The sequence below is a fragment of the Mesorhizobium sp. B2-4-1 genome, assembly GCF_006442185.1.
In the GTDB taxonomy this organism is placed as follows: Bacteria; Pseudomonadota; Alphaproteobacteria; order Rhizobiales; family Rhizobiaceae; genus Mesorhizobium.
Genome location: NZ_VFVN01000004.1, coordinates 164,237 through 218,916 on the forward strand (window position 1 = coordinate 164,237; position 54,680 = coordinate 218,916).

The 54,680-nt window shown below is 64.0% G+C and carries 56 protein-coding genes (2 of these 56 running past the window's edge); 30 read left to right on the forward strand and 26 right to left on the reverse strand.

What is annotated here, in order from left to right:
• The 4 genes from FJ949_RS12480 to petA all read right to left on the reverse strand — a co-directional run.
• Positions 1-457 carry the beginning of an alpha-hydroxy acid oxidase gene (locus FJ949_RS12480; protein WP_140496428.1) on the reverse strand. The gene continues 689 nt to the left of window position 1, outside the view, so 457 of the gene's 1,146 nt are visible here — the first part of the coding sequence; it begins with the start codon at positions 455-457; its stop codon lies off the left edge, out of view.
• Positions 458-643: 186 nt separating this feature from the next.
• The gene (locus FJ949_RS12485) at positions 644-1,516 is read right to left on the reverse strand and encodes a cytochrome c1 (protein WP_140496034.1); all 873 of its coding nucleotides are present in this window, start codon (positions 1,514-1,516) and stop codon (positions 644-646) included.
• Between the two features lie 27 nt (positions 1,517-1,543).
• On the reverse strand, positions 1,544-2,845 hold the full coding sequence (locus FJ949_RS12490) for a cytochrome b N-terminal domain-containing protein (protein ID WP_140496035.1): 1,302 nt from the start codon (positions 2,843-2,845) through the stop codon (positions 1,544-1,546).
• A gap of 16 nt (positions 2,846-2,861) precedes the next feature.
• Entirely contained in the window at positions 2,862-3,422 is a 561-nt protein-coding gene (gene petA / locus FJ949_RS12495; RefSeq protein ID WP_140496036.1) for a ubiquinol-cytochrome c reductase iron-sulfur subunit, read from the reverse strand.
• A 312-nt stretch (positions 3,423-3,734) separates the two neighbouring features.
• On the opposite strand from petA, the gene FJ949_RS12500 reads away from it, so the two are divergent.
• Both FJ949_RS12500 and FJ949_RS12505 read left to right on the forward strand, forming a co-directional pair.
• Positions 3,735-4,079, forward strand: coding sequence for a cupin domain-containing protein (locus FJ949_RS12500; protein ID WP_140496037.1), 345 nt, complete (start codon positions 3,735-3,737; stop codon positions 4,077-4,079).
• Positions 4,080-4,225: 146 nt separating this feature from the next.
• Positions 4,226-5,110 carry an alpha/beta hydrolase gene (locus tag FJ949_RS12505; protein WP_140496038.1) on the forward strand — a complete coding sequence of 295 codons (885 nt, stop codon included), beginning with the start codon at positions 4,226-4,228 and terminating at the stop codon, positions 5,108-5,110.
• Here the strand turns inward: FJ949_RS12505 and FJ949_RS12510 are convergent.
• The 5 genes from FJ949_RS12510 to FJ949_RS12530 are packed head-to-tail and all read right to left on the reverse strand — an operon-like array spanning position 5,091 to position 10,225.
• Positions 5,091-5,402, reverse strand: a complete 312-nt coding sequence (locus FJ949_RS12510; protein ID WP_140496039.1) for a DUF6665 family protein — start codon at positions 5,400-5,402, stop codon at positions 5,091-5,093. The two genes, FJ949_RS12505 and FJ949_RS12510, sit on opposite strands and share 20 nt — an antisense overlap.
• 2 nt (positions 5,403-5,404) lie before the next feature.
• On the reverse strand, positions 5,405-5,872 hold the full coding sequence (locus FJ949_RS12515) for a GNAT family N-acetyltransferase (protein WP_140496040.1): 468 nt from the start codon (positions 5,870-5,872) through the stop codon (positions 5,405-5,407).
• A gap of 4 nt (positions 5,873-5,876) precedes the next feature.
• Positions 5,877-7,760 (reverse strand): ABC transporter ATP-binding protein, encoded by a 1,884-nt coding sequence (locus tag FJ949_RS12520; protein ID WP_140496430.1) that lies wholly within the window; start codon positions 7,758-7,760, stop codon positions 5,877-5,879.
• A 13-nt stretch (positions 7,761-7,773) separates the two neighbouring features.
• Positions 7,774-9,675 (reverse strand): ABC transporter ATP-binding protein, encoded by a 1,902-nt coding sequence (locus FJ949_RS12525; RefSeq protein ID WP_140496041.1) that lies wholly within the window; start codon positions 9,673-9,675, stop codon positions 7,774-7,776.
• A gap of 28 nt (positions 9,676-9,703) precedes the next feature.
• Complete coding sequence (locus tag FJ949_RS12530; protein WP_181172130.1) at positions 9,704-10,225, reverse strand: hypothetical protein; 522 nt, start codon at positions 10,223-10,225, stop codon at positions 9,704-9,706.
• Between the two features lie 283 nt (positions 10,226-10,508).
• Between FJ949_RS12530 and FJ949_RS12535 the strand changes: the two genes are divergently transcribed.
• Complete coding sequence (locus FJ949_RS12535) at positions 10,509-10,982, forward strand: tRNA (cytidine(34)-2'-O)-methyltransferase (protein WP_140496042.1); 474 nt, start codon at positions 10,509-10,511, stop codon at positions 10,980-10,982.
• A gap of 150 nt (positions 10,983-11,132) precedes the next feature.
• On the forward strand, positions 11,133-11,603 hold the full coding sequence (gene soxR, locus FJ949_RS12540; RefSeq protein WP_140496043.1) for a redox-sensitive transcriptional activator SoxR: 471 nt from the start codon (positions 11,133-11,135) through the stop codon (positions 11,601-11,603).
• A gap of 68 nt (positions 11,604-11,671) precedes the next feature.
• On the opposite strand, the gene FJ949_RS12545 is transcribed toward soxR, so the two are convergent.
• On the reverse strand, positions 11,672-11,929 hold the full coding sequence (locus FJ949_RS12545) for a hypothetical protein (RefSeq protein ID WP_140496044.1): 258 nt from the start codon (positions 11,927-11,929) through the stop codon (positions 11,672-11,674).
• A 119-nt stretch (positions 11,930-12,048) separates the two neighbouring features.
• Here FJ949_RS12545 and hemF point away from each other — a divergent pair, with 119 nt between their 5' ends.
• From hemF to FJ949_RS12560, 3 genes are all read left to right on the forward strand, one after another.
• On the forward strand, positions 12,049-12,963 hold the full coding sequence (hemF, locus tag FJ949_RS12550; RefSeq protein ID WP_140496045.1) for an oxygen-dependent coproporphyrinogen oxidase: 915 nt from the start codon (positions 12,049-12,051) through the stop codon (positions 12,961-12,963).
• 309 nt (positions 12,964-13,272) lie between these two features.
• A complete protein-coding gene (locus FJ949_RS12555) occupies positions 13,273-13,533 on the forward strand; it encodes a DUF1344 domain-containing protein (RefSeq protein ID WP_140496046.1) in 261 nt (86 codons plus the stop codon).
• A gap of 216 nt (positions 13,534-13,749) precedes the next feature.
• Entirely contained in the window at positions 13,750-13,935 is a 186-nt protein-coding gene (locus FJ949_RS12560; RefSeq protein ID WP_140496047.1) for a DUF1059 domain-containing protein, read from the forward strand.
• 57 nt (positions 13,936-13,992) lie between these two features.
• On the opposite strand, the gene FJ949_RS12565 is transcribed toward FJ949_RS12560, so the two are convergent.
• Genes FJ949_RS12565 through FJ949_RS12575 form a run of 3 tightly spaced genes read right to left on the reverse strand, consistent with a single transcriptional unit; the run spans position 13,993 to position 16,530 of the window.
• Complete coding sequence (locus tag FJ949_RS12565) at positions 13,993-15,258, reverse strand: CCA tRNA nucleotidyltransferase (RefSeq protein WP_140496048.1); 1,266 nt, start codon at positions 15,256-15,258, stop codon at positions 13,993-13,995.
• A complete protein-coding gene (locus FJ949_RS12570; protein ID WP_140496434.1) occupies positions 15,255-15,887 on the reverse strand; it encodes a CoA pyrophosphatase in 633 nt (210 codons plus the stop codon). The genes FJ949_RS12565 and FJ949_RS12570 overlap by 4 nt, the downstream gene beginning before the upstream one ends.
• A gap of 13 nt (positions 15,888-15,900) precedes the next feature.
• Positions 15,901-16,530: a DUF1285 domain-containing protein gene (locus FJ949_RS12575; protein WP_140496436.1), complete on the reverse strand. Its 630-nt coding sequence runs from the start codon at positions 16,528-16,530 to the stop codon at positions 15,901-15,903.
• A gap of 135 nt (positions 16,531-16,665) precedes the next feature.
• Here FJ949_RS12575 and FJ949_RS12580 point away from each other — a divergent pair, with 135 nt between their 5' ends.
• From FJ949_RS12580 to FJ949_RS12595, 4 genes are all read left to right on the forward strand, one after another.
• Entirely contained in the window at positions 16,666-17,670 is a 1,005-nt protein-coding gene (locus tag FJ949_RS12580; protein WP_140496049.1) for a MoxR family ATPase, read from the forward strand.
• Complete coding sequence (locus tag FJ949_RS12585; protein ID WP_140496050.1) at positions 17,670-18,683, forward strand: DUF58 domain-containing protein; 1,014 nt, start codon at positions 17,670-17,672, stop codon at positions 18,681-18,683. The genes FJ949_RS12580 and FJ949_RS12585 overlap by 1 nt, the downstream gene beginning before the upstream one ends.
• Positions 18,680-21,502 carry a DUF4159 domain-containing protein gene (locus tag FJ949_RS12590; RefSeq protein WP_140496051.1) on the forward strand — a complete coding sequence of 941 codons (2,823 nt, stop codon included), beginning with the start codon at positions 18,680-18,682 and terminating at the stop codon, positions 21,500-21,502. The genes FJ949_RS12585 and FJ949_RS12590 overlap by 4 nt, the downstream gene beginning before the upstream one ends.
• A 63-nt stretch (positions 21,503-21,565) precedes the next feature.
• Positions 21,566-23,644, forward strand: a complete 2,079-nt coding sequence (locus FJ949_RS12595; RefSeq protein ID WP_140496052.1) for a hypothetical protein — start codon at positions 21,566-21,568, stop codon at positions 23,642-23,644.
• 46 nt (positions 23,645-23,690) lie between these two features.
• Here the strand turns inward: FJ949_RS12595 and clpS are convergent, their stop codons facing one another.
• From clpS to FJ949_RS12615, 4 genes are all read right to left on the reverse strand, one after another.
• Positions 23,691-23,996 carry an ATP-dependent Clp protease adapter ClpS gene (gene clpS / locus FJ949_RS12600; protein ID WP_140496053.1) on the reverse strand — a complete coding sequence of 102 codons (306 nt, stop codon included), beginning with the start codon at positions 23,994-23,996 and terminating at the stop codon, positions 23,691-23,693.
• Positions 23,997-24,096: 100 nt separating this feature from the next.
• Positions 24,097-24,420: a hypothetical protein gene (locus tag FJ949_RS12605; RefSeq protein WP_140496054.1), complete on the reverse strand. Its 324-nt coding sequence runs from the start codon at positions 24,418-24,420 to the stop codon at positions 24,097-24,099.
• A 211-nt stretch (positions 24,421-24,631) separates the two neighbouring features.
• Entirely contained in the window at positions 24,632-24,865 is a 234-nt protein-coding gene (locus tag FJ949_RS12610; protein WP_140496055.1) for a hypothetical protein, read from the reverse strand.
• A 38-nt stretch (positions 24,866-24,903) separates the two neighbouring features.
• Positions 24,904-25,206: a hypothetical protein gene (locus FJ949_RS12615; RefSeq protein WP_140496056.1), complete on the reverse strand. Its 303-nt coding sequence runs from the start codon at positions 25,204-25,206 to the stop codon at positions 24,904-24,906.
• A 280-nt stretch (positions 25,207-25,486) separates the two neighbouring features.
• On the opposite strand from FJ949_RS12615, the gene FJ949_RS12620 reads away from it, so the two are divergent.
• Together FJ949_RS12620 and FJ949_RS12625 are read left to right on the forward strand one after the other, a co-directional pair.
• On the forward strand, positions 25,487-26,203 hold the full coding sequence (locus FJ949_RS12620; protein ID WP_140496057.1) for a response regulator transcription factor: 717 nt from the start codon (positions 25,487-25,489) through the stop codon (positions 26,201-26,203).
• Positions 26,200-27,609 (forward strand): ATP-binding protein, encoded by a 1,410-nt coding sequence (locus FJ949_RS12625; RefSeq protein WP_140496058.1) that lies wholly within the window; start codon positions 26,200-26,202, stop codon positions 27,607-27,609. Before FJ949_RS12620 ends, FJ949_RS12625 begins: the two co-directional genes overlap by 4 nt.
• A gap of 15 nt (positions 27,610-27,624) precedes the next feature.
• On the opposite strand, the gene choV is transcribed toward FJ949_RS12625, so the two are convergent.
• The 4 genes from choV to FJ949_RS30995 form a co-directional block, all read right to left on the reverse strand.
• On the reverse strand, positions 27,625-28,806 hold the full coding sequence (gene choV, locus FJ949_RS12630) for a choline ABC transporter ATP-binding protein (RefSeq protein ID WP_140496059.1): 1,182 nt from the start codon (positions 28,804-28,806) through the stop codon (positions 27,625-27,627).
• Entirely contained in the window at positions 28,803-29,657 is an 855-nt protein-coding gene (gene choW, locus FJ949_RS12635) for a choline ABC transporter permease subunit (RefSeq protein ID WP_140496060.1), read from the reverse strand. The genes choV and choW overlap by 4 nt, the downstream gene beginning before the upstream one ends.
• Positions 29,658-29,796: 139 nt before the next feature.
• Entirely contained in the window at positions 29,797-30,732 is a 936-nt protein-coding gene (locus FJ949_RS12640; protein WP_140496061.1) for a choline ABC transporter substrate-binding protein, read from the reverse strand.
• Positions 30,733-30,769: 37 nt separating this feature from the next.
• The gene (locus FJ949_RS30995; RefSeq protein WP_263483040.1) at positions 30,770-30,895 is read right to left on the reverse strand and encodes a hypothetical protein; all 126 of its coding nucleotides are present in this window, start codon (positions 30,893-30,895) and stop codon (positions 30,770-30,772) included.
• Positions 30,896-30,970: 75 nt separating this feature from the next.
• On the opposite strand from FJ949_RS30995, the gene FJ949_RS12645 reads away from it, so the two are divergent.
• The 8 genes from FJ949_RS12645 to FJ949_RS12680 all read left to right on the forward strand — a co-directional run bounded on the left by FJ949_RS12645 (position 30,971) and on the right by FJ949_RS12680 (position 41,286).
• Positions 30,971-31,582 (forward strand): thymidine kinase, encoded by a 612-nt coding sequence (locus FJ949_RS12645; protein WP_140496062.1) that lies wholly within the window; start codon positions 30,971-30,973, stop codon positions 31,580-31,582.
• 136 nt (positions 31,583-31,718) lie between these two features.
• A complete protein-coding gene (locus FJ949_RS12650; protein WP_140496063.1) occupies positions 31,719-32,108 on the forward strand; it encodes a cytochrome c family protein in 390 nt (129 codons plus the stop codon).
• A gap of 326 nt (positions 32,109-32,434) precedes the next feature.
• Positions 32,435-33,523, forward strand: coding sequence for a hypothetical protein (locus FJ949_RS12655; protein WP_140496064.1), 1,089 nt, complete (start codon positions 32,435-32,437; stop codon positions 33,521-33,523).
• A 40-nt stretch (positions 33,524-33,563) separates the two neighbouring features.
• Positions 33,564-34,709: a hypothetical protein gene (locus FJ949_RS12660; RefSeq protein ID WP_140496065.1), complete on the forward strand. Its 1,146-nt coding sequence runs from the start codon at positions 33,564-33,566 to the stop codon at positions 34,707-34,709.
• A gap of 24 nt (positions 34,710-34,733) precedes the next feature.
• Positions 34,734-36,644: an ATP-binding protein gene (locus tag FJ949_RS12665; protein ID WP_140496066.1), complete on the forward strand. Its 1,911-nt coding sequence runs from the start codon at positions 34,734-34,736 to the stop codon at positions 36,642-36,644.
• Positions 36,645-36,686: 42 nt separating this feature from the next.
• Complete coding sequence (locus tag FJ949_RS12670; RefSeq protein WP_140496067.1) at positions 36,687-37,985, forward strand: DUF6638 family protein; 1,299 nt, start codon at positions 36,687-36,689, stop codon at positions 37,983-37,985.
• Positions 37,986-38,089: 104 nt separating this feature from the next.
• Positions 38,090-39,214 carry a DUF2333 family protein gene (locus FJ949_RS12675; protein ID WP_140496068.1) on the forward strand — a complete coding sequence of 375 codons (1,125 nt, stop codon included), beginning with the start codon at positions 38,090-38,092 and terminating at the stop codon, positions 39,212-39,214.
• A 392-nt stretch (positions 39,215-39,606) separates the two neighbouring features.
• Entirely contained in the window at positions 39,607-41,286 is a 1,680-nt protein-coding gene (locus tag FJ949_RS12680) for a formate--tetrahydrofolate ligase (protein ID WP_140496069.1), read from the forward strand.
• A 69-nt stretch (positions 41,287-41,355) separates the two neighbouring features.
• On the opposite strand, the gene FJ949_RS12685 is transcribed toward FJ949_RS12680, so the two are convergent.
• On the reverse strand, positions 41,356-42,000 hold the full coding sequence (locus tag FJ949_RS12685) for a cysteine hydrolase family protein (RefSeq protein ID WP_140496070.1): 645 nt from the start codon (positions 41,998-42,000) through the stop codon (positions 41,356-41,358).
• 132 nt (positions 42,001-42,132) lie between these two features.
• On the opposite strand from FJ949_RS12685, the gene FJ949_RS12690 reads away from it, so the two are divergent.
• A complete protein-coding gene (locus FJ949_RS12690) occupies positions 42,133-43,128 on the forward strand; it encodes a helix-turn-helix domain-containing protein (RefSeq protein ID WP_140496071.1) in 996 nt (331 codons plus the stop codon).
• A 15-nt stretch (positions 43,129-43,143) separates the two neighbouring features.
• On the opposite strand, the gene FJ949_RS12695 is transcribed toward FJ949_RS12690, so the two are convergent.
• Positions 43,144-43,701, reverse strand: a complete 558-nt coding sequence (locus FJ949_RS12695) for a sugar O-acetyltransferase (protein ID WP_140496072.1) — start codon at positions 43,699-43,701, stop codon at positions 43,144-43,146.
• Between the two features lie 133 nt (positions 43,702-43,834).
• Here FJ949_RS12695 and FJ949_RS12700 point away from each other — a divergent pair, with 133 nt between their 5' ends.
• From FJ949_RS12700 to FJ949_RS12725, 6 genes are all read left to right on the forward strand, one after another.
• A complete protein-coding gene (locus FJ949_RS12700; RefSeq protein WP_140496073.1) occupies positions 43,835-44,296 on the forward strand; it encodes a DUF4126 domain-containing protein in 462 nt (153 codons plus the stop codon).
• A complete protein-coding gene (locus FJ949_RS12705; RefSeq protein WP_140496074.1) occupies positions 44,293-45,669 on the forward strand; it encodes an FAD-containing oxidoreductase in 1,377 nt (458 codons plus the stop codon). Before FJ949_RS12700 ends, FJ949_RS12705 begins: the two co-directional genes overlap by 4 nt.
• 198 nt (positions 45,670-45,867) lie before the next feature.
• Positions 45,868-47,046 (forward strand): MFS transporter, encoded by a 1,179-nt coding sequence (locus FJ949_RS12710; RefSeq protein WP_140496075.1) that lies wholly within the window; start codon positions 45,868-45,870, stop codon positions 47,044-47,046.
• Positions 47,047-47,138: 92 nt separating this feature from the next.
• Positions 47,139-48,194, forward strand: coding sequence for a succinylglutamate desuccinylase/aspartoacylase family protein (locus FJ949_RS12715; RefSeq protein WP_140496076.1), 1,056 nt, complete (start codon positions 47,139-47,141; stop codon positions 48,192-48,194).
• A 222-nt stretch (positions 48,195-48,416) separates the two neighbouring features.
• Complete coding sequence (locus tag FJ949_RS12720) at positions 48,417-50,606, forward strand: anthranilate synthase (RefSeq protein ID WP_140496077.1); 2,190 nt, start codon at positions 48,417-48,419, stop codon at positions 50,604-50,606.
• 5 nt (positions 50,607-50,611) lie between these two features.
• Positions 50,612-51,559 carry a cation diffusion facilitator family transporter gene (locus tag FJ949_RS12725; RefSeq protein ID WP_140496078.1) on the forward strand — a complete coding sequence of 316 codons (948 nt, stop codon included), beginning with the start codon at positions 50,612-50,614 and terminating at the stop codon, positions 51,557-51,559.
• A 6-nt stretch (positions 51,560-51,565) separates the two neighbouring features.
• Here the strand turns inward: FJ949_RS12725 and FJ949_RS12730 are convergent, their stop codons facing one another.
• The 3 genes from FJ949_RS12730 to FJ949_RS12740 all read right to left on the reverse strand — a co-directional run bounded on the left by FJ949_RS12730 (position 51,566) and on the right by FJ949_RS12740 (position 53,172).
• The gene (locus FJ949_RS12730) at positions 51,566-51,952 is read right to left on the reverse strand and encodes a type II toxin-antitoxin system VapC family toxin (protein WP_140496079.1); all 387 of its coding nucleotides are present in this window, start codon (positions 51,950-51,952) and stop codon (positions 51,566-51,568) included.
• On the reverse strand, positions 51,949-52,194 hold the full coding sequence (gene vapB / locus FJ949_RS12735; protein ID WP_140496080.1) for a type II toxin-antitoxin system VapB family antitoxin: 246 nt from the start codon (positions 52,192-52,194) through the stop codon (positions 51,949-51,951). The genes FJ949_RS12730 and vapB overlap by 4 nt, the downstream gene beginning before the upstream one ends.
• Before the next feature lie 66 nt (positions 52,195-52,260).
• Positions 52,261-53,172: a hypothetical protein gene (locus FJ949_RS12740; RefSeq protein WP_246680006.1), complete on the reverse strand. Its 912-nt coding sequence runs from the start codon at positions 53,170-53,172 to the stop codon at positions 52,261-52,263.
• Positions 53,173-53,455: 283 nt separating this feature from the next.
• On the opposite strand from FJ949_RS12740, the gene FJ949_RS12745 reads away from it, so the two are divergent.
• Complete coding sequence (locus tag FJ949_RS12745) at positions 53,456-53,893, forward strand: DsrE family protein (protein ID WP_140496081.1); 438 nt, start codon at positions 53,456-53,458, stop codon at positions 53,891-53,893.
• 69 nt (positions 53,894-53,962) lie between these two features.
• Positions 53,963-54,680: the 5' portion of an SDR family oxidoreductase gene (locus FJ949_RS12750; protein ID WP_140496082.1), read on the forward strand. Its footprint extends 74 nt past the window's final position; the window shows 718 of its 792 coding nt (coding positions 1-718); the start codon lies at positions 53,963-53,965; its stop codon lies beyond the right edge, outside the window.

Below are 54,680 nucleotides of genomic sequence, written 5' to 3' on the forward strand. Positions count from 1 at the left end.
CGACGCCGATCTCCCGCGCCCGCTGCATCATCGCCCGGTTGAGGCCGCGATCGCGATGGAAGTAGAACTGATAGACCTGCGGGCCGCTGCTGATTTTTCGGACTTCCTCGAGGCTGACCGTGCCGAGCGAGGAAACTCCGAACATGGTGCCGTATTTTGCAGCGGCCCTGGCGACCGCCCGTTCGCCGTGATGGTGGAACAGCCGCTGGAGAGCGGTCGGCGAACAGTAGAACGGCATCGCCAGCTTCTGGCCCATGACGGTCACCGACATGTCGACCTCGCTCACCCCGCGCAGCACGTTGGGAACGAGATCGCAGGTTTCGAAGCTCTCGGTGTTGCGGCGATAGGTGACCTCGTCGTCCGCCGCGCCGTCGATGTAGTTGAAGATCGGCCCCGGCAGCCGCCGCTGCGCCATGCGGCGGAAATCGGAGAAGTTGTGGCAGTCGCTGAGCCGCATCATGGAACCCCAAACGCCCTATAGGCGGCAAAGCCTTCGCCGCCGTCGGGGCGTCGAATAGCAATCGCCTGCCGCGCTGCCAACCGGCTTGTTCGACAACAAAGCGATCACCTCACGCGCCAGCCTCTTCGGGAAGCAAAAAGGGCGCTTCGCGGGCGCCCTTTCTTCAATCTCCGGCCGCGCGGCTTAGTGCGCGACTGCTTCCCAAACCTTGCGCTTGGTCATGTAGACCAGTGCGCCGAACAGGAGCAGGAACACCAGCACCCGGAAGCCGGTTTTCTTGCGGGCTTCCATATGCGGTTCAGCCGCCCACGCCAGGAAAGCGGCGACGTCGCGGGAGTACTGGTCGACGGTCTGCGGCGCGCCGTCGTCATAAGTCACCTGGCCGTCGGAAAGCGGCTTGGGCATCTTCAGCGACACGCCGGACATGAAGTACGGATTGTAGTGCGTGCCTTCCGGGATGACCATTCCAGCCGGAGGCGTCTGGTCGTAGCCGGTCAGCAGCGAGTGGATGTAGTCAGGGCCGCCGGCATCATACTGGGTGAAGATGTCGAAGACGAACTGCGGAAAGCCGCGCTCCACGCCCCGCGCCTTGGCCAGCAGCGACATGTCGGGCGGGGCTGCGCCGCCATTCGAGGCTGCCGCGGCTTCCTCATTGGCGAACGGCGCCGGGAAATGGTCCGACGGCTTGCCGGGACGGTCGAACATGTCGCCGGCGTCGTTGGGGCCGTCATGGATGGTGTACTCGGCCGCCAGCGTCTTGATCTGTGCGTCGGAATAGCCGAGGTCCGAAAGCGTGCGGAATGCCACCAGGTTCATCGAATGGCAGGCCGAGCAGACTTCCTTGTAGACCTTGAGGCCGCGCTGCAGCTGCGCCTTGTCGTAGGTGCCGAACGGGCCGGTGAAGCTCCAGTCCATTTCCTTCGGTTCGTTGATCGGGAAATGCGTCGGCGCCGCCGCGTTATGCGCCTCTTCGGCCGCGATCGCCCAGGTGCCCGTGGCCCCAAGGCCGGCGGCCACAAGGCCGATCAGCGCAAGCGAGGTGAGAATCTTTTTCATGCCAAATCCCCTTAGATTCTCTACCGCTCAGCCCTTGGTCTCAGGTGCGGCCGTGGCGCCCGCCGGATGCCCGCTGCCGCCCTTGTTCTTCTCGAGCACCGCCTCGGTGATCGAGTTCGGCAGCCTGCGTGGCGTCTCGATCAGGCCGAGCACCGGCATGATGATCAGGAAGAAGGCGAAGTAGAACAGCGTCGCCATCTGCGCCATGAACACGTAGCTGCCTTCCGCCGGCTGCGAGCCCAGCCAGCCAAGCAGGATGGCATCGGCCACGAACAGCCAGAAGAACAGCTTGTACCAGGGCCGGTAGACCGCCGAGCGCACCTTGGAGGTGTCTAGCCACGGCACCAGGAACAGCATGGCGATGGCGCCGAACATGCACAGCACGCCGCCGAGCTTGGAGTTGATCGGCCCGATGTTGAAGGTAATGGCGCGCAGGATCGCGTAGAACGGCAGGAAGTACCATTCCGGAACGATGTGGGCCGGCGTCTTCAGCGGGTTGGCGACCGTGTAGTTGTCGGGGTGGCCGAGATAGTTCGGCAGGTAGAAGACGAAATAGGCGAAGAAGAACAGGAACACGATCATGCCGAACGCGTCCTTGATGGTCGCGTAAGGGGTGAAGGCGACGGTGTCGGTCTTCGACTTCACCTCGATGCCGGTCGGGTTCGACTGGCCCACGACATGCAGCGCCCAGATGTGCAGCACGACCACGCCGGCGATCATGAACGGCAGCAGGTAATGCAGCGCGAAGAAGCGATTGAGGGTCGGATTGTCGACCGCGAAACCGCCGAGCAAAAGCTGCTGGATCCAGTCGCCGACCAGTGGAATGGCGCTGAAGAAGCCGGTGATGACGGTGGCGCCCCAGAAACTCATCTGGCCCCACGGCAGCACGTAGCCCATGAAGCCGGTCGCCATCATCAGGAGGTAGATGATGCAGCCGAGGATCCACAGCAGCTCGCGCGGCGCCTTGTAGGAGCCGTAATAGAGGCCGCGGAAGATATGGATGTAGACCGCGACGAAGAAGAACGACGCGCCGTTGGCATGCATGTAGCGCAGCAGCCAGCCGGAATTCACGTCGCGCATGATCTTTTCGACCGAATCGAAAGCCAGATTGGTGTCGGACGTGTAGTGCATGGCCAGCACGATGCCGGTCAGGATCTGCGCCACCAGCATGATCGACAGGATGCCGCCGAAGGTCCAGGCATAGTTGAGGTTGCGCGGCACCGGATAGGCCACGAAGCTGTCATAGATCAGCCGCGGCAGAGGCATGCGCGCATCGAACCAGCGCTCGATACCGGTCTTGGGCGTATAGGTCGAGTGTCCCTCGCTCATCGAAATATCCCCTGCCTCAACCGATAAGGATCTTGGTATCGGAAATGAACTTGAATACCGGCACAGCCATGTTCTCGGGCGCCGGGCCTTTGCGGATGCGGCCGGCGGTGTCGTATTGCGAACCGTGGCAAGGGCAGAACCAGCCGCCGAAATCGCCTTCCTGGCCCAGCGGAATGCAGCCCAGATGCGTGCAGACCTGAACCATCACCATCCAGGCTTCCTTGCCGGGCGTGGTGCGGTTGGCGTCGGTCGCCGGCGCGTCGGCCGGCAGGTTGGCGTTGCGGGCGATCGGATCCTTGAGATCGGCGAGATTGACGGCCTCGCCGTCCTTCATCTCCTTTTCGGTGCGGTTGCGCACCACCACCGGCTTGCCGCGCCACTTGACGATCAGCGACATGCCCGGCGTCAGCGAGGAGACGTCGACCTCGACCGAGGCGAGCGCCAGCGTCGAGGCATCGGGGCGCATCTGGTCGATGAACGGCCACGCGACGGCGCCCGCGCCGACCACGGCGGCCATGCCGGTGGCGACGTAGAGAAAATCTCGACGGTTGGGATCCTGGGTGTCGGTTGCGCTCACGGGTGCCTGATCCTTTCGCCTCTTCCGTGCCGGTGGGCGAGCCTTGTTCCCCGCTCATTCACGCCAACCCGACAGCGCATGGCGAACAGGCTAGCGAATTCCTCCGGCATTTGGACTTCGGTTTATGCGTGAAGCCCGTTTTTGTCCAGACGGGTGAAGGCACAAGGGCAGATTGTCGCGGGGACGAAATCCGGCACCGCGCGACAAGGCGGCGGATGACCGTGAAACACCGCCAAACAGCCGGGAAACAGTAGCGAATCCGGGGGCCAGCCTCGCCTCGACACCTGGCTCCGGGGGGTCTATCCTGCCCCCATGGCGCATGTCATAGACCGCGAGGAATGGGCTGTTCGCCCCGACCGCTGGAAGGGCGAGTTGCAATGTGCCCCCTACGGTTCCAACTCCTGCCTGATCTTCAACTACCTGCCGGAGACCGGCGGCGGACCGCGCCTGCATTCCCATCCCTACGCCGAGATCTTCATCATCCGCCAGGGCATCGGCCTGTTCACGGTCGGCGGTGAGGAGATCGAGGCCTCTGCCGGCCAGATCGTCATCGTGCCGCCCGGCACGCCGCACAAATTCACCAATCTCGGCCCCGGCCCGCTGGAAACGACCGACATCCACGAGAACGGCACTTTCATTACCCAGTGGCTGGAGTGATCCAGGACCAGGTGATTCCTGGAAAAGCGCAATTCCTGGAAAAGTATGAAACGGTTTCCGTCCGCAAACGGGTCAAACAATCCAGCCCTGTCGGTCTTCCGATCGCCGCCTAGATCTATGGCATAGGCAGCCGGCAGGGTCAGGACATGCAAACCTCGAACATCGAAATCGAAGGGCTTAGCATAGCGATCCGCGAGGCGGGCCCGGCTGAAGCGCCTGCATTCCTGCTGCTGCACGGCTGGCCGCAAAGCTCCTATGCGTTCGAAGGGGTGATCGGCCGGCTGGCTGCCGAGTACCGTGTCGTCGCACCTGACCTGCCGTGCATCGGCGGCTCGCAAGGCATGCCTGAGGCCGGCGACAAGAGAACTCTGGCGAGGCTGATGAGAGGCGTTGCCGAGGCCTGCGGGCTGCGGCACCTCTTGGCGGCCGGTCATGATGTCGGCGGCCAGATCGTGTTCGCCCTGCTGCGCGACCATCCCGAGATCCTTTCCGGCGCGGCGATCATGGATGTCGCTGTTCCGGGTGTCGCGCCATGGGAAGAGGTCATTCGCAATCCGCGGATCTGGCACTTTGCCTTCCATGCCGTCCCGGCGCTGCCGGAAACGCTGGTGAGCGGCCACCAAAGCACCTATTTCGACTTCTTCTTCAATGTGCTTTCGAAGGATCGGACATCGATCCCGGCGCAGGCCAGGGAAATCTATGCGAGAGCCTATTCCCGGCCTGAAAGCCTCCAGGCCGGTTTCGATTGGTATCGCGCCTTCCCCGAAGATGCCAAAGCCAATGCCGCGCGGCCCGCGACGCCGACAGCGATTCCGGTGCTGTATCTCAGGGGCTCGGCCGAGTCCGGCGACATCGGCGACTATGTCGAGGGCCTCAGGGCCGCCGGGCTGTCGAATGTCGAGGGCGACATCATTGCCGACAGCGGGCACTTCGTCCCCGATGAGAACCCCGAAGCGCTCGCCAGCCGCCTGGCGAGATTCCACAGGGAGATCGGCGCGGCAAGCGCCAACCCTACATGGCGCCGAGCCTGACCAGCACCGCCTTCGGGATGTTGTATTCGCGGATGACGGCATCGTGCTTTCGAAGGCCGCACAGTTCGCGCTGGATGAAGTAGCCATGCACCGCCACCGCCGCCTCCTTGAGCAGCCGGGGACGCAACTGCTCGTCGCCATTGTTGCGCAGTCGGGCCAGCGTTTCTTCGACGCGTTGTCCGGCGCGGCCGAGTGCCGCCGCCTTCTCGGCAAGGACTTCATGGCCGAGCGCGTCGAAGGCGGCTTCGGCGGCCGAGGCACTGGTCAGACGGGACGGCGGGCGCAGGGACATTTTCAACCTCCTTTCTCGAAGATCATCCGGTGCGTGACGAATTCTTCGCCCGCCACCGGCGCGAAGCCAAGCCGCTCATAGAAGCCGAAGGCTTCCTGCGGCGCACGGGTGGTGAGCACGGCGAAATAGCGGCGTGCCCTGTCGACAACGGTCTCGACCAGCATGCGGCCAAGGCCCGTGCGCCGATGGCGCGCGCCGACGAACAAATGCCGGACCCGGCCATGGTCCCTGCCCTCGAAATAGGGATCGATGTTCAGCCCGCACACACCGGCGAGTTCGACGCCGTGCCATGCTCCGAACAGTGCCTCCCCCTGTTTCAGGAACTTGTTGCGGCCGCCTGCCCAGCCGTCGCGGAGCCGCACCAGCATCCAGTAGCCTTCCCGCCGGCTCTCTTCCATCAGCGCATCGAAGGCCGGTGTCGTCGGCCGCAGCCGTTTCAGCAGATAGTCGGTCTCATGCGTCGCGCCCATGCCGCTACTCCGCCGGCCGCGTCTCTTCCAGCACGGCTTCCTCGTGATAGAGGAAGCCGCCGGACTGACGCTTCCACAGCCGCGCGTAGAGCCCGTCGAGCGCCACCAGTTCGTCATGCGTGCCTTGTTCGACAATGCGGCCGCCGTCGAGCACGACGAGGCGGTCAAGCGCGGCGATCGTCGACAGCCGGTGGGCGATGGCTATGACCGTCTTGCCTTCCATCAGCCGCGTCAGGTTTTCCTGGATCGCCGCCTCGATGTCGGAATCAAGTGCCGAGGTCGCCTCGTCCAATATCAGGATCGGCGCATCCTTGAGGAAGACACGCGCGATCGCCACGCGCTGGCGCTGGCCGCCCGACAGTTTGACGCCGCGCTCGCCGACATAGGCCTCGTAGCCCTGTCGGTCGCGATTGTCGCGCAAGGTCAGGATGAAATCATGCGCCTCGGCTTTCCTGGCCGCCGCGATCACCTGCGCGTCGGTGGCGTCGGGCATGCCGAGTTTGATATTGTCGCGCAGCGAACGGTGGAAAAGTGCTGTGTCCTGACTGACGACGCCGATATTGGCGCGCAGCGAATTTTGCGTCACCTGCGAGACATCCTGGCCGTCGATGGCGATCTTTCCGCCTTCGAGTTCGTACAGCCGCAGGATAAGGTTGGCGAGCGTGGTCTTGCCGGCGCCGGACGGCCCGACCAGCCCGACCTTCTCGCCCGGCCGCACCACGAGATCGATGCCGTTGAGCACGCCGAACCCCTTGCCGTAGTGGAACTCGACATTCTTCACCTCGATGCGCCCGCCGGCCACGACCAGTTCCCGGGCGTCGGGTGCGTCGACCAGACCGAGCGGCTGCGAGATCAGCGCCTTGGAATTCTCCAGCACACCGAGATTGCGCAGGATGCTGTTGAGCTGCATCATCAGCCGGCCAAGCAGCATGTTGAGCCGCAGCACCAGCGACAGCGTGAAGGCGACCGCGCCGACGGTAATCGAGCCCTCGACCCAGAGATAGACGGCAAAGCAGCCGATCGCCGTGATCATGATGCCCGACAGCGTCGTCAGCGCCATGCGCACGCCGGTCAGCCGGCGCGTGAACGGGCGCAACGCGTCGAGATAGATGTCGAAGCCGCTCCTGATGTAGCGGTCGTCGCCATCGGCGGAGAACAGTTTCAACGTCTGCACGTTGGAGTAGGAATCGACGATGCGGCCGGTGATCATCGACCCCGCCTCGGCGGTCGCCTCGGCATGTTTGCGGATTGCCGGCAGATAGAGCCTGGCCAGCCAGGCGAAGGCGGCGATCCAGATCAGCACCAGCACTGCGAGCCTGATATCGAGCCCCGCGACCAGCGCCAGCGTCGTCACCGTATAGACGATCATGAACCAGACGACCTCGATGAAGCTTTCCATCAGGTCGCCGGTCGCTTGCCCAGCCTGCCAGACTTTTGTCGCGATGCGGCCGGCGAAATCGTTCTGGAAGAAGGAGTAGGACTGGCGCGACACGTGCCGGTGCGCCTGCCAGCGCACCAGATTGTAGAAGCCGGGCGTGATCGTCTGCTCGTCGACCAGGGCCGACAGGCCGACGACGATGGTGCGGACGACCAGCACCACGACGATCATGAACACAAGTTCCGGCCCGGCGGCCGTCCACAGCGCATGCCAGCTGCGTTCGCCGGGAAGCTGGTCAAGGATGTCGACCAGCCGCCCGACAAAGTAGAACAGCCCGGCCTCGACCAGCGGCGCGATGCCGCCGATGACCAGCATGGCGAAGAAGGCGAACTTGGCCTGGCCGACATAGTGCCAGAGAAAGCCGGCGACGCCGGACGGCGGCCGAAGATTCGTGGGCTCCCTGAACGGATAGACCCAGTTCTCGAACCAGCGATAGACGGCTGTCATCATGCGGCGGCGGCCATCATTCAGCGGCTTGTCCCTTTGCGCCAACGTCATTGGCAACAATGTCGTTTGCAACATTGATCGGGCCTTCATCGAGCAGGAAACCGCCCGACTGGCGCTGCCAGAGCTGCGCGTAGAGCCCGCCCTTGGCCACCAGTTCCTCGTGCGAACCTTCCTCGATGACGCGGCCCTGGTCCATCACCACAAGCCTGTCCATCGCCGCGATGGTCGACAGCCGGTGGGCGATGGCGATGACGGTCTTGCCTTGCATGAGCTTGTAGAGGTTCTCCTGGATGGCCGCTTCCGCCTCGGAATCCAGCGCCGACGTCGCCTCGTCAAGGATAAGTATGGGCGCGTCCTTCAACATAACGCGAGCGATGGCGATGCGTTGCCGCTGGCCGCCGGACAGTTTGACGCCGCGGTCGCCGACATAGGCGTCGAGTCCCTTGCGGCCGCTATGGTCCGAAAGCCCGGCGATGAAGTCCAGCGCCTCGGCGCGCCGCGCAGCCTCGACAAGCATGTCGTCGCTGGCGTCGGGCCGGCCATAGAGGATGTTTTCGCGCACCGAACGATGCAGCAACGAGGTGTCTTGCGTGACCATGCCGATCTGGGCGCGCAGTGAATCCTGTTTCACCGCTGCGATCTCCTGGCCGTCGATCAGGATACGGCCGGCTTCGAGGTCGTAGAACCGCAGCAGAAGATTGACCAGCGTCGACTTGCCGGCGCCGGAGCGGCCGACAATGCCAACCTTCTCGCCCGGCTTCACCGCCAGCGACAGGTTCTCGATGACGCCCTTCTGCTTGCCATAGTGGAAGCGGATGTCCTCGAAGCGTATCTCGCCTTTGGAGACCGTGATCTCCTTCGCACCGGGCCTGTCCTCGACAAGGCGCGGCAGCGAAATCGAGGCGATGCCGTCCTGCACCGTGCCGATATTCTCGAACAGGCCCGACATTTCCCACATGATCCACTGCGACATGCCCCACATCCGCAGAACCAGGCCGATGACCACGGCGACCGCGCCGATCGTCACCGCCTGGCCCAGCCACAGCCACAACGAGATGGCGGTAACCGAGAACAGGAGAAGCGCATTCAGGATGTAGAGCGAGCCGAACAGCACCGTCACCAGCCGCATCGACCGGTAGACCGTGTCGAGGAAGCCCATCATGCCCTCCTTGGCGAAGGAGGCCTCGCGGCGGGCATGGCTGAACAGCTTGACCGTCTGGATGTTGGAGTAGCTGTCGACAACGCGGCCGGTCATGACCGAGCGCGCATTGGCCTGTTCCTCGCCGACCTTGCCCAGCCGAGGAATGAAATAGCGCAGCAGAAGGATGTAGCCGACCATCCACACGCCGAGCGGTGCGGCCAGCCGCCAGTCGGCCGAGCCGACGATGAGCAGCATGCCGAGGAAATAGACGATGACGTAGTTCAGGACGTCGATCACCTTGATCACGCATTCGCGCACGGCGAGCGCCGTCTGCATCAGCTTGGTGGCGATGCGGCCGGCGAATTCGTCCTGGTAGAAGCTCATCGACTGCTTGAGCAGATAGCGATGCACCTGCCAGCGGATACGCATGGGATAGTTGCCCATCAGCGTCTGCTGGTTGAGCAGCGAATGCAGCCATACCGTGCCAGGCAGCGCGAACAGCACGATGAAGGCCATGCTGGCGAGCTTCCAGCCCTCCGTCTGCAGGAAGGTTTCGCGGTTCTGCGCCGAAAGCCAGTCGACGATGCGGCCGAGGAAGCCGAACATCCACACTTCCGCGATGGCGATTGCCGCCACCAGCACCGCATCAACCAGGATATAGGGCCATGCGCCGCGCGTGTAATGCAGGCAGAAGGCAACCAGCGTCTTGGGCGGCTCGACCGGCTCCGCGCCCGGGAACGGATCGAGCCTTTTTTCAAACCAGCTAAACAACAACATAGGTCATGCTCATGAAATCTGTTTCCGCTCACGCGGCGCGTGAACGTACGACGTCCTCGGACCGCATGGCGCCGAGGGCCGACGGTCCGGAATCATCCGGACCGTCGGCCCTGCTTCGCGCTATATAGCGGTTCGCGGGCTTTTCGCCGACAGGCTCTTTTGTTGATCCTGACGGTGCGGTGTCGACAAGGCGGATCTTCGCGCCCGGCCGGATCGCCCGGATGATACGGCGCACCAACGAGGGCCGGCTCGGGTCGGGAACCGCGCGCGAGAAATCGACATCGGGCAGCATGCCGCGATGCGGACGCCGGCGAACCTCGGCGTGGACCGCCGACGAATAGGTTTCGCCGATCAGCAGCGCCCAGGTCGGCAGCCGGTGGATATGCAGGCTCCTCGAGCCCGGTATTCTGTAGGGATCGAACATCGGTCCGTCCTCCGTGTGAAAATAGAGATAAAAAGGGTGCTCGACGTCCTGCCGCGGGATCGGCGGCTGATCAGTCGAGACGCGTTGGGGCGGGGCCATCGGCCCCTTCGGCAGCTTGAAAAACATCGCAGGATTCCTTCGAAGACCAGGGAATGGTTTCGGCGGAAATCGGTGCGGAAGCGTCTAAGAGATCAGGAGAACCGTCGTACCGAAACCGCCAGCGGGCATGTAGGCCCACGGAGAGGGTGCTGGATGTGCATGGTCATCATGAATTACCCCTCCTTCGGTTCGGGTTGACAATGTACGCTGTATACCCGACTTCGCAGAAAATGGCCACCCGCAGGTCCAGCAATTTCCAAAACCGCGAAGCCGCTGTGGCCGATTTGCCACTTAATAGAAGGATGCGGAAATGAACGACCGTCTCCGCATCGCCCTGTACCAGCCTGACATCGCCGGCAACACCGGCACAATCCTGCGCTTCGCCGCCTGCCTCGGGATCGGCGTCGACATCATCGAACCGGCCGGCTTTCCGCTCTCCGATAAAGCGCTCAGGCGCGCCGGCATGGATTACCTCGAAATGGCTGCCCTGACCCGGCATGTCGACTGGCACGCCTTCGAGGAGTGGCGCAAGGCCCGCGCGCGCCGGCTGGTGCTGCTGTCGACCAAGGCCGCGACCCCATACACCAGCTTCAACTTCGCCACTGGCGATATCCTTTTGTTCGGCCGTGAATCCGCAGGCGTGCCGGATCCGGTCCATCAGGCGGCGGACGCGCGGCTGACGATCCCGATGCAGGCCGGCGCGCGCAGCATCAATGTGGCGCTCTCCGCCGCCATGGTGGCCGGCGAAGCCACGCGACAACTGGGCCAGAATGCCATCCGCTGAAGCGGCGGCCACGGTCCCGCCGGCGCCCGCGACACTGCCCTCGCCCGTCATTCTCACCCAGGCGCACATCGCCATCTCCTGTCGTTTGCATGTCGATGGCTTCTTCGCTACAAGCTCAACTTAACTTGAGGTCAAGCGGAAAAGTGCGAGATGGCGCCAGCAGCGGAATTAACGGTTGGCCAAGTGGCCGCGCGCAGCGGTGTCGCGGTGTCGGCGCTGCATTTCTACGAAGCTCGCGGCCTGATCCGCAGCCACCGCACGTCAGGCAACCAGCGCCGCTACGGCCGCGACGTGCTGAGGCGCGTTGCCATCATCAAGATCGCGCAGGAGGTCGGCATTTCGCTGGCCGAGATAGCGACGGCGCTTCAATCCCTGCCCGAGGGCCGCACCCCGACGCGCGACGACTGGAGCCTGCTGTCGACCGCCTGGCGCGACGGGCTCGACCGCAAGATCGGTCAATTGAAGAAATTGCGCGACGGGCTGACCGACTGCATCGGCTGCGGCTGCATGTCGATCGACAAATGTCCGCTCCGCAACAAGGATGACCGGCTGGCCAGGGAAGGAACAGGGGCGAGAAGGCTGGTTCTTCCTTCTCTCGGTTCACGGAGAGAAGGTGCCTGAGCGTAGTGAAGGCGGATACAAGGGGCGACGCCTGTATTGGGTTGTCCCCGTAAACAGGGCGAGGAATTCTAATCCGCCGCCGGCAGGCGCCTTATGGTGAATTCGATCAAATCGCCCGGCCGTTCGAACCAGCTTTCGATCTCGGTCCAGTAGGCCTGCTTGGGGAAGCGCTCGAACCATTCCTTTGCCTTCAGGCGGGCGTCCGAACGCGGCAGGACGAAGGTTTCGCGCAAAAATCCGTCGCGCGGCATGCGCGCACGTTCAGCCCGGCTTTGATCGAGCTTTTTCTTCAGGCCATCCAGCGGCGGTCTTGCCGGGGTGCGCACGAAGGTCTCCTTGCTCCGATCAGATCAGACTTGACCCTTTCCCCTAAGAGATTAGGGATCGCGCCGGCAAAAGACGAGTCATTTGTAGGGGCCGGCCGCCCCGAAACCGGAGACAGCACTTGGAACGACCTGAAATACCGGTTGGCCTGCCCGCCGACATCGAAGAAAAGAAGATGAAGGCACGGCTGTGGTTCGAGGCGCTGCGAGAACGCATCTGCGGCGCCTTCGAGCAGATCGAGCAGGATCTCCAGGGCCCGCTCGCTTCGTGGTCGCCGGGCCGGTTCGAAAGGACGCCGTGGGAGCGTGATTCCGGCAAGGGTGGTGGCGGAACCATGTCGATGATGCACGGCCGAGTCTTCGAGAAGGTTGGCGTCCACACCTCGACGGTTTACGGCGAGTTCTCGCCCGAATTCAGGAAGCAGATGCCCGGCGCCGAGGAGGACCCGCGCTTCTGGGCATCCGGCATTTCGCTGATCGCGCACCCTTGGAACCCCAACGTTCCGGCCGTGCACATGAATACGCGCATGGTCGTCACCTCGCGCCATTGGTTCGGCGGCGGCGCCGACCTCACCCCGGTGCTCGACCGGCGCCGCACACAGGACGACCCCGACACGACAGCCTTCCACCGCGCCATGCAGTTCGCCTGCGAGAAGAATGCCGGCGTCGCCGACCATGCGAAATTCAAGGCCTGGTGCGACGAGTATTTCTTCCTTCCGCATCGCAACGAGCCGCGCGGCACCGGCGGCATCTTTTTCGACTGGCTGCATTCGGGCGAGGACAAAGGCGGCTGGAATGCCGACTTCAACTTCGTCCAGGATGTCGGGCGCGCTTTTCTCGTCGTCTATGGCCATCTCGTGCGAGGCAATTTCAACGAGAACTGGACCGATGGCGACCGCGACGAACAGCTCATCCGCCGCGGCCGTTATGTCGAGTTCAACCTGCTTCATGATCGCGGCACCATTTTCGGCCTGAAAACCGGCGGCAATGTCGCCTCGATCCTCTCCAGCCTGCCGCCGGAGGCCCGCTGGCCGTAAAAAGATGGTGAGCGCGCCGTGAGCCGCATTGATGTCCCATTCGCTTCGAAATGGGCATCGAATGTGGCGCGGGAGCCGTCGCAAAGTTTCTTTTTCGTCTAATAGGCTTCGGAAAAGACTGGGCTATTTGTCGGGACGGGTCGGGAAGCGCCGGCGGTTCGCCTGCGCAATTCCAGGAGTGCAGAGCGGTGCTCCGTTCGGAATTGCGTCAGAACGAAGCGGATCGCGACTCGACGCAACCGGACGGCCCAGGACGATGCGGGACACCTCTGCCAAAAGGGTGCCCGCGCTTTCCAGGAGTACTTCGCAATGCGCAAGATCATTGTTTCGGCCGCAGCGGCTGCCCTTCTTGCTTCCGGTTCGGTGGCATTCGCCGCCGTCAAGCACACCACCGGCACGATCAAGACCTTTGATACGGGGGCCAAAAGCCTGGTTCTCGACAATGGATCGTCTTTTACGCTTCCCCGGACCTTCAAGGATCCTGGCCTGAAGGTCGGCGAGAAGGTCAGAGTTTCATGGGACATGAGCGGCAAGGATAAGGTTGCTGAGGCAGTCAAGATCATGAAGTGATGACCTGCCCATAGGGCTGGCGTAAGAGGGCGGAGCAGCGCTGCTCCGCCTTTTTTGCCGTTGACGGCAATCAATGCCACCCCATCTGTGTTATGGTTTCACCCGCTTGCGGTCCAACCGGTCTTAGGGTCGGACAACGTGCCAAGAAGATGCGGAGTCCCTGCCGCCTTTTGCAGGACGGTCGACCGGACTCCATGGAGGAAAAGGAGAAATCCCATGAAGGAATTCCACTGCGGCTCGCTCGTTCCAGGTTGTGAATGGCACACGCGCGCCGAGGAGGAAGCCGAGGTCATGCGCCGTGCCGTCGAACATATGCGCGAGACGCATGGCGAGACGATCATCCGCGAAACGATGATCGAAGCGATCCGCTCGCGCATCGAGAAGGTCCGCGACGCGGCCTGATTTGGAGCAAGTTCCGGAAATCGCGGCGATTTCCGCCGGATTGCGTTGACGAATGCTCTATCCGGCCTTCAGGGCCTGCGCGGCGCGCTTGAGCAGCGCGTCGCGATCGGGCCCAAACCCGGCATCGACCCATTCCACTTCGAGATTCCTGAGGATCGCGCCGAGTTTTGGCCCGGGCATCCCCCCGATCGCCGTCAGATCGGCGCCCTTGAGCGGAAACACGGGCCTTTCCCATCTCAATGCGAAGGCGAGAAGTCGGGAAAAGCCGCCTGCCTCGATGAGCGCATCGGTCTGGTCCACCGCGCGCACCCGTGCCGCTGCGAGTGACAGGCGAAGCCGGTCGACGACCCCCTGCCGGTCGCCGCGGTAGAGCGTCTTGGCCAGTTCGCCTTCGGTCGTTTTCGGCTCGATTCCCGGCGTAAGCGCCCAGTCGCGCAAACGGTTTGCTTCCGCCGTCGACAGTCTCAGCCGCTCGGCCTGCGTCTTCATGCGCGCCGCATCCGGCGGCACGATCGCCTCCAGCCTGAGCAGCGGGTCCGCGGTCCAGCCCAGATCCTTCTCGGCTCTGGCCAGGCCGTGGATCGCGTCGATGCCCCATTTCTCGCTTTCCGGCAGCACGCTGGTCAAAACGCTTGCCTGCCGCATCCACAACAGCGCGCGGGACGGATCGGCCGCCGACAACAGCTTCTTGAGTTCGGACCAGACGCGCTCGGCCGAGAGCTGCACGAGCCCTCCCTTCAGCCGGGCGCAAGCCTTCAGCCCCTCGGCGTCCGGCCGGCCTTCGCCATACCAGGCGAAGAAGCGGAAAAAGCGCAGGATACGCAGATAGTCCTCGCGGATACGCGCTTCCGGATCGCCGATGAAGCGCAGCCGGCGCCCCTCTATGTCGGCGACGCCGCCGACCAGATCGACGACCGTGCCGTCGGCTTCCGCGTAGAGCGCGTTGATGGTGAAGTCGCGCCGCTCGGCATCAAGCTTCCAGTCTCGCCCGAACGACACCTTGGCGCGGCGGCCGTCGGTCTCGATATCCGCGCGCAGCGTGGTGATTTCATAAGGCTTGCCGCCGGCAATCACGGTGATCGTGCCGTGCTCGATGCCGGTCGGAACCGTCTTGAACCTCGCCGCCTCGGCGCGGCGGATTGTCTCCTGCGGCAGGCAGGTGGTGGCGATGTCGATGTCGGCGACGGGCTGGCCGATCAGCGTGTTGCGCACCGCGCCGCCGGCGACCCGCGCTGCCTCGCCGCCGCTCGCCAGAATGGCAAGCAGGCGCTGCAGATGCTTGTCGCCGAGCCAGTCGGCCCTGTCAGCGATCGAGACCTTCACGCATAGAGCCTTTCATAGAGCGTGCGGATGATGCCGGCGGTGACGCCCCAGATGCGCCGGTCGCCATAGGGCATATCGTAGAAGAACCATTCGAGATCGTTCCAAATGCGGCTGTCCCTGATGTGGTTGGCCGGATCCATGAGGAAGCGCAGCGGCACTTCGAAGGCCAAGTCGACCTCCTCGGCATTGAGCGTCAGCTGGAAAGGCGGCCGCACGATGCCCAGCACCGGCGCGATCCTGTAACCGCTGCCCGCGACATAATCGGGCATGCGGCCGATGACCTCGATATGGTCCCGGCCAAGGCCGATCTCCTCGAAAGCCTCGCGCAGCGCCGCCGCTTCCGGACTGGCGTCGGTCGCATCGATCGTCCCGCCGGGAAAGGCCACCTGCCCGGAATGGTTGCGCAGCGTCTCGGCCCGCTTGGTCAGAAGAACCGTGGCATCGCCCTGGTGATCGACGATCGGGATCAGCACCGCCGCATCGCGCAGCGGTTTCGCCCGGTGGAGGCGGGGATGGCCTGGATTGAAGCGATGATCGCCATAGTCGTCGCCGGCATGCGCCTGCGGCTGCGCGGCAAAGCGCGCGCGCAAATCGGCAATGGAAAAGGGCGTCGGCGTCACCTGGTCCATCATGAACTGTCCGTCACGCGCTCAGCTGCCTCAGCCTGTCGGCCGGCATGATCGGATAGGCCTGGCCTTTCGAACGAACGGCAAACATCAACCTGCCGCCGATCTCGATCTCCTCGCCATGCTCGACCAGTTCGTACATCACCGGCCGCGCCACCAGCGCCTCCAGCCGCCCGCGCACCAGCACATAAGGCTTCAGCCCGCCGGTCTCGTGCTCGTCGACGAAGCGCAGCGGCCGCTCCGGTCCGGCCTCGACGACGTCGCCGACATTGGTGCGGAACGTGATGATCTGGCCCTCGCCGCTGCCCGAGACATCCATCTCGACGGCGATGAAGGGTGCGTCGGCGACGCGGATGCCGACCTTTTCCAGCGGCGTCACCAGATAGGTCCTGCCGTCCGCGTCCTTGCGCAGCACCGAGGAAAAAAGCTGCACCAGCGGCATGCGGCCGATCGGCGTGCCGAGATAGAACCAGGTGCCGTCAGCTTTGATTTCCATATCCAAATCGCCGCAGAAGTCGGGATTCCAGCGCTCCACCGGGGCCGGCCCCTTGCCGGCGCGGGCCGCACGCGAGATCAGCGCCTCGAGGCCGCGCGCCTCGGTCGCGGCCGCCAGGCTTTGCTGTCTTTGTTCGGAGCCCTCTGCCATCGTCACGAAATAGTCACTGTTGTTGCGCTTGTCAGCCTAACTCTGTGATTTAAATTTGAAGGCAGGCGCCAGACGGAGCCGAATCGCGGCATTCTGCGTCAAGCTGGTATTTCCAACCACAAGGATCGATGCTGCATGAGCGTGATGGTCAAGGAAAGCCCGATCAGCGAAAAAGACATGATCGCCGAGGCCGAGAAGGCGCTGGCCGACATTTCTAGGGTCCGCGACGGGGTCGGTCGCATCATCTTCGGCCAGGAAAGTGTCGTCGAACGCGCTCTGGTGGCGCTTCTGGCCGGCGGCCACGCGCTGCTGGTCGGCGTGCCGGGCCTCGCCAAGACCAAGCTGGTCGAGACGCTGGGCATCGTGCTCGGCCTCGATTCGCGCCGCATCCAGTTCACCCCCGACCTGATGCCCTCGGACATTCTCGGCTCCGAGGTGATGGAGCAGGACGAATTCGGCAAGCGCTCCTTCCGCTTCATTTCCGGGCCGATCTTCGCGCAGTTGCTGATGGCCGACGAGATCAACCGCGCCTCGCCGCGCACCCAGTCGGCGCTGCTGCAGGCCATGCAGGAGTATCACGTCACCATTGCCGGTGCCCGCCACGACCTGCCCTCGCCTTTCCATGTGCTCGCGACGCAAAACCCGCTGGAACAGGAAGGCACCTACCCGCTGCCCGAGGCACAGCTCGACCGTTTTTTGATGCAGGTCGACATCCTCTATCCCGAACTCGAGGCCGAGCGCCGCATCCTTTTGGAAACCACTGGGGTCGAGGACGCGAAGGCACAGAATGTGCTGCAGCCGGCGCGGCTGAGGGATATCCAGACGCTGATCCGCCGCATGCCGGTGCCTGAAAGCGTGGTCGAGGCGATCCTGGCCCTGGTGCGCTCGGCGCGCCCCGGCCAGGGCAACGCCGAAACCGACAGGCATGTCGCCTGGGGCCCGGGTCCCCGCGCCAGCCAGGCACTGATGCTGTGCACGAGGGCGCGCGCGCTCTATGATGGGCGGCTGGCGCCGTCGGTCGACGATGTGCGTGCTCTGGCCGAGCCGGTGCTCCAGCACCGCATGGCGCTGACCTTCGCCGCCCGCGCCGAAGGCACCAGCGTGCGCGATGTGGTGGCCAAGCTCGTGAAAGGGATTTGATGGCGCGCATCGGCGAGCTCCAGGCTCCGGCAGCGACGCGCGATGCGCTCGCCCGCGGCCGGTTGCGGGCTTCGCTCGTGCCCGACCTGCTGGTCGAGGCGCGCCGCATCGTCAACACCGTGATCGCCGGCTGGCATGGCCGCCGCAAGCGCGGCATCGGCGAGAATTTCTGGCAGTTCCGGCCCTATGTCGAAGGCGATTCCTCGCGCATCGACTGGCGCCGCTCGGCCCGCGACGACCACACCTATGTGCGCGACCGCGAATGGGAAGCGGCCCATACGGTGTGGCTGTGGGCCGACCCCTCGCCGTCCATGCTCTACAAATCGACCGGTGCCGCCGTTTCCAAGCAATCGCGCGGCCTGGTGCTGGCGCTGGCCATGGCCGAGCTGCTGTCGCGCAGCGGTGAGCGCATCGCCTGGCCCGGCCTTACCGATCCGTTCACCGCCCGCAACGGCGCCGAGCGCATCGCCGCCCAGCTCATGCATGCCGGCGACTTGCCGGCCAAACCCGATCTCTCCGGCATCCGCCGCTTCTGCGACATCGTCATCGCCAGTGATTTCCTCGACCCGGTCGAGGAAACGATGGCCTGGCTCGACGTGCTCGCCCGCCATGGCGTGCGCGCGCATCTGATCGAGGTCGCCGACCCGGCCGAGGAGACATTCCCCTATGCCGGCCGCACCGAATTCACCGACCCGGAGAGCGGCGAGAAGCTGACCGCCGGCCGCGCCGAGATGCTGGCCGATGAGTATCGCCTGCTCTATGGCGCCCGACGCCAGGAACTGGCCAGTTGGTGCAAACGGCTCGGCTGGAGCTTCACCGTCAACCACACCGATCGGCTGGCTTCCGACGCCCTGGTACGCCTGCACATGGCGATGACGGATGGCGGTCAGCCCGGGCTGACCGCTGTTGGCCGCGCCGGCATGATCGCTGGTGGCGATCAGCCCAGGCCGATCGCTGGCGATCGCGGCGGCATGATCGCTGGTGGCGATCAGCCAGGAAAGGCCGTCGCATGAGCTGGCTGCCGCTTTCCTTTGGCGCGCCCATGCTGCTGTGGGGTCTTTTGGCGCTGCCGGTGATCTGGTGGCTGCTCAGGCTGACCCCGCCCAGGCCGCAGACCGAGGTGTTTCCGCCGCTGAAGATCCTGGCGCGCGTGCTGAAGCGCGAGGAAACCCCGCAGCAGAGCCCCTGGTGGCTGACGCTGCTCAGGCTGCTGATGGCGGCGCTCATCGTCGCCGCCCTTGCCGAACCGGTCTTCAATCCGCGCGAGAAACTGCCGGCCGAGGGCGCGGCCCTGGCGCTGGTCGTCGACAATGGCTGGGCAAGCGCCGCCGACTGGAACAAGCGCATCGCAACCGCCGAGCGGCTGATCGCCGACGCCGGTTCGAACGGCGTGCCGGTCATCATCGCCTTCACCGCCGAAAAACCCAATGCCGAGATCGGCCCCTTCGATGCGGCCGCGGCGCTCGACCGCCTGCGCGCGGCAAAGCCGCGGCCGATCCCGACCGACCGGCCGGCGGTCTACGCCCGCGTCGCCGCCGCCCTGGAGCGCCTGCCGGGCGCCAGCGTCGCCGTGCTGGCCGACGGACTGGCGGCGAAGGGCGACGAGGCCGCCTTCAACACGCTCCTGTCCAAAAACGCCGCCCGCGTCGTGTGGGCCGTTGCCGACCGGATGTCGCTGACCGGCCTGACAGGCGCCGAGAACGACGTCGACGGTTTTGCCCTCACCGCCATCCGCGCGCCCGGCGATGCGGCCCCGGCGCAAGTCACCGCCGGCGCCTTCGACGACAAGGGCCGCCGCATCGCCGATGCGACGCTGACTTTCGCACCCGGCCAATCAACCGCCACCGGCACCATGGCGGTGCCGTTCGAGTTGCGCAACGATTTCGCCTCGATCGCGCTCGACGGCGAGCGTCAGGCGGGCGCGGTGCGCGTGCTGGACGAAAGCTCCAAGCGCCGCCGTGTCGGGCTCCTGTCGCAGGCCGAGGCCGACCAGGCGCAGCCGCTGCTATCGCCGCTCTACTATATCAGGCGCGCGCTCCAGCCCTTCGCCGACCTGGTCGAACCTTCCAGCGCCGACCTGGCCGACGCCATTCCGCAGATCCTCGACCAGAAGCCGGCGATGATCGTCATGGCCGATATCGGCACCATTCCCGCACAGATCAGGCCAAGGCTCGTCGACTGGGTTGAAAAGGGCGGCACCCTGGTGCGTTTCGCCGGGTCGCGGCTGGCGGCCGCCGGCAATGACGACGACCTGCTGCCGGTGCGTCTGCGCACCGGCGAACGCTCGCTCGGCGGCGCATTGTCATGGACCACGCCGCAGCCGGTCACCGAATTCCCCAAGGCTGGCCCCTTCGCCGATCTGGCGCCGCCGACCGAGGTGACCGTTTCCAGGCAGGTGCTGGCCGAACCGACGCCCGATATCGTCGAGCGCACCTGGGCAGCGCTTGCCGACGGCACGCCTCTGGTCACCGGCCTGAAGAAGGGCAAGGGCACGCTCGTGCTGTTCCACGTCACGCCCGAAGCAACCTGGTCGAACCTGCCGATCTCAGGCAGCTTCGTCGAGATGCTGCGCCGCATCGTGCAGCTGTCGCGCAACCAGGGAGCCGCCATCGCCAATGCCGAAGCCGCCGCCACCTCGCTGGCGCCCTACCGCATGATAGCGGCCGACGGAATGCTGGTGCCGCCGACGCCGGATGCGCGCCCGCTGGTGCCGGGCGCCGGTACACTGCCGGTGACCTTCGAAAACCCGCCCGGCCTCTATGGCTCGGAAGCCGGCGTTTTCGCCCACAATTTGCTCGATGCGACAAGCACGCTTGCGCCGCTGGCGCGCCCGCAAATCACTGTCCCGGTCACCACAATTCAGTATGCCTTTGACGAATCGCGCAATTTGAAGGGCGCGCTGGTGGCCGCCGCGCTGGCGCTGATGGTGCTCGATACGCTGGCGGTGTTCTGGATGGGCGGCCTGTTGACGCGCAGGCCGCGCCGCGCTGCGGCCGTAACCACCATGGCGGCCATTCTGATCGGGCTCGGCGCGCTGTTCGGCCATGTCGGCCCCGCGCGCGCCGACGATGCCAAGCCTGGCGACACCGCCGCCATAGAGGACATCTCCAAGACCCGGATCGCCTATGTGCTGACCGGCGTGCCCGGCGACGATTCGATCAGTCGCGCCGGGCTCGAGGGCCTGACCCGCTTCCTCATCGAGAAGACCGCGCTCGAGCCGGGCGCGCCGGCCGGCGTCGACATCTCCAAGGACGAGCTTTCGTTCTTTCCCCTCATCTATTGGCCGATCGATCCGGCCGCAGCCATGCCCAGCCAGGCCGCGATTGCCCGTATCGATGCCTATATGCAGCAGGGCGGCACCGTGCTGTTCGACACGCGCGACCAGTTCGCCAACGGCATCGGCGCCGACTCGACCAGCCCCGCCACCGAGCGGCTGCGCGACATCCTCGGCAACCTCAACGTGCCGCCGCTGGAGCCGGTGCCGTCGGATCATGTGCTTACCAAATCCTTCTTTATCCTGCCCGAATTCCCCGGCCGCTTCGCCGGCAGCCCGCTCTGGGTCGAGGCATCGCTCGACGCCAGCAATGCCGAAAACCGGCCGGTGCGTACCGGTGACGGCGTCTCGCCGATCATGATCACCGCCAATGATTTCGCCGGCGCCTGGGCCGTCGACGAGAATGGCGACCCGCTGCTGCCGACCGTGCCCAACGACCCGATGCAGCGCATCTATGCGTTGCGCGCCGGGGTCAACATCATGATGTACATGCTGACCGGCAACTACAAATCCGACCAGGTGCACGTGCCCATATTGCTTGAACGGTTGGGCCAGTAAGATGACGCTCCTTCTTGCGCTCGCTCCCCGGATCGGCGCTCCCTGCAAGGGGGAGGGTAAGGCATGAACTGGTCGATCTCCTTCGAACCGCTGATCTCCTGGCCGCTGCTGGCCCTTGTGCTGGTGCCGCTGGCCCTGCTCGCGGCCGTCGGCCTGTGGTTTCGCCAGCGCGGCGCGGTCCTGCGCCTCGTCGCATTGCTGGCGCTCGCCGCCGCTCTCTTCAATCCGGTGTTCCTCAACGAGGAGCGCGAGCCGCAGCAAAGCGTGGTTGCCCTGATCGTCGACCGGAGCCAGAGCCAGGACATCGGTGAACGGACCAAACAGACCGACGAGGCGCTGGCCGGGCTTGAGCAGCGCCTCGGCCGCTTCAAGCAGTTCGACGTCCGCGTCGTCGAGGCCGGCAAGTCGGAAGCCGCCGAGGAACGCACGGAAACGCGGCTGTTCGGCGCGCTCGAAAACGCCTTCCGCGACGTGCCGCCCTCACGCATCGGCGGCGCCGTCATGATCACCGATGGCGAAGTGCATGACGCACCCGCCGGCGCGCCTGATTTCAATGCCCCGCTGCACGCCTTGATCACCGGCAACGACCACGAGAAGGATCGCCGCATACGTTTCGAGAACGCGCCCCGCTTCGCCCTCGTCGGCAAGCCGCTCGATATGACCTATCGCGTCATTTCAACCAGCAACGAGACCGGGCCGGTCGATGTGCGCGTTTCGGTCAATGGCGAGCAGGTCGCTGTCGAGCATGCCACCGTCGGCCAGGCCATGCCGCTGCACGTGACCATTCCCGGCGCTGGGCGCAACATCATCGAACTCGCCATCGATCGCGAGCCGGGCGAGCTCACCGACACCAACAACCGCGCCATCGCGCTGGTCGACGGCATTCGCGAGAACCTGCGCGTGCTGCTCGTCTCTGGCGAGCCGCATGCGGGCGAGCGCACCTGGCGCAATCTGTTGAAATCCGACGCCTCGGTCGATCTCGTCCATTTCACCATCCTGCGGCCACCGGAGAAGCAGGACGGCACGCCGATCAACGAATTGTCGCTGATCGCCTTCCCGACGCGGGAACTGTTCGTCGAGAAGATCAAGGATTTCGACCTGATCATCTTCGACCGCTACCAGCACCGCGACGTGCTGCCGATCCTCTATTACGACTACATCTCCGAATATGTCGAAAAAGGCGGCGCGCTGCTGATTGCGGCCGGACCCGAATATGCCGGTGAAAGCTCGATCGCGCGCACGCCGCTGATGTCGGCGCTGCCGGCGATGCCGACCGGCGAGGTCGTCGACAAGGCGTTCTACCCACGCCTCACCGACATCGGCCAGCGCCATCCGGTGACGCGCGGTCTCGACGGTTCTGCCAGCGAGCCGCCGCACTGGAGCCGCTGGTTCCGCACCATAGGCGTGCAGAATCCCGAAGGCGAGGTGGTGATGAAGGGGGCCGACAACCGGCCGCTGCTCCTGCTCGACCGCAAGGGAGAAGGCCGCGTCGGCATGCTTCTGTCCGACCAGGGCTGGCTGTGGGCGCGCGGCTTCGAAGGCGGCGGCCCGCATGTCCAGCTCTACCGCCGCATCGCCCACTGGCTGATGAAGGAGCCAGAGCTCGAGGAGGAACGGCTGACCGCCGACGGGCGCGGCATGGTGCTGGAAATCCGCCGCCAGACCATGGCCGACGACCCCGGCCCGGCCCAGATCATTACGCCCTCCGGCAAGACCATTACCGTCAAGCTCGAGAAATCCGAACCCGGTGTCTTCCTGGGCAGCGCCCAGACCTCCGAGATCGGCCTTTACCAGGTCGGCAATGGCGACCTTACCGCGCTCGCCCATGTCGGGCCGGTCAACGCACCCGAATTCGCCGACGTCGTTTCCACGCAGGACCGGCTGAAGGCTCCCGCCGAAGCCACCGGCGGCAGCGTTCGCAGGCTTGCGGGATCGACCCTTGGAGGCGGCGACGTGACCTTGCCCTCGATCGTCCCCGTACGGTCCTCGGGAGAAGCGTCCGGCGCCGACTGGATCGGCCTGCGCACCACCGACGACAGCGTGCTCAAGGCGGTCTCGCGCGTTCCGCTGTTCGGCGGCTTTCTCGGCCTCGGCCTGCTGCTGCTGGCGATGGGTTCGATGTGGTACCGCGAAGGACGATAGGAGCATTTTCCCTCCTCCCCTTGTGGGAGAAGGGAAGAAACCTGCTCTACTCTTCCGGCTCCGTCGTGAACATCAGCGGATAGCCCTTGGCCTTGCCGGCGTCGGTGGCCCGTGTCGCCTTTGTCTCGGCGACGTCCTTGGTGAAGACGGCGACGACGCAGACGCCGCGCCGATGCGCCGTGATCATCACCCGATGCGCCTGGTCTTCGCTGAGCTTGAACTCGCCCTTCAGCACCGTCACCACGAATTCACGCGGCGTGAAATCGTCATTGAGCAGGATGACCTTGTAGAGCTTCGGCCGCTCGGTCTTGGGTAGGGTCTGCGTACGGGGTTTTGTCGTGATTTCAGGCATGGGAACCGGCAATTGCGCGAGCCTCGGCTACGCCCCTATTTTCGCACGGGCGAAAGCGAGCGTCCAATCACAGAGCTATGTGGGAAGTGCGGCCCGCGGTTCAACGGCCCTGGCGGCCGAAGCCGCTCCGGGAGGGCAAGTTTCCGGCAGCATCCGACCGGCGTTCCATCCAGGATGCGACCGGCCAGGCGACGACGCAGATCAGCGTCACGCTGGCAAGTGCGATGAGCAGCCAGGTCTGCGCGGGCGTGATGTAATCCCAGTCGGTGGAAATCACAGGCGCGAACAGTGACGGCTCGGTGCGGCCGCTGGCCGGATCCGGCACGGGACTGGCGGTGAACAGGATCATAAGCCGGGCGGCGCCGGTGGCGACCAGGCTGCCGAACACGATCGAGCGCAGAATGGACGAAAGCCGCCTCTTCATGCGGATTGTCCTACGGCGCCGGCCTTGCAATCGGGTTAAGGCCGATCGAGACAAAGCCGCCGGCGCCGGCTTCGGCCACATCGTTCGGACCTGTCCGTTCGCTTCACTGCCGATACACGGCCTTCGGCTTTTTCGGACAGGAAGAAGGCCGCTCCAGCAAAACGCGACTGGAGCGGCCTTGTCATAAGGCAGGCAGTGTGCCCGACCTGGATTAAGCCTTCGGAGCGACCTTCTTGTCGGTCTTCTTGACAGTCTTCTTCGCCTTCTTGTGCTTCTTGGCAACGACCTTCTTCACCGGAGGCTTGGCGGTCGTGGTCGCCGGAGCGGTGGTCGTCGAGGAAGCAGCCGGAGCGGCGGTCGTGGTGGCAGCGGCGTTGCCGAGAGCCGGCATGGCGAAGGCGAGAGCAACGGCGAGACCGGTGGCGGAGAGGATGGACTTTTTCATGGCTTCATTTCCTTTTCATGCGGGTCGGGTTTCGAGTGTCACTGAACCGGGTCGTTCGGTGTCACCCCCAGCAACTTCAAAGCGTTGGCGAGCATCCGGATACCCTGTGCCTGTTTCTTGGCGGCGCAGTACCGGTTGCCCTTTCTCTGAAGTGCCTTTGCCGCGGTGACCTGCGTTGCCGCGGCATGGGTTTCGAGGGCTTCATCGAATTGGTGGCTGAGATTGGCACACCGCTCGGTCCGGGTGGTGGGCGTCACTTTTGCATCCGATTGTCCAGCAGCGGCTGTGACGAGCGAAATGCCCATCAACGCACCCAACAAACTGATCGACAACCTTGGCATCGGTTAATCCGTGAACCCGGAGACTTGCGTCGCGGCCAAATGACCTGACCGCCACGGCACCGTTATGCCGGCCTAGTTTTTCAGGAGTTTTTCCCGATTATAGAATTTTGTTTCTGGATTGTGTCTGTGCGCCCCGGCGGGAGGCCTCCAGCGCATTCGGTGTGGAGATTGCCAGATTTACCTTGCCTTGAAATCCAAGGCACTGGCCAACATATGGCCCGAATTCTATCGTGTGGGTGGCCGCCTGCCGGCTTGGCAGGTCAACGAAGACAGGATCCCCGTGAAATCCGACGCACACATACTGATCGTCGACGACGACAAGGGCATTCGCGACCTGCTGCAGGAGTTCTTCCAGAAGCGCGGCCTGCACACATCGGTTGCCGCCGACGGCACCGAGATGGAAACGATCCTGCGCCGTGCACAGGTCGATCTCATCGTGCTCGACGTCATGCTGCCCGGCAGGAGCGGGCTGGAACTGTGCCGTGACGTCCGGGCCCAGTATTCGACGCCGATCATCATGTTGACCGCCGTCACCGAGACGACAGACCGCGTGGTTGGCCTCGAGATGGGCGCCGACGACTATGTGCCCAAACCTTTCGACCCCCGCGAATTGCTGGCCCGCATACGCGCCGTGCTGCGGCGCAACGGTGCCCCCGAGCCCAAACGCGTCACATCGAAGCAGATCTACCGCTTCGCCGGCTGGACGATGGATTGTTCGCGGCGCCGGCTGACCGCGCCCGACGATGTCAGGGTCGAACTGACCATGGCGGAGTTCAATCTGTTGCAGACCTTCGTCAAGAGCGCACAGCGCGTGCTGACCCGCGACCAGCTCATCGAACTCTCCGGCGGCGATAGCGATTATTCCTTCGACCGCAGCATCGACATCCTGGTCAGCCGGCTGCGGCGCAAGATGGAAGATGACCCCAAGACGCCCAAGCTGATCCTGACGGTGCGCAGCGGCGGCTATCAGTTCCTCCCCGAAACGACTTCCGAATGAGACGTTTCCTGCCGCAGACCCTGCCTGTGTGGGTGCTGCTGATCGTCATTGCCGGCCTGTTGATCAGTCAGGTCGCGACGCTCTACATCGTGTCGCGCGACCGCGCGGCCGCCAATGACGTGGTCGATCTCTACCGCCTCAACGACCGCGCCTATTCGCTGGTGCAGCTGATGCATGCCGCCACGCCCGAGGAGCGCAAGGCGACCGCATCCGGCCTGTTCAACGCCACCTACGCTCTCACGGTCTCAGACACCCCCGCGGTCACCTCGTCGATCGCCGGCGACGATGAACTCGCCGAGCTGGAAGACATTCTCGTTGGACGGCTGTCGAAGTTCGGCGTCACCGACGCGCGCGTCCGGCGCGATCCGGCGACGCAGGAATCCGACAGCCCCGGTGGCGAGGTCATGAACAGGGACGTCGGCCAGGTGGAACGCGATCTCCTGGTGCTGGCGGCGAATTTCGCCCAGAGTGACAAGCTGACCGCCTCGCTGCGCTTCGCCGACGGCCAATGGCTGAACTTCACCGAGCCGATCACGCCGGTCGGCCCGATCCTGAGCTTCGACAGCCTGCCGCTCTATTCGCTGATAGCGGGGCTGGTGGTGATCATGTCGATCTGGTCGCTGCGCCGGCTGACCGCGCCCTACCGAATGATGGAAACCGCCGTGAACCGGATCGGCAATGACCTCAAGAGCCCGCCGATCGCCGAAAGCGGCAGCCGCGAGGTGCGCGCCGCCGCCAAGGCGATCAACGCCATGCAGGCGAGACTGCGTGAATATGTCGAGGACCGTGAGCACCTGGCCGCCGCGCTGGCGCACGACCTGCGCACGCCGATGACCAGGATGCGGCTGCGCCTGGAACTGTTGCGCAAGTCGGCGGTTCGCGAGGCGCTGGCGCACGATCTCGCCGATGTCGAGAGCATCGCCAGCTCGGTGATCGACTTTGCCACCTTCGAGGTGAACGAGGAAAAGAGCGAGCGCATCGACTTCTGGTCGCTGGTGGAATCGATCGCCGACGGCTACGCCGAGGTCTCCTTCGACAATGATGATACGCGCTCGCGCGGTCTGATCTGCATGGCGCGGCCGGTCGCGCTCAAGCGCTGCGTCACCAATCTTGTGCAAAATGCAGTCACCTACGGCAAGAAGGCGCATCTCAGCCTGTACCGGTCGGGCGACATGATCACGCTGGCCATACGCGACGAAGGGCCGGGTATTCCGCAAGCCCAGATCGACGCCGTGTTCGGATCTTTCGTGCGCCTGGAACAGTCCCGCAACCGCCAGACCGGCGGCCTCGGCCTCGGCCTCACGATCGCCCGCAACATCGCGCGTGCCGCCGGCGGCGAGATCCGCCTGTCCAACCATCCGGACGGCGGCCTGCTGACGGAGCTGCGTCTGCCGCTGGCGACTTGAGACGCGACTGAGGGATTACCGCCGCAGCACCGCGCTCAGCACGTCCCTGATGCCGATCGCGCCGACGAAGCGCGACTGGTCATCGAACAGCGCCACGGGCGCAGTCTGCGACCGGTGCATGGCCAGCATCACGGTCTTCAGCGACGTTCCGGGATTGGCCCAGAACACCTGGGCCGCTTCCTCGGGCTGGCCTTCGACCTCGGCGCAGGACACCCATACCGCCGGCTTGCCGTCACGCTCAGCCGCCGCCACGAGGCCATGGTCGTCGATCTTGAAGCGCGTCGTCTTGCGCCGGTCGAGCCACACCCAGCCGTCCTTGCCCTGTTCGAGATCGCGGCGATCGCGCATCACGTTCCAGGCGGTGAGCACCGACAGCGGATTCACATTGGCGATGAAGTCGCGGACATAATCGTTAGCGGGCTTGAGCACGATGTCCTCCGCCGCGCCGGTCTGCACGATGCGTCCGCCCTCCATGATTGTGATGTGGCTGCCGATCTTCAGCGCTTCCTCGAGGTCGTGGCTGACGAAGATGATAGTCTTCTTCAGTTCGGCCTGCAGCTGCAGCAACTCGTCTTGCAGCTTGGTGCGGATCAGCGGGTCGAGCGCCGAGAACGGCTCGTCCATCAGAAGGATCGGCGCCTCGGTGGCGAAGGCGCGCGCCAACCCGACGCGCTGCTGCATGCCACCCGAAAGCTCATGCGCGTATTTCTTCGACCACTGCTCGAGATTGACCAGCTTGAGCTGCCTGTGGACGCGCTCCTTGCGCTCGGCATCCGGCACGCCGGCAAGTTCGAGGCCAAGCCCGACATTCTCTTCCACCGTCCGCCACGGCAGCAGGCCGAACTGCTGGAACACCATCGCAACCTGCTTCTGCCGCAGGCGCCGCAAGGTAGCCTCGTCGCAGGTGACGACATCGACGGTGCGGTCGCCATCCTTGACCAGAACCTGGCCGCGCGAGACGACGTTCAGGCGATTGACCGCTCTCAGCAGTGTCGACTTGCCCGAGCCGGACAGACCCATGAGGACGGAAATCTCGCCCTCATGCACGGTAAGGCTGGCGCCGGCACAACCGAGCACATTGCCGGTCTGCTCGAGGATCTCGGCGCGCGTCGCGCCCTTGTCGATGAGCGCCAGCGAACCCGCCTGGTCGGCGCCGAAGACGATATCGACGTTCCTGAAATCGACGGCGACGGTCATTTCTTGCCTCCAACGCCAATGCGGGTCATGCGGTCGAGCACGATGGCGAGCACGACAATGGCGAGCCCGGCCTCGAGGCCGAGATCGATGCGGCGCGAACCGAGCGCGCGGTTGATCTCGGTGCCGAGCCCGCCGGCGCCGATCAGCGCTGCGAACACCACCATCGACAGCGACAGCATGATCGACTGGGTCAGGCCCGCCATGATGGTGGGCAGCGCCGAGGGCAGTTCGACCTTCCACAGCAGCTGGCTCCTGGTGGCGCCGAAGGCCTCGCCGGCCTCGATGATCGACTTGGGCACGGAGACGACGCCGAGATGCGTGAGCCGGACCGCGGTCGGGATGACGAAGATGATGGTGACGATGAGGCCGGGCGCGTTGCCAAGGCCGAACAGGGTCAGCACCGGGATCAGGTAGACGAAGGTCGGCAGCGTCTGCATCAGGTCGAGCACCGGCAGCATGAAGCGGTAGACCTTCGGCTTGTGCGCCGCCCAGATGCCGAGCGGCACGCCGATGGCCATTGCCATGGCGGCGGCGGCCACGACCAGCACCAGCGTCTGCACCGTCTGTTTCCACAGGTTCTGGTTGATGATGAAGATCAGCCCGAGGAAGACGCCGATCGCGAGCGGGCGCGAACGCTGCAGCAGCCAGGCAATGATGGCGATGATGAGCGCCAGCAGCACCGGCGGCACCACCAGCAGGAGGTCGACCAGGCCGTCGAGGATGAAGTTCAGGCCGTTGGAAAAGGCCCTGAAGACGGTGTCGAAATTGTCGGTGAGAAACCCGAAGAACGCCTTGCCCCATGGGCCGATGGGAATCTTGTAGCTGACCAGGAATTTGGAAATCGGATCCATCTTGCCCCCTCTCCTACCGGCATCGCTTTGCCGCGGTGTCCGCTGTCGTCACGTCATCTTCTCACAGCATATGAAAAAGGGCAGCCTTTTCCAGTGGCTGCCCTTTTGTTCTCACGCGTGCATGCCGAAGTCAGTCGGCTCAGCTCCCCAGTGCGGTCTTGATGGCCGCTGCCGCATCGCCGCCGTCGAAGGTGGTCACGCCGGCGATCCAGGGTGTCACGGCATCCGGATTTTTCTTCAGCCAGTCGGTGGCGACAGTCTGGGCGTCGCCGCCCTTGAGGATGGCGTCCATCAACTGGCCTTCCATGTCCAGGTTGAACTTGAGGTTGGCAATGAGCTTGCCGGCGTTCGGGCACTCGGTGGTGTAGCCCTTGCGCACATTGGTGTGGACGGTGGCGGCACCGAAGCCGCTGTCGCCCATGCCGTCGAGATAGGTGATCTTCATGGCGCCCATCACCGGGTGCGGCGTCCAGCCGAGGAAGGCGATCCACTCATTGTTCTTCATCGACTGCTCGGCCTGCGTCAGCATGCCGGCCTCCGAGGATTCGACCAGTTCGAAGCCTTCGAGATTGTCCTTCGGGTTCTTGATCATGTCGAGGATGATGCGGTTGCCGTCATTGCCGGCCTCGATGCCGTAGATCTTGCCGTCGAACTTGTCCTTGAACTTGCCGAGGTCGGTGAGTGTCTTGACGCCGGCATCCGCCACATAGGTCGGCACGACGATGCCGTAGCCGGCGCCGGTCAGGTTCGTGCTGATGGTCTCCACCGAACCGTCGGCCGTGTAGTCCTTGATGTCGTTGGTCATCGACGGCATCCAGTTGCCCAGGAAGACATCGAGGTCCTTGTTCTTCAGCGACGCCATCGTCACCGGCACCGACAGTTGGATTACCTGCGGCTCGTAGCCGAGCGCCGTGAGCAGCACCGAGGCGATGCCGGTCGTCGCCTGGATATCGGTCCATCCGACATCGGAAAGGCGTACCGCCTTGCAGCTAGCCGGATCCCCGGCGAAGGCAGCGCTCGTCGACAAGAAAGCCGCAAGGCCGAGGCCTGCGACGAAGGAATTCATACGCGACATGAACTTTCTCCCATTTCGATTCTTTGGCGAGGCGAAGTCACGGTTTTTGTGCCCGCCTTGTTTCGTCAGCCAAACACCATTCTCGTGCGGTTTCAAGCATTAAGGCAATCACGATCAACGGCGCTGGCTGGCCGATCAGCGACACGTCAGCCGCTTTTTCCATGCGAGCCGGCTTTTTTGGTGGAAGGCCTGCCAGGGGCCTTCCCCGGGCCCGGCCAAGTGGGCTTAAAAGGGCGCCATGGCCAAACTGTATTTCCACTACGCGACGATGAATGCGGGCAAGACGACGATGCTCCTGCAGGCGTCGTACAATTACCGCGAGCGCGGCATGACGACGATGCTGTTCGTCGCCGGCCACTACCGCAAGGGCGACACCGGCCTGATTTCGTCACGCATCGGACTGGAAACGGAAGCCGAGATGTTTCGTGACGGCGACGACCTGTTCGCCCGCGTCGCCGAACATCATCAGCACGGTGCCGTGCATTGCGTCTTCGTCGACGAGGCGCAGTTCCTCGCGGAGGAGCAGGTCTGGCAGTTCGCCCGGATCGCCGACCGGCTCGACATTCCGGTCATGTGCTATGGCCTGCGCACGGATTTCCAGGGCAAGCTGTTTTCCGGCTCGCGCGCTTTGCTGGCCATAGCCGATGAGCTGCGCGAAGTGCGCACCATCTGCCGCTGCGGCCGCAAGGCCACGATGGTTGTGCGCCTCGGCCGCGACGGCAAGGTCGCTCGGCAGGGGGAGCAGGTGGCGATCGGCAAGGACGTCTATGTCTCGCTCTGCCGTCGCCATTGGGAAGAAGAAATGGGTCGCGCCGCCCCCGACGATTTCATCGGCTTTGTCGCGCCTTGACCGGGCTGTGGCATCACGGCCGCCACACTTGCCGCCATCGATCGGCTTTCGCGATCCCGCCACGATGCAGCGTTTGTTAAGGCCCCGGTCCTATTCTGCGTCCTCTCGTTCCAGCCAGAACTCGTCGGGGATAGCCATGTTTCGAGCCGCTTCGTCTGCCGCAGCCTTTCTGCTTGCCGGCGTCCTTGCCGCCCATGCCGGCGGCGATCCGGCACTGGGCAAGAGGGTCTTCAACCGATGCATGGCCTGCCATGAAGCAGCGAGCGACCGCGACAAGGTCGGCCCGCATCTGATGGGTGTCGTCGGCCGCGCCGCCGGCAGTGCCGAGAGCTTCCTCGGCCATTACTCCGAAGCGATGAAGAGTGCAGGCGCCGCCGGTCTCGTCTGGGACGAGGCCAACCTCGCCGAGTATCTGAAGGCGCCGCGGCAAAAAGTGCCCGGTAACAAGATGGCCTTTGCCGGCCTGAACAACGACGAGGACATCGCCAATGTCATCGCTTATCTGAAGGCCGATCCCAAGCCCTGAGCCAGGATTATTCCGTCCCCGCGATGGACGCCGAGCTGCCACCGTCCTCACCGCGCTCGATGCTCCGTCGGATTTCAGGCATTCGTGGCAGCGGGGGACTGAATGCCTGGCCGACATCCGCCGACGTTGAAGTTCAATGACAGTTGAACCACGCGTAGTCCAAACGATCCTTTCGCCATGATCGCGGATCGATTGCGTTTCAAGGGCGTGGGCAAGGTTTTTGTTTTCGAAGCGCCCCTGTCTTCACGTCTTTCAATCCCCTGAAGCCCCACATATATTCGCCGCTGTTCGCAATCAGCGACCTGATGCCGGAGCGGGAGGCCCTTATGGCGACATTGCAGAATTTCGATGCCGAAATTGCCAGGACCAAGCAGGTCGTCCAGGACATGCGCACCAAGATAGACCAGTCCGGCGCCGTGCTCGACAAACTTGCCACCGCCGACAAGAAGATCGGCGACGCCAATTTCGATATCGAGAACGCCCGCATCGAAGACGTGCTGAAGCAACAGAAGGTGATGGAAGGCAATATTGCCGACCTGATCATCGGGCTGGAGGACGCCACCAACGTTTTCGGCGCCGAGTTCGAGAGCATGAAGAACTACACCGGCTGGGAAAACTTCATCGGCATCTTCTCCAGCCAACGCAAGCAGCGTCTGCGCACCGACCGCGTCCGTAACATGTCACTGGCGGGCAACCTGCAGGAATTGCTGGCCAAGTCCGACACCATCGTCGGCATATTGAAGGCGCAGAAAGAAGTCCTCGACCAGCGCTACAAGACCTCCGAGACCAGCCTGTCGCAGGTTATCGAGCGCCGCAAGGCCACCATGTCCAACCTGGAAACCGTGCAGAAGCGCATCGAGGAGCTCAATCCGATGCTGCTCGACATCGAAAACAAGATCGCGGCCTCCACCAGCCAGAAGGAACGCACGCAGCTCGAAGGCGAACGTTCCAAGCTCGCCACGGAATACAATGAGAAGCAGGCCAAGGAACAGGAGTTGCTGGCCGAGAGCCAGACGCTGGAGCGCTACACCTCGATGTTCCAGACCTTCGTCGATTCGCTCAACAACCAGATCGCCGCACAGTCGACCCTGATCAACAAGCTGACCATCGACACCGAGCAGCGCATCGTTCTCTACAAGGCGCTGGAGGATTCGCTGAAGACCGCGGCTCAGCAGGACGTCGCCCACAAGATCAACACGCTGGGCAGCCAGGTCGACAACACCGCCGAGGAGACCATGGCCGGCATTGGTGCCGCCTCGCAGAAGCACATTGGCGACCTGCTCGAGATGCACGAGAAGAACATGGTGGCCACCGCCGACATCCAGCGCCGCAAGAAGCTGGCCGACGACGCCTTCGCCCGCCGTTTCGACGAAGTGCTGAAGAAGCACAATTCGGCCAATTACGTGCAGTCGTAATTGCCGCCCGCACCGGTGCGACAATGCCATGGCCAATAGCATGACCTCCGAAAACGACGCGGCGGCGCGGTATTTCTCGGCAATCACGGCAGCGCTCAGCGGGCTGGAAGTGTTCATGCGCGACGATCGCTCGCCGCTCTACCGGCACGGCATCGTCGCCAAGATCGTCGCGGAATACATCGCCCGGCTCGACAAGTCGTTCTCCTGCTGGCGCAACCGGCTGGGCTTCATGGACACGTTCCGCATTTCGCGCGCCGAAAGCGGATTCCCGGTGTTCCAGAACCTGCTTGAGCTCGAAAACGACCGCCGCCAGGCTGACACGCGGCTCGCCAACATCCCGCTGGCCGACGAATTGCGCGAGGAGATGGCCGACTTCATCCTGCGCCACAAGGAATTCCCCCAAGCGCTGCAGAAGTCGATGGCCGAGAGGCTTTATCTCGAGGACGTCAAGAGCGAGCAGACCTTCGGCCCCTTCACCCTGGCGCAGACGGCCAAGGTTTCCGTCAATCCGAAGACGGCGCGGCCCTACTACCTCGTCCATTGGGCGACCTTCGACGGCAGCGCCAACCTGCCGCTGGTCTACATGGTGACGGTGGAAGATTCCTCCGAAGACATGATCCGCCAGCTCGTCGACCGCAATGGCAAGCTCAACGACCAGATCGACATTCCATTGCCAGTCGATGGCCTGCTCAATCCCGAGCTTGCCCATCGCTTCGACGATTTCACCGAGAAGAACTCGGCCTATACGCTGTCGCCGGCAACGATCGCCGTCAACCTCGACAAGGATTTCGAGCCGCTGCACCCCAAGCAGCTTCGGCGCGTCGTGCTCGGCCCCTTCTATTCGGCCGGGATCACCGACAACAATTCTACGGTGACCGAGGTTCTGGCCAAGGTGCGCAAGCCGGAGAACGCCTGGCTGCTGACCTGGACCATCCAGGAGGTTTACTCCAAGGGCGAAAAACCCGGCCGCAGGGGGCTGTTTTCAAGCGAGAAGACGACGCAGGAGTTCTTCATCAACACCGACGACCTCGAGGCCGCGCGCCAGGGCGTGTCGAGCTACGAGAACCACGCATTGATCCCGCACGAGGCCTACCAGGCGCTCTATGCCGCCGGCGAAGCGCAGAAGATCTTTTCCGGCTACAAGGTTCACATCCTGTCGAATGGGCAGGTCATCTCGGACGTCTGACCGTCACACCACGGAGCAACCTTCATGGATACCGGCCTGACCACCATCCCGGAAGCGGCGATCGAGAAGCACCGCGCCACCGCGCAGAGCTTCATCACCCGCATCGTCGTGCTGGAAGACCCGTCCAGCTCCTCCGGCACCGCGCTTGCCGGCACCAATCGCCGCTTCGTCTCCACCGTCTCTGTCGGTTCGGTGCGCCGCACGCGCGAGGTCGAGCTGGCGAAGACCGTCGGCGCCGTTCACCCCGACGACCAGTTGCTGACCATCCCGCAGCACACACTTTTGTTTCGTGCCCGGCGCGGCACGGCGCTCGCGCTCGCCATATCGGATGTTTTCGCCGAAGGCTCGGATCTCGAAAGCCTGCAGGCCAGGAACACCCGCGCTCCCCTCGAAGGCGACGAGGCCACCACCTTCAAGAAGCTTCTGTCGGCCTCGGCTTACATTTCCGCCTTCAGCCTGTCCTCCTACCTGTTCCAGCTCATCGACAGCGATGGCGAGGCGCCCAACGACATTCCCGAGCCGGATTTCCTCTTCGACACGCCGCAGGACGCGGTGAAGTCGATCCTGGCCGGTCTCGACAAGGCGATTTCGGGTGCATCCGACGATGCCGACCTGATGACCAGGGCGCGCGCCTTCGCCCGCGTCGCCATCGATGGGCTGCTGTCGCGAAAGGGCCGCTTCGACGGTATCGGCCCGTTCGAGAACGCGCATATCCGCATCGATGCCGACGATTTCACGCTCGACGGCTTCGACGTCGCGCCGGGCAAGCGTTCCAGGCCGCTGGTGATGACCTTCAAGAAACCGGAAGAGGTCGTCGGCAACCACATCGCCAAATATCAGTCGGTCAAGCTCGCCAAGATGTTGATGGCCTATGATTTCGAGCGCGAGCTGAACCCGTTCGTCGAGCTCGGCGGCTTCCTGTTCACCTTCATCGGCGACGGCGCGCCGGGCACCGGCAAGACGACGCTGATCCAGATGATTGCCGGTCTCGTCAATGGTTACTGCCAGGTCGCCGGTTATCCCTTCGCCTACGAGAATTTCGGCGTCGACCAGATCTCGTCCTATCAGGGCAAGTCCGGCCAGAACTGCCGCCAGTTCATCAACAATGTGTTGAACCCGCGCGTCATCGGTTTCGGCACCATCGACGACGTCGACCAGGTGGCGGCGCGCCGTTCCGACGACCGCGCCTCGGCCGGCCAGCAGGAGATCACCGGCGTGCTGATGGACGCCTTCGCCGGTGCCGCCACAGTGGTGCGCGGCAACTGCTCGTTCGGCATGTTCTCCAACTATCCCGAAAATGTCGACGATGCGCTGCGCCAGCGCGCCGGCGCCCGCTGGCTGGTCGACGGGCCGCAGACGCGTGACGATTACATCGACATTTTCGTGCTGCTCGCCGGCAAGAACCACAAGATCCCGCTCGGCGACCACGAACTCTACGCCGCGCAGGAGATCCAGCGCGCCGTGGCCGAAGCCTATGAGGAGCACAAGAAGCCGCGGGAGGACGGGCTGATCCGGGTCCATGAGCGCTACATGAAGGAGAATGGCGCGCCCAAGACCATGGCCGACATCGGCACCTATCTGCACCTGATCAAGCAGGCCGAGCCGCGCTTCACCGGCCGCGCCATCAAGAACGTCACCGACGCCATCAAGATGCGCGCCATGGACATCGAGCTTCCCGACGACTGGTTCGAAAAACCAGAGGTTTTCATGCACAAGAGCTATGACGAGAAGAAAGCGATGATCGAGCAACTGCGCGGCCCGTTCTCGATGGACATGGTCATGCAGGAGATCAACCGCTACGCCGACAGCGAGTTCCGCTACTCCGACAAGTCCGACGACTCCGCCGTGGAAAAGCTGCTGCGCGACGCGCGGCTGCGCGAACGGGCAGCGCGTGAGATGGAGGAGATGAAGAAAAAGGGGCTGTGGAATGCGTGATGCGCTCCGGCCTTTCCTTCTCCCCTTGTGGGAGAAGGAATAATGGCCCGCAAACCCGATCTCCTGCGCGACAACGAGCTCATTTACGGCCGGCTGCTCGTCGTCGACGAGCCGCATCTCATCGAGCGCTACAACAAGGCGCTTGCCGCCTTTGGCCTCGAGCCCACCGAGCTGAAGAGCTTCCAGATCGACCGCACCGGTTTTTCGCCGGAAGTGGCGGAGGAATGCGGCGACTACGGCTACCTCGATCCCAATGAGGTCAACCGCCGCTTCATCATCCTGACGCCGTCGCAGATCGACCTGTCGGTGGTGCACACCGCCTTCTCCAACACCTCGCAGCTGATGCTCGAGTTCATGTCCAGGAATCAGCGCGCCATCGACGCGCTGACCATCAAGGATGTCATCTACGGCGAGATCGAGGATTCCATTCCCAAGGTCAACGATATCGAGGATCTGCTGTCGATCAACCAGGTCGAGTTCAAGGTGCTGTCGGCCGAAGATGTGCTGGGCAAGGCCGCCGAGCTCGGCAAGCTCGTCGACCGCCTGAAACAGGAGCCTGACGCCTGGCGCGACAACGCCATGCTCACCCGCATGGTGGAACTGGCCAAGATCTGCGGCGACATCCGCGAAAACGCGCTGGTGCCCGACCAGGTGATCTTCCGCCACAACGCCTACTGGACCAGTCATTTCGGCGGGCTCTACGTGTTCGTCGACCCCGATATGACGACCGTCATCAGCGATCCGGCGGCCCCCGGTTTCCGCCGCTCGCGGCCGTGGCAGGTAAGCTATCTCTCGATCAAGGACGCCGACAAGGTGTTCAAGTTCCTCGCCGCCACCGGCCGCATCGAACTGCCGCGCGCCTCCTGGATCGAAGCCTCGGCCTATCTCGAGCACCGCGCCGAGATGGTGGTGCGTGCGCTGATCCGCGACGCCGAGCCGAACCGCAATCTGACCGACGTCGACAAGGTCTGGCTGCAGACCTGGATCCAGGGTCATGCCGACCTGATCACCAGGGACGGCAATTTCCCCTTCCTCAACGCCGCCAAGCGCGAGATTGCCCAGCTCGGCCATCTCAAGATCGAGGATGTGTTCCCGCAGCAGCGCTTCCTGGTGGTCCGCGCCAAGCCCGACCATCCCGACGCCTGGCTGACCAACCGGCTGATCTCGGATTTCGTGCCGTCGGACTTCGTCTCGCGCTACGTCTTCAACAAGCAGGGCTTCTACAAGGACTATGAGGACTTCAGCGACGCCTGGCGATCGCATGTTGTGGACATTCTGAAAACCACATATCTGAAGGACAAGGTGGCGTTCCGCACGCGCCTTTACGGCCTGACTGACTAGAACGAAACCGGCCGTCATTTCGTTCTAACTTGTTGTTTGGCGCATGATGTTATCCAAAAAGTCCGCAACTTTTTGACATTATGCTTTGAGGGGGTGACACAGCCATGCTCGATCCGATCGTGAACTTCTTCGTCAGGATTTTCCAATGGATCGGCCGCGGCATCGGGCTCCTGATCGGCGTCATCTTGTGGCCGTTCATCTGGGCCGGGCGCTGGTATACGCAGCGCGGTTGGATCCTCAAGGCCCTGGTCGGCCTCGCCTTGCTCGTGCTGCTCGGCCTCTATGCCAATTTCTTCTACGCCACCCAGTGGTGGAACAATTTCAACCCGAGCTATCCCGACACCTACACGTTCGAGAAGCGCAACATCTCGGCGGGCGAACAGGTAGCCGCCGGTGCCGGTGCCGACACTGCCAGGACCTGCGGCAACTCCGGCATCGCCCAGATTGCCGCCGATTTGACCGACTTCAACGTTAACCAGAATGCCTGGATCTCGTCGATGATCCTCTACAAGCTCGGCCTGTTCGGCATCAGCTGGGACAACACGCCGTGGATGGACAACAAGGCCTCATTCCAGCGCGGCATCAACCAGGCGGTGCGCCGCACCGCGACCGAGCTCGCCGACAATCTCGGCCGTGTGCGTACGACATCGCAGATCGACGCCGACCTGCAGGATGCGCGCGGCAATCTGCAGTTCGACGAGTACACCTGGTATTTCGGTGTAAGCCCGTTCGGCCCGAAGACACCGACCCCGAGCTATTATCGCGACGCCGTGCGCAAGCTGCGCTCCTTCAACGCCCGCCTCGCCACCTGCCAGGCCACCTTCGATGCCCGCGCCGACAATCTGAAGCAATATATCGACCGTATCGCCAGCGATATCGGCTCGACCTCGGCCATCCTCAAGGAACGTGCCGAAAACCACAACAATGGCTGGTTCGATTTCCGCGCCGACGACCGCTACTGGTTCGCCTATGGCCAGCTCTACGCCTATTACGGACTGATGAAGGGCGCGCAGGCCGACTTCGAGGACGTCATCAAGGAAAAACACCTGCAGAGCCTGTGGGATACGATGGACGCGCAGTTCGTCTCGGCGCTGCGCATCCAGCCCTTCATCATCGCCAATGGCCGCGAGGACGGCTGGCTCCTGCCCACGCATCTGACGACCATGGGCTTCTATGTGCTCAGGGTGCGTTCCAACATGGTCGAAATCAGCAACGTGCTGACGCAGTAGGGCTGGTCGGCCCAATGCATGTCACCCAAAAGTGGTCCGGCCTGGGAAGAACGATATGCATGGAAACAAATGCCTGAAGCGCGATGCGCTTTAGGCCGGCGATGGCGGATTTGCGCCGCCGTGTCTGTCGCATTCCGTGCATTGCGCGGCTGTTTTGAGACGGCGGACGCGTCCCCGCTCTGGCTTCTATACGGCGCGGCAAGCGGAGCCAGAAAGAACCGGAGGCAGGTCGGCCCGCCGCAGAGGAATTTTCTTCATAGGAAACATAGTTGCATGAAAGTTGACGCCACGGCAGCGAGAGGGCTAGAACATGCCCTTGCCCGCGCGGCGTATCGAACATGCACCAGTGATCAACCCGTCCCCTCCACCGTCCAATCCAGAGGAAAGCCGTCATGGCAGAAGTGAAGTCCGACATCGAGATCGCCCGCGGTGCGAAGAAAAAACAGATCCAGGAGATCGGCGCCAAGATCGGCATCCCGACCGAACACCTTTTGCCCTATGGCCATGACAAGGCGAAGGTCTCCGCCGAATTCATCAAATCGGTGAAGGGCAACAAGGACGGCAAGCTGATCCTGGTCACCGCCATCAACCCGACCCCGGCCGGCGAAGGCAAGACGACCACCACCGTCGGCCTCGGCGACGGCCTGAACCGCATCGGCAAGAAAGCGATCATCTGCATCCGCGAAGCCTCGCTCGGTCCGAATTTCGGCGTCAAGGGCGGTGCGGCCGGCGGCGGCTACGCGCAGGTCGTGCCGATGGAGGACATGAATCTCCATTTCACCGGTGACTTCCATGCCATCACCACCGCGCACAACCTCCTGTCGGCGTTGATCGACAACCACATCTACTGGGGCAATGAGCTCGGCATCGACACCCGCCGCGTTGCCTGGCGCCGCGTCATGGACATGAACGACCGGGCGCTGCGCGAGATCATCTGCTCGCTCGGCGGCGTCGCCAACGGCTATCCGCGCGAGGCCGGGTTCGACATCACCGTCGCCTCGGAGGTCATGGCCATCCTGTGCCTCGCCACCGACCTGAAGGACCTGGAGAAGCGCCTGGGCGACATCATCGTCGCCTATCGCCGCGACAAGTCGCCGGTCTATGCCCGCGACCTCAAGGCCGACGGCGCCATGGCCGTGCTGCTCAAGGACGCCATGCAGCCGAATCTGGTGCAGACTCTGGAGAACAATCCAGCCTTCGTGCATGGCGGCCCGTTCGCCAACATCGCGCATGGCTGCAACTCGGTGGTCGCCACCACGACGGCGCTCAAGCTTGCCGACTACGTCGTGACGGAAGCCGGCTTCGGCGCCGACCTCGGCGCGGAAAAATTCTTCGACATCAAGTGCCGCAAGGCCGGGCTGAAGCCGGCGGCGGCGGTCATCGTCGCCACCGTACGCGCCATGAAAATGAATGGCGGCGTCAAGAAGGAAGACCTCGGCAAGGAAAACATCGAGGCGGTGAAGAAGGGCTGCGCCAATCTCGGCCGCCACATCGAGAACATCAGGCAGTTCGGCGTGCCGGCGGTAGTTGCCATCAACCACTTCTACTCCGACACGGATGGCGAAATCCAGGCGATGAAGGATTATGTCGCCTCGATGGGCGAAGAGGCGATCCTGTGCAAGCACTGGGCCAACGGCTCGGCCGGCATCGAGGATCTCGCCAAGAAAGTGGTGGCGCTGGCCGAATCCGGTGCCTCGCAGTTCGCGCCGCTCTATCCCGACGCCATGCCGCTGTTCGAGAAGATCAACACCATCGTCCAGCGCATCTATCGCGGCTCGGAAGCGATCGCCGACAAGTCGGTGCGCGACCAGTTGCACGCCTGGGAGCAGGCCGGCTACGGCCACTTGCCGGTGTGCATGGCAAAGACGCAGTATTCCTTCTCGACCGACCCGAACCTGCGCGGCGCGCCGACCGGCCACACCGTACCGGTGCGCGAGGTCAGGCTTTCGGCGGGCGCGGGTTTCGTCGTCATCATCTGCGGCGAGGTCATGACCATGCCCGGCCTGCCCAGGGCGCCGTCGTCGGAAAAGATCTTCCTCAACGAAGCCGGCCAGATCGAAGGCCTGTTCTAGAAATCCTCAATTCCAAAAAGTGCTAAGGGCGCCGCAGCGATGCGGCGCCCTTTCTGTTTCCGGAAATTCCTACGCAGCGTTGCGCGACAGTGCCCGCTGGTTGGAGCCGAAGATCGTGTCGCGTTCCGGCAAGGTGCCGGTCTTCAGGCATTCGATCCATTCGGCGGTCTTGAGCACCGCGGCGAAGCGCGACTGCAGGATGATTGTCACCACGCGGTGGATCTCCTCGGCCGAGGCATAGCCGGCGCTGTTGGCGTAAGGCACCGAGCCGGTCGCGTCGGACAGGAACTCGACGGCAAAGCCCATATGCACGGCGTGGATGATGGTCGACAGGTCGCAATTATGCGTCATGTAGCCGACCACCACGATCGTATCGACAGCGTTGGCGCGCAGCCACTCTTCGAGATCGGTGCCGGTGAAGGCGGAAGGCAGCGTCTTCTCGACATAGTGGTCGCGTGGCCGCCTCGATATCTCGGGATGCAATTCCGCGCCATGGCTGCCCTTGGCGAAGATTGGCGACGTCTCCGGCGCCATCTGCTTGACGACCACCACCTTGATGCCGGCCGCGGCTGCCGCGTCCATGGCGCGCGCCACGTTGACGACGCTGTCGCGGAACGGCGGATGCTGGATGGCGAGATTGCCGCCGTCATAGTCATTCTGGACGTCCACGACGACGAGCGCGCGGCGCGGCGTCTTGCTGGCTGGTTCGGACATGATGCATTCCTTTCAGGCTTGATGTGATGCCCGAGCATAGGTCCGCCACCATCGGACGAAAGTGGCCCGATTGACATCATTCGAAAGAATTGGGACAATCCGCATAACCCCGCGCAGAAATCCCCGGAAGACATGACCCACCAGATCGTCGCCGTCCTCGCCTTCGACGGCATCAGCCCGTTCCATCTCTCCGTGCCTTGCCTGGTGTTCGGCGAAGATCGCACATCGTTCGGCCTGCCGCGCTTCGACTTCCGCATCTGCGCGATCGAGGTCGGTCCCGTCCACACCGAGGCCGGGCTGAGCGTCGCCGCGCCGCATGGGCTTGAGGGGCTCGACGGCGCCGACATCGTCATCGTGCCGAGCTGGCGGGATCTCGAAGACCCGCTGCCGGAACCGCTGACCCAGGCATTGCGGCGGGCCCACCGCAGTGGTGCCCTGATCGTCGGCCTTTGCCTGGGAACATTCGCAGTCGCTGCTGCCGGACTGCTTGGCGGTCGGCGTGCGGCCACGCATTGGGCCTATGCCGAGCGGCTTCAGAAGCTTCATCCCGACATCGCGGTGGACGCCGAGGTGCTCTATGTCGACAATGGCGACGTGGTGACGTCGGCCGGCGTCGCGGCCGGGCTCGACTGCTGCCTCCATATCGTTCGCGCCCGCTACGGCGCCGAGGCAGCACTGCGGCTCGCACGGCAGATCGTGCTCTCCCCGCACCGGCAAGGCGGACAGGCGCAGTTCATCGAGCGTCCGCTGGCGAGGAGCGCCGATACCGACAGGTTCACACAAGCACTCGACGCGGTGCGCGCGACGCTCGGCGAAGCGCACAGCCTGGACCGCGTCGCCGAAGCCGCCGGCCTGACCCGGCGCACCTTCACCCGCCGCTTCCAGAAATCGATCGGCACCAGTTTCGGCGATTGGCTGATCGAGCAACGGCTTGAACTGGCGCAGCGTCTGCTCGAGTCGACGGAAAAATCGATGGACGTCGTGGCCTTCGAGGCCGGCTTCGGCAGCGCCGCTTCGCTACGCCAGCATTTTTCGGCGCGTCTCAGGACCTCACCGGCGCAATACCGGCGTGAATTTTCCAGGCGGGCCGACCAAGGCGACCGGTCGCCGCACGCGCTTTCGCACTGAGCGCCCGCCGGGCACTCAACCGCGTTTGACCGCCCGCGCCGGATTGCCGACCACCGTCATGTTCGCGGGCACGTCGCGCGTCACCACGGCGCCGGCGCCGACGATGGCGCCCTCGCCGATGCTGATCCCACTCAGGATGACCGCGCTGCCGCCGATCCAGGCATCGGCACCGATCTCGACCGGCCTGGCGATTTCCAGCCCGGCTTGTCGCCCCGCGGCCTCCCTGTGATGCTCGGCGCAATAGATCTGCACATTGGGGCCGAGCAGCGTTCCCTTGCCGATGCGCACGCTTGCCGTGTCGAGAATGATGCAGCCGGCATTGAGAAAGACGCCGTCGCCGAGGAAGACGTTGAAGCCATAGGCACAGTGGAACGGCGCCTCGATGCGGGCGCCCTCGCCCGCGCCGCCGAGCAGATCCCGCAAGGTCGGCCCGATGTTGCCGCGCTGACGGGGCGCAAGCGAATTGTGCTCGAATACGGCGCCCGCGGTCACGCCGCGCAGCGCCTCCAGTTCGTCATCCATGCACGTATACCACTCGCCCGCCGCCATTTTTGCGCGTTCGCTCTCAGCCATGCGGTGCCTCCGTCATCATTGCCACGCACCGTTGCGGCGTAAGAGAGCGCCTATGCAAGTACTGGCCAAATACCGGACCTATGGTAGCCTGCCTTTTCAGGGCTGTCCCGGCCCGGGATCGAGGGGGATCAACATGCTTTACATTCTTGTACTTCTGATCGGGGTCATTGCCGGCCTGCGCGCCATGACCGCGCCGGCCGCCGTCGCCTGGGGCGCCTGGCTCGGCTGGCTGCCGGTTGCCGGCACCTGGGCAAGCTTCATGAGCCACTGGGCCGCTGTCGGCATTTTCACTATCCTGGCCATCGTCGAGCTGGTCACCGATGAGTTGCCGTCGACGCCGAGCCGCAAGGTGCCGCAGCAATTCGGCGCCCGTATCCTGCTCGGTGCCTTCAGCGGCGCCGTGATCGGCGCCACTGGCGGCGCCACCATCGTCTGCCTGATCGCCGGCGCCATAGGGGCCGTTATCGGCACGCTCGGCGGCGCGGAGGCGCGCGGCCGGCTGGCGGCCGCCTTCGGCAAGGACCAGCCCGCGGCCTTCATCGAGGACGCGGTCGCGATCGTTGGCGGCCTCTTGATCGTGGCGGCGGTGGCATGACGGCGAAAACCTTCGATGCCATCGTCATCGGTGCCGGCCAGGCCGGCCCTTCGCTGGCCGGCCGGCTGACCGCGGCCGGCATGAGCGTGGCGCTGATCGAGCGCAAGCTGGTCGGCGGCACCTGCGTCAATACCGGCTGCATGCCGACCAAGGCCATGGTCGCCAGCGCCTATGCCGCGCATCTCGCGCGGCGCGCCGCGGACTATGGCGTGACCCTCTCCGGCCCGGTCGGCGTCGACTATGCCAAGGTCAAGGCGCGCAAGGACAAGGTGTCGAACGACGCCCGCGGCAATCTGGAAACCTGGATCGCCGACATGGATAAATGCACGCTCTATCGCGGCCATGCGCGTTTCGAATCCGCCAACACGGTGCGCGTCGGCGATGATCTCCTAACCGCCGGCAAGATCTTTCTCAACACCGGCGGCCGCGCCTCGGTACCGGATCTGCCCGGCATTCACGACATCGACTTTCTCACCAACTCTTCGATGATGGACCTCGACGTGTTGCCGCGCCACCTCGTGGTGGTCGGCGGCAGCTACATCTCGCTCGAATTCGCGCAGATGTTCCGCCGCTTCGGCGCGGAGGTCACGATTATCGAAAAGGGCTCGCGGCTGATCGGCCGCGAAGACGAGGATGTGTCCGACGCCATCCTGTCGATCCTCGAAAACGAAGGCATCGCGGTCCATCTCGGCGCCGACGCCATAAGCTTCGCCAGGCAGGGCGAGGATATTGCCGTTGCCTTCTCCGCCGGCAAGCCGCCGGCCGTCGGCTCGCATGTGCTCCTGGCGCTGGGGCGAACGCCCAATACCGACGATCTCGGCCTCGACAAGGCCGGCATCGAGGTCGACAAACGCGGCTTCATCACCGTCGACGACCAGTTGCGCACCAGCGTGCCCGGCATCTGGGCGATGGGCGACTGCAATGGCAAGGGCGCCTTTACCCACACGTCCTACAACGATTACGAGATCGTCGCGGCCAATTTGCTCGACAATGATCCGCGCAAGGTCAGCGACCGCATCGAGGCCTACGCTCTCTACATCGACCCGCCGCTCGGCCGCTGCGGCATGACCGAGGCGTCAGTGAAGAAGTCGGGACGCCGCGCGCTGGTCGGCCAGCGACCGATGACCCGCGTCGGCCGCGCCGTCGAGAAAGGCGAGACGCAAGGCTTCATGAAGATCCTCGTCGACGCCGACACAAGGGAAATCCTCGGCTGCTGCGTGCTTGGTCCCGGCGGCGATGAAGCCGTGCATTGCGTGCTTGACCTGATGTATGCCAAGGCGCCTGTGGACACGCTGGCCCGCGCCATGCACATCCACCCCAATGTCTCGGAACTGCTGCCAACCATCGCCCAGGAGTTGAAGCCGCTGGTCTGAACTCCGGCTCAGCCGGTCGGTTCGGCCGCTCGGCCGGGTTCGGTCAGGGTCGTCTAGCCCGGCAGGGCACGGCACAAGCACCGCTGCCAGTGCCTCTTTGCTCTCCGCTTTCTGCATTGCTGCATTGCGGCAATGGCGCTTGTGCGCCATGGGGCGCTCGCGCAGTTTCCATTTGAACCGATTCAGTCTGGACCTCCCATGCCTTTGCCGATCCTTGCGCTTGCCATTGCGTCCTTCTGCATCGGCACCACCGAATTCGTCATCATGGGTCTGCTGCCGGAGGTCGCCGCCGACCTTGGCGTGACCATTCCCGCGGCCGGGCTGCTGGTCACGGGCTATGCGCTGGGCGTGGTCTTCGGCGCGCCAATCGTGGCGATGGCCACCGCGCATCTGCCGCGCAAGCCGGTGCTGGTCGGACTGGCCGCACTGTTCGTTGTCGGCAACCTGCTCTGCGCCATCGCGCCCAATTACTGGATGCTGATGGGCGCGCGCGTCTTCACCGCCTTCGGCCACGGCGCCTTCTTCGGCATCGGTTCGGTCGTCGCCGCCAGCCTGGTGCCCCGCAACAAGCGTGCCAGCGCCATCGCGCTGATGTTCGCCGGCCTGACGCTGGCTAACATCCTCGGCGTTCCCGCCGGAACGGCGCTTGGCGAAGCCTTCGGCTGGCGCGCCACCTTCCTGGCGGTGGTCGGCATCGGGCTGATCTCGGTCGCGGCGATCGCTTGGCTAGTGCCGCCGGATGTCACTGAACCAAGCGGCGACGGCTTGCGCGGCGAATTGCGCGTGCTCGGCAAGCTGCAGGTGTGGCTGGCCATGCTGATCGCGGCGCTCGCCTCAGCCAGCCTGTTTGCCGTCTTCACCTACATCAAACCCTATCTCACCGACGTGTCCGGCCTCTCGACTTCAGCGGTCACCTGGGTGCTCTTGCTGTTCGGCGCCGGCATGACCATCGGCAACATCATCGGCGGCCGGCTGGCCGACTGGAAGCTGATGCCGACGGTCATCGGCACGCTGCTGCTGCTGGCGGTCCTGTTTGTCGGCTTCATGCAGTTCGGCGCTATCGCCAGTGTCGCCATAGGCATCGTCTTCCTGTGGGGCATGCTCGTCTTCGTCGTCGTGCCGCCGTTGCAGATCCGTGTCGTGGAAGCCGCTTCCGAGGGACCGAACCTTGCCGCCACGCTGAACCAGGGCGCCTTCAATGTCGGCAACGCCAGCGGCGCCTGGATCGGCGGCGTGGCGCTCTCCTGGGGCGTTTCCTATGCCAACCTGCCGCTGGTGGGCGCGGCACTCGCTCTGCTGGCGGTCGCCGTAGCCGTTGCCTCGCGGGCACTGGACCAGCGCGCTCCGGTCGTCACTCTTCAACCTGCCGCGCAGTAGCTGCTTGCGCCCATAGCGCGACAGCCTGGACCAATCGACAAGCGCACAGTCGAAGAGGCATGTCTTCTCGCCTCTCGACGGAGAAAGACCCCATGCAGAAATCGATCGAACGCATAGCCGGCGACAGCGAGGGCGTTTCCTATGAATTCCCGCTGTTTCGCTTCGCTGGAACCGACGAATCCGCGCCTTCGGCCTATCTGCAGGCAGCACTCCATGCCGGCGAACTGCCCGGAGTAGTCGCCGTTGACGCGCTGATGCCGATGCTGGCCAGGGCCGAGGCGGAGGGGCGCATCAAGGGCGACATCACCATCGTGCCCTGGGCCAATCCGATCGGCCGCGCCCAGTATCATTTCGGCGAACATCAGGGCCGTTTTCATCTGGGCACGCGCACCAACTTCAACCGCGGTTTCCCGCTGCTCGCCGCGCCCGACACGGCACTCCTGCCCGACACCGCGCATGGCACGCCCGACCAGCGGCTGAAGACGAGACTGGTGCAGCTTTCGCTCGGCCACGACATCGTGCTCGACCTGCATTGCGACGACGAGGGTCTCTCCTACCTGTATGTCCACACAAGCCTGTGGCCGGCAATGGCCGACTGCGCCGCCGCCATGGGCGTCGAGGCGGTGGTGCTGTGGAGTGAAGACACGGACGGCACTTTCGAGGGCGCCTCGATCATGCCCTATCAGAACGTTCCCGCCGATGTGGCGAAGCTCGGCCGGCGCGTCGTCACGACGGTCGAATATCGCGGCATCCTCGATGTCGATGGCGCGTTCGCGGCGTCGGACGCCGCGGGGCTCTACCGGCTGCTGGTGGCGCGCGGCGTGGTCGCCGACCCGGCCCTGCCCTCACCCGGTGCCTTCACCGGGGTTGTCGCGCCGCTCGAAAACATCGACATGATGCCGGCGCCCCGGGCGGGTGCCGTGCTCTATGACGTGGAGCCCGGCGACCGCGTCGCCAAGGACACGCGGCTTGCCGTCATCGTCCACGCACCGGGCGAAGCCGATGGCCGCACCGAGGTGTTCGCGCCGCAGGCCGGCATCGTCCTGACCCGGCGCTCGCGCCGTATCATCCGCGCCGGCGAGGATCTGTTGAAACTGGTGGGCGACAGGAAGAGCGCCGACGCAAGGTCCGGCACACTGGAAGATTGAGCCTCCATCGAATCCAGTTGCGCGGTCGCTCAATCGCCGCTATGGGAATCGCCATGAACATGCGTTCGATCAAGACCGTTTGGTGGTGGGCCTGCTGACAGCGGCCTGTTCGAACGCGTGCGCGTGAAAAGAGAGGGTGGCCGCAGCGGAATGTCCGGGCGGCCATTTGTTTTTTCCAAGCCATTCCCGGGTCCGTTGCCCAAGAAGCTGATGGAGACGGCAATGACGATGAAGGTTTTGGACAACGGCGCAGAGAGTTTTGTGACCGGGGGTGGCATCACCATCACCCGCGAGCGCCACGACCGGCCCTATGAAGGCGCCATCGACGCCTATGTTGACGGGCTGAATGCGCGCCGGGGCGCGGTGTTTTCTTCGAACTATGAATATCCCGGCCGCTATACCCGTTGGGACACCGCCATCATCGACCCGCCCCTGGTGATCTCGGCGCGTGGCCGGTCCATGCGCATCGAGGCGCTGAACCGCCGGGGCGAGGTGCTTCTGCCGGTCATCGTCAAGACGCTCGGCGATATCGCCGACATCACGATCGCCGAGGCGTCGAAAAAGCTGATCCGCCTCGACGTCGCCAAACCGGGCCGTGTCTTCACCGAAGAAGAGCGCAGCCGCGTTCCTTCCGTCTTCACGGTTCTGCGCGCCATTACCGCCTTGTTCAAGACCGCCGAAGACGCCAATCTCGGTCTTTACGGCGCCTTCGGCTACGACCTCGCCTTCCAGTTCGATCCGGTCGACTACAAGCTCGAACGCAAGCCAAGCCAGCGCGATCTCGTGCTGTTCCTGCCCGACGAGATCCTGGTCGTCGATCATTATTCGGCCAAGGCCTGGACCGATCGATATGACTACGCCGGCAAGGGTTTTTCGACCGAAGGCCTGCCGCGCGACGAGATCGCCGAGCCGTTCAAGACCGCCGACCGTATCCCGCCGCGCGGCGACCATGAACCCGGCGAATACGCCAGTCTTGTGCGCCGCGCGATGGACAGCTTCAAGCGCGGTGACCTGTTCGAGGTCGTACCCGGGCAGATGTTCTACGAACGCTGCGAGACCCAGCCCTCAGAGATTTCGCGCAAGCTGAAGTCAATCAACCCCTCGCCCTATTCCTTCTTCATCAATCTGGGTGAAGGCGAATACCTGATCGGCGCTTCGCCCGAAATGTTCGTGCGCGTCAACGGCCGTCGTGTCGAGACCTGCCCGATCTCGGGCACGATCAAGCGTGGCGACGACGCCATTTCCGACTCAGAGCAGATCCTGAAGCTGCTCAATTCCAAGAAGGATGAATCCGAGCTCACAATGTGCTCGGATGTCGACCGCAACGACAAGTCGCGCGTCTGCGAGCCGGGTTCGGTGCGCGTCATCGGCCGCCGCCAGATCGAGATGTATTCGCGGCTTATCCATACGGTTGACCATATCGAGGGCAGGCTGCGCGAAGGCATGGACGCCTTCGACGCGTTTCTCTCGCACGCCTGGGCGGTGACCGTTACCGGCGCGCCGAAACTATGGGCCATGCGCTTCATCGAGCAGAACGAGAAGAGCCCGCGCGCCTGGTATGGCGGCGCCATCGGCATGGTCAATTTCAACGGCGACATGAACACCGGCCTGACACTGCGCACCATCCGCATCAAGGACGGCATTGCCGAGGTGCGTGCCGGCGCCACATTACTGTTCGACAGCATTCCCGAGGAAGAAGAAGCCGAAACCGAACTGAAGGCCTCCGCCATGCTCTCCGCCATCCGCGACGCCAAGACGGGCAATGCCGCCAGCACCGAGCGCACCACCGCGCGCGTCGGCGACGGCATCAACATCCTGCTCGTCGACCATGAAGACAGCTTCGTCCACACGCTGGCCAATTACTTTCGTCAGACCGGCGCCAATGTCTCGACCGTGCGCACCCCCGTGCCGGAAGAAGTTTTCGACCGGCTGAAGCCGGATCTCGTCGTGCTGTCGCCTGGTCCCGGCACGCCCAAGGATTTCGACTGCGCCGCCACCATCGGACGAGCGCGCGCCCGCGAGCTGCCGATCTTCGGCGTCTGCCTCGGCCTGCAGGCGCTGGCCGAGGCCTATGGCGGCGAATTGCGGCAGCTGCATGTGCCGATGCACGGCAAGCCGTCGCGCATTCGCGTCTCCAAGCCCGGCATCATCTTCTCCGGTCTGCCCAAGGAAGTCACCGTCGGCCGTTACCATTCGATCTTCGCCGATCCGGTGCGGCTACCCGACGATTTCGTGGTCACCGCCGAGACCGAAGACGGCGTCATCATGGCCTTCGAGCACCGCAAGGAGCCGATCGCCGCGGTGCAATTCCATCCGGAATCGATCATGACGCTCGGCCACAATGCCGGCATGCGCATCATCGAGAACATCGTCGCCCACCTGCCGCGCAAGGCCAAGGACAAGGCCGCCTAGAGACGATGGTCGAAACGCGGGACACGACGGCGGTCGCGGCGAAGGCCGCGACCAGGCGCAAGGTCGCAAGGCTTGCCTTCTGGTCGATCGTCGTCGCTTGTGTGGTGCTCGCACTCAAGCTTGCCGCCTGGTACATCACCGGTTCCGTCGCACTCTATTCGGACGCGCTGGAATCGATCGTCAACGTCATCGCCTCGGCCGCCGCGTTCTGGGCGATCCAGGTCAGCTACAAGCCTGCCGACCAGGACCATCCGTTCGGCCACCACAAGGCCGAGTATTTCTCGGCCGTCCTGGAAGGCGTGCTGATCGTGGTCGCGGCACTCCTGATCCTGAACGAGGTCTGGCAATCCTGGCTCCACCCCGTCCCGCTCCAGCAGCCTTGGGAAGGGCTTGCCGTCAACGGTGTGGCGACGGTCATAAACGCCTTCTGGGCCTGGGCGCTGATCCGTACAGGGCGCAACGCAAGATCGCCGGCACTGGTCGCCGACGGCCAACACATCATGACCGACGTCGTGACCTCGGTCGGCGTCTTCGCCGGCCTTGTCGGCGCGGTGCTGACCGGATGGCAGATCCTCGATCCGGCGCTGGCCGTGATCGTCGCGCTCAACATTCTTTGGCAGGGCTGGCATGTTATCGGCTCGTCGATGAACGGGCTGATGGACCGCGCAGTCGACACCCAGGAGCATATGCGCATCCGCGACATCATTTCGGCCAATTGCAAAGGCGCGCTCGAAGTGCACGACCTCAAGACACGCATCGCCGGCCGCGCCACCTTCATCGAATTCCATCTCGTCGTCGATGCCGACATGTCGGTCGGCGCCAGCCATGTCATCTGCGACCGCATCGAGGATGCGCTGCAGGCGGAAGTCCCTTCCGTGCGCGTCACCATCCATGTCGAGCCCGATGATGAGGCCAAGCTGCCGAAGGGCACGACGGCGGTGCCGTTCGCGTGAGGCAGTTCACCACGTCTCGATTGACAGAGCTTTGATCCGCTCGAATTCCCGGACATTGCGGGTCATCAGCGTGAGGTTCCGCGCGCGCGCCTGCCCACCAATCAACGCATCGTAGGGACCAATTGGAGTTCCCAATGTGGCAAGCGTTGCCCGAATCTCTCCGGCATGTCTCGCGTCTTCCCGATCGAATTCGAGCACAGGAAACAGCAGAGCTTCGATACGCGCCATGTTTTCGACCCGACGCTGGCTCTTTTCGGCGCCATAGCACAGTTCGTGCACGACGATCGCCGAGACGGCAAAGTCCTGCGGCCTATGCCGTTTCAGCAGTGCAAGCAGATCCTCATCGCCCTTCATGACCGCGATGACGGCATTGGTGTCAAGCAGGTAGATCACTTGAAGACGTCGTCCAAGGCAGGTCGATCCTGCCCGTCCTGACGTTCCAGTGCTGCCTCGGCGAAATCATTATCAAGCGGTCCAATCACTTGGTCGAGCCACGCCCAGTCCTGCGCAAGCGGTTCCAAGATGACGGTTTGCCCGTGACGGCGTATCGAGACCTCCTCCGTGTCGAAACGGAACTCCTTCGGCAGGCGCACGGCTTGGGACCTGCCTGACCAGAACACTTTTGCTTTGTCCATCGTGCTATCCTCAAATGAGATATAGCAAAGATATATTCCTTTGCGCCGACCTAAACAAGGCTCCGCTCAAGGGGCGCAAGCCGATTGCGGCATCGGTTCCAGTCGGTAGACCTTGTCGTCGGAGGTGGTCTTGCCGTCGGCCGCCTTCGAACAGAGATCGACGATTGCCAGGCTGTTGTTGGGATTGGCCAGCATCATCGTGCCGTTGGCACCGCGCTTGAGGAAAATCTCCTTCTGCGCGATGTCGCAGGAGAAATCGCTCATCTTCGCGCTCGCCGCGCAGCGCCACTGGTCGGCCTCGCCCTGGCACGAATAGGCCTGCGTGACCTTGCCCGACTGTTGTCGCGTCGTGACCGAAACAGCGATGTCGGCGCCGTCAGGCCAATTGGCAAGGTAGCCGCCCGCCGCGAATGAAGCCAGTTCGACCGGCCCACGGAACACGCGGATCGACTGCGTCAGTTGGTCGGGATGCGAACCGAAATGCGCGGCATCGTAGTCGCGTCCGTAGCAGAAGGCCTGGTCGGGCTTCAGCCGGTCGCGCAGCGGCGGACCCATCGCCGGGTCGATCGGGTCGATGCGGGCGAACTCCGCCTTGCAGGTCGCTGCCGGCATCGGGTCGAGGCGGAAATTGTCGTCCCGCGACCCCAGCGCCTGCCTGTTGTATTCAGTCGTGCCGAGTTCCTCCTCGGAACCGGCATCGAGATAGATATCGGGCTGCAGGTCCGAAAGGATCAGCCGGCCCTTGTGGTCGACTTTCAGCGACGCCAGCGTGCGGTCGCATTCCATGCCGCAATGGATCGGGTTTGATGCGCCATCCTCGGATTGGTGCCTACACCAGCCGCCGGCCCATTCCGGAGCCTTGGCGCCACGCACCGTGGTGGTGACGAAGCCATTGTAGGACGTGCCGGCATTCGCGGCCGGTTCCTCGTTCGGCCTGCTGACCGGATCATGGCCGTAGTAGAAGAAGATCCGGGCCACCTTCTGCTCCGGATGCGCCTTGAGGTGGTTGGCATCGTAGATGCGGCCGAAAACAGGCGTCCTGACCGTTGGGACTGAGTTCGGTGAGCTTGGCCGCCTCGTCGGCGAAAGCCGTCGCGCCCAGCAGGCTCAACAAGGCCGCTCCGGACAGGACGCTTGCCAGTCTCTGTTCGAACGCCATGTGACCCTCCGCATCGGCAGGACGCGACGCCGATTTATGCTACACTCGGCGTCGCGGCCACGCAATTCGCGGCCATCTGTCAACCCGGGGGGAACCATCGCCATGCGTCGACGCGACATGTTCCGCGCGATTCTCGTCGGAGCCGGCACGCTGATTGGACTGCGGGTGGCGCAAGCCGCGGCCACCGAGGCCACGAGATTGAAGGTCGCCTATCATCTCAGTGACCTCGACAAGGTCAATTTCGTGCTGGGCAACATCAAGAACCATTACGAAGGCACCGGCGGCAATGTCGATATCGCGCTGGTCGTCCATGGTCCGGCTCTTGCCGGTTTCAAGTCGAAGGGCATATCGGCGGCGATCTCCGGTCGTTTCACCGGTCTCGTCCAGCAAGGGCTCGATCCGCATGCCTGCGCCAACACCATGCACGGCATGGATATTTCGCTCGCCGACCTGCTCGACGGTTTTCACGTGGCCGACAGCGGCGGCGTCGTCAAGCTCGCCGAGCTGCAAAGCCAGGGCTATGCCTATCTCAGGCCTTGAAGCCGCATGGACTGAATGCAAGGGTGGCAAGACCCCGCGAAGAACCGCGAAAATCCCGGAGGAACGACAGTGCCAGCGACGACCACTCCCCTCGGGCTTGTCATTCCCGATCTCGCCGGCAAGGCGGTGCTGGTCACCGGCGCCTCGACCGGCATCGGCGCGGCGCTCGCCTTGGCTTATGCGGCGCAGAAATGTCTGGTCGCACTGCACTACAATTCCAGCCGTGACGCCGCCGAGAAGCTTGGCGAGGCCATTCGCGACAGTGGCGGCGAGGTGCTTCTCGTCCAGGGCGACTTTTCGCTGGCCGCCGATGTCGAGCGTGTCGTCGAGGACAGCGCGCAACATTTCGGCCGCCTCGACGGGCTGGTCAACAATGCCGGCGGCATGCTCGGCCGCGTGCCCTACGCCGAGCAGACAGAGGCGCATTACGACGCGGTGATGGATCTCAACGCGCGTTCGGTGCTGACCGCCTCGCGCAAGGCGATGCCGTGGCTGAAGAGACAAGGCGGCTTCATCGTCAACACCTCCTCGATCGCCGCCCGCAACGGCGCCGGCGGTGGCGCCGGGCTTTACGGCTCGGCCAAGGCTTTCGTCTCCAACGTCACGCGCGGCATGGCCAAGGAACTGATCGGCTTCGGCATTCGCGTCAACGCGGTGGCACCCGGCACCATTCTCACGCCGTTCCACGAACGCTACTCGACCGAAGAGCAGATCAGGGGCATGGTTGCCACCATTCCGCAGGGGCGCGCCGGCACGGCTGAAGATTGCGTCGGTGCTTATCTGTTCC

What these genes read in the sequence shown, in the direction of transcription:
- FJ949_RS12485 (WP_140496034.1), bottom strand. Translation starts at nt 1,516, where the DNA reads ATGAAAAAGATTCTCACCTCGCTTGCGCTGATCGGCCTTGTGGCCGCC.
- FJ949_RS12490 (WP_140496035.1), bottom strand. Translation starts at nt 2,845, where the DNA reads ATGAGCGAGGGACACTCGACCTATACGCCCAAGACCGGTATCGAGCGC.
- FJ949_RS12500 (WP_140496037.1), top strand. Translation starts at nt 3,735, where the DNA reads ATGGCGCATGTCATAGACCGCGAGGAATGGGCTGTTCGCCCCGACCGC.
- FJ949_RS12505 (WP_140496038.1), top strand. Translation starts at nt 4,226, where the DNA reads ATGCAAACCTCGAACATCGAAATCGAAGGGCTTAGCATAGCGATCCGC.
- FJ949_RS12510 (WP_140496039.1), bottom strand. Translation starts at nt 5,402, where the DNA reads ATGTCCCTGCGCCCGCCGTCCCGTCTGACCAGTGCCTCGGCCGCCGAA.
- FJ949_RS12515 (WP_140496040.1), bottom strand. Translation starts at nt 5,872, where the DNA reads ATGGGCGCGACGCATGAGACCGACTATCTGCTGAAACGGCTGCGGCCG.
- FJ949_RS12520 (WP_140496430.1), bottom strand. Translation starts at nt 7,760, where the DNA reads ATGATGACAGCCGTCTATCGCTGGTTCGAGAACTGGGTCTATCCGTTC.
- FJ949_RS12525 (WP_140496041.1), bottom strand. Translation starts at nt 9,675, where the DNA reads ATGTTGTTGTTTAGCTGGTTTGAAAAAAGGCTCGATCCGTTCCCGGGC.
- FJ949_RS12530 (WP_181172130.1), bottom strand. Translation starts at nt 10,225, where the DNA reads ATGTTTTTCAAGCTGCCGAAGGGGCCGATGGCCCCGCCCCAACGCGTC.
- FJ949_RS12535 (WP_140496042.1), top strand. Translation starts at nt 10,509, where the DNA reads ATGAACGACCGTCTCCGCATCGCCCTGTACCAGCCTGACATCGCCGGC.
- soxR (WP_140496043.1), top strand. Translation starts at nt 11,133, where the DNA reads ATGGCGCCAGCAGCGGAATTAACGGTTGGCCAAGTGGCCGCGCGCAGC.
- FJ949_RS12555 (WP_140496046.1), top strand. Translation starts at nt 13,273, where the DNA reads ATGCGCAAGATCATTGTTTCGGCCGCAGCGGCTGCCCTTCTTGCTTCC.
- FJ949_RS12560 (WP_140496047.1), top strand. Translation starts at nt 13,750, where the DNA reads ATGAAGGAATTCCACTGCGGCTCGCTCGTTCCAGGTTGTGAATGGCAC.
- FJ949_RS12570 (WP_140496434.1), bottom strand. Translation starts at nt 15,887, where the DNA reads ATGGACCAGGTGACGCCGACGCCCTTTTCCATTGCCGATTTGCGCGCG.
- FJ949_RS12575 (WP_140496436.1), bottom strand. Translation starts at nt 16,530, where the DNA reads ATGGCAGAGGGCTCCGAACAAAGACAGCAAAGCCTGGCGGCCGCGACC.
- FJ949_RS12580 (WP_140496049.1), top strand. Translation starts at nt 16,666, where the DNA reads ATGAGCGTGATGGTCAAGGAAAGCCCGATCAGCGAAAAAGACATGATC.
- FJ949_RS12585 (WP_140496050.1), top strand. Translation starts at nt 17,670, where the DNA reads ATGGCGCGCATCGGCGAGCTCCAGGCTCCGGCAGCGACGCGCGATGCG.
- FJ949_RS12590 (WP_140496051.1), top strand. Translation starts at nt 18,680, where the DNA reads ATGAGCTGGCTGCCGCTTTCCTTTGGCGCGCCCATGCTGCTGTGGGGT.
- FJ949_RS12595 (WP_140496052.1), top strand. Translation starts at nt 21,566, where the DNA reads ATGAACTGGTCGATCTCCTTCGAACCGCTGATCTCCTGGCCGCTGCTG.
- clpS (WP_140496053.1), bottom strand. Translation starts at nt 23,996, where the DNA reads ATGCCTGAAATCACGACAAAACCCCGTACGCAGACCCTACCCAAGACC.
- FJ949_RS12605 (WP_140496054.1), bottom strand. Translation starts at nt 24,420, where the DNA reads ATGAAGAGGCGGCTTTCGTCCATTCTGCGCTCGATCGTGTTCGGCAGC.
- FJ949_RS12610 (WP_140496055.1), bottom strand. Translation starts at nt 24,865, where the DNA reads ATGAAAAAGTCCATCCTCTCCGCCACCGGTCTCGCCGTTGCTCTCGCC.
- FJ949_RS12615 (WP_140496056.1), bottom strand. Translation starts at nt 25,206, where the DNA reads ATGCCAAGGTTGTCGATCAGTTTGTTGGGTGCGTTGATGGGCATTTCG.
- FJ949_RS12625 (WP_140496058.1), top strand. Translation starts at nt 26,200, where the DNA reads ATGAGACGTTTCCTGCCGCAGACCCTGCCTGTGTGGGTGCTGCTGATC.
- choV (WP_140496059.1), bottom strand. Translation starts at nt 28,806, where the DNA reads ATGACCGTCGCCGTCGATTTCAGGAACGTCGATATCGTCTTCGGCGCC.
- choW (WP_140496060.1), bottom strand. Translation starts at nt 29,657, where the DNA reads ATGGATCCGATTTCCAAATTCCTGGTCAGCTACAAGATTCCCATCGGC.
- FJ949_RS12640 (WP_140496061.1), bottom strand. Translation starts at nt 30,732, where the DNA reads ATGTCGCGTATGAATTCCTTCGTCGCAGGCCTCGGCCTTGCGGCTTTC.
- FJ949_RS30995 (WP_263483040.1), bottom strand. Translation starts at nt 30,895, where the DNA reads ATGGAAAAAGCGGCTGACGTGTCGCTGATCGGCCAGCCAGCGCCGTTG.
- FJ949_RS12645 (WP_140496062.1), top strand. Translation starts at nt 30,971, where the DNA reads ATGGCCAAACTGTATTTCCACTACGCGACGATGAATGCGGGCAAGACG.
- FJ949_RS12650 (WP_140496063.1), top strand. Translation starts at nt 31,719, where the DNA reads ATGTTTCGAGCCGCTTCGTCTGCCGCAGCCTTTCTGCTTGCCGGCGTC.
- FJ949_RS12655 (WP_140496064.1), top strand. Translation starts at nt 32,435, where the DNA reads ATGGCGACATTGCAGAATTTCGATGCCGAAATTGCCAGGACCAAGCAG.
- FJ949_RS12660 (WP_140496065.1), top strand. Translation starts at nt 33,564, where the DNA reads ATGACCTCCGAAAACGACGCGGCGGCGCGGTATTTCTCGGCAATCACG.
- FJ949_RS12665 (WP_140496066.1), top strand. Translation starts at nt 34,734, where the DNA reads ATGGATACCGGCCTGACCACCATCCCGGAAGCGGCGATCGAGAAGCAC.
- FJ949_RS12670 (WP_140496067.1), top strand. Translation starts at nt 36,687, where the DNA reads ATGGCCCGCAAACCCGATCTCCTGCGCGACAACGAGCTCATTTACGGC.
- FJ949_RS12675 (WP_140496068.1), top strand. Translation starts at nt 38,090, where the DNA reads ATGCTCGATCCGATCGTGAACTTCTTCGTCAGGATTTTCCAATGGATC.
- FJ949_RS12680 (WP_140496069.1), top strand. Translation starts at nt 39,607, where the DNA reads ATGGCAGAAGTGAAGTCCGACATCGAGATCGCCCGCGGTGCGAAGAAA.
- FJ949_RS12685 (WP_140496070.1), bottom strand. Translation starts at nt 42,000, where the DNA reads ATGTCCGAACCAGCCAGCAAGACGCCGCGCCGCGCGCTCGTCGTCGTG.
- FJ949_RS12690 (WP_140496071.1), top strand. Translation starts at nt 42,133, where the DNA reads ATGACCCACCAGATCGTCGCCGTCCTCGCCTTCGACGGCATCAGCCCG.
- FJ949_RS12695 (WP_140496072.1), bottom strand. Translation starts at nt 43,701, where the DNA reads ATGGCTGAGAGCGAACGCGCAAAAATGGCGGCGGGCGAGTGGTATACG.
- FJ949_RS12700 (WP_140496073.1), top strand. Translation starts at nt 43,835, where the DNA reads ATGCTTTACATTCTTGTACTTCTGATCGGGGTCATTGCCGGCCTGCGC.
- FJ949_RS12705 (WP_140496074.1), top strand. Translation starts at nt 44,293, where the DNA reads ATGACGGCGAAAACCTTCGATGCCATCGTCATCGGTGCCGGCCAGGCC.
- FJ949_RS12710 (WP_140496075.1), top strand. Translation starts at nt 45,868, where the DNA reads ATGCCTTTGCCGATCCTTGCGCTTGCCATTGCGTCCTTCTGCATCGGC.
- FJ949_RS12715 (WP_140496076.1), top strand. Translation starts at nt 47,139, where the DNA reads ATGCAGAAATCGATCGAACGCATAGCCGGCGACAGCGAGGGCGTTTCC.
- FJ949_RS12720 (WP_140496077.1), top strand. Translation starts at nt 48,417, where the DNA reads ATGACGATGAAGGTTTTGGACAACGGCGCAGAGAGTTTTGTGACCGGG.
- FJ949_RS12725 (WP_140496078.1), top strand. Translation starts at nt 50,612, where the DNA reads ATGGTCGAAACGCGGGACACGACGGCGGTCGCGGCGAAGGCCGCGACC.
- vapB (WP_140496080.1), bottom strand. Translation starts at nt 52,194, where the DNA reads ATGGACAAAGCAAAAGTGTTCTGGTCAGGCAGGTCCCAAGCCGTGCGC.
- FJ949_RS12745 (WP_140496081.1), top strand. Translation starts at nt 53,456, where the DNA reads ATGCGTCGACGCGACATGTTCCGCGCGATTCTCGTCGGAGCCGGCACG.